Source organism: Luteimonas galliterrae (assembly GCF_023374055.1).
In the GTDB taxonomy this organism is placed as follows: Bacteria; Pseudomonadota; Gammaproteobacteria; order Xanthomonadales; family Xanthomonadaceae; genus Luteimonas_C; species Luteimonas_C galliterrae.
This window is the reverse complement of sequence record NZ_JAMBEP010000001.1, coordinates 2270352-2326213: the sequence shown is the minus strand read 5'-3', so window position 1 is coordinate 2326213 and position 55862 is coordinate 2270352. Positions and strand designations below refer to the sequence as shown.

The following is a 55862-nucleotide window of genomic DNA, read 5'->3' as shown; positions in this document are numbered from 1 at the left end:
CATGAATTTCCCGACCAGGTCCGGCCTCATCGCGCCGGCCATCTTAGCCTTTGCCCTGATTTCCTGTTCTGCTTTGAGTCCTGCTTACGCAGTCGAACTCGATGTATGCGACATGGCCGACGAAGACGGCGCTACCGAGAGCACCGGCGGCAGCAGCACGCCAGGCACGAATGCAGTCGCATGCGGCAATGGCAACATCGCCAATGGCGAAGATTCGGTGGCGTTCGGCCTTGGCAATACCGCAGGGTCCGATCCCAGCGCGCTGCGGGCGACCGCGGTCGGCGTCAACAATACCGCTGTCGCGACCGATTCCAGCGCGGTCGGTTACGGCAACGTCGCCGGTGGATTGGGCAGCAGCGCGTTCGGCGCGCTGAACAACATCAAGGAAAGCGGCCAATATTCGACCGCGGTCGGTTACGGCAACGAAATCGATGGCGCATTGAACGTCGCCGTAGGCGCCAATCATGTCATCCAGGGAAGCCAGAACGGCTCCTTCGGCGAACAGAACACCATCACCGGCCACGTCAATACCGTCGTCGGTTCGGACAACGTGGTGGAGGGCGGCAGCAACAACATCATTGGCACCACCAACCAGGTGCAGGGTTCGGCGATCACGGTCATCGGCAGCGGCACTACGGTGACGGCCGACGGCGGCATCGCGGTCGGCAACTTCGCCCAGGTCAGCGGGACCGGCAGCATGGCTGTCGGCGGCGGCAGCAACGCCTCGGCGAACAACAGCGTGGCGTTGGGAACGGGCTCCATTGCCGACCGCGCCAACAGCGTTTCGGTCGGCGCCGCGGGCGCAGAGCGCCAGATCACCAACGTCGCGGCCGGCACCGCCGCCACCGATGCGGTCAACGTGAGCCAACTCCAGAGTAGCGCCGCCGACACCCTCGATCAGGCCAACACCTATACCGACAACAGTTCGCAGACCACGTTGAACCAAGCCAACGCGTATACCGACCAGGTGTTCCAGAACCTGACCTTCCCGGGCTTCGAAGACTTCAAGAATGATGTCAACGAACGCTTCAACACCATGGATCGCCGGATCAATTCCAGCGGCGCCATGGCCACGGCGTTGACCATGTCGGCGGTTTCCGGTGCGGGCCAGAACAATCGCAACCGCATAGGCACCGGCGTCGGCTATCAGCACGGGCAAGCTGCGTTGGCGGTCAGCTATCAGCGTCTGATCGACGAGAAAAGCACGTTCACGATCGGCGCGGCGCTCGGCGGCCACGGCGCCAATACGGTCGGCATGGGCTATGGCTTCGGCTGGTAATCCCGAAGCAACGAACCCAAAGCGCATTCCGTAGAGCTCTGCTCCGGTGGCCGAGGTCGTTTCCCCCCGAGACCGCCGACAGCCACCGGAGCTCCTTCCCCCTCAGCATGCCGATCGAGCAAACGCATGGATCGCCTGAACATCTCGCATCACCATCCGGTTTATGGCCTCAAGCCAGGCGCGCATCCCTCGTACGAGCCGCGAAAGCGCCATGGCCATATCCAGATGCGCAGACTGAAGTATCACGCCACCGCCAGTGTCGACGGATTCGTCCTGGACGACCCGCGCGATCTGGAGCGATTCGGCGCCGCGGCGATGCAGCAGCACCGCGCGATCGAAGGCAGCGGCATCGCCGTGATGGGGCGTGGCACCTATCGAGCGATGCGTGAGTACATGGCAAAGGCGGGCCACAGCATGACGGCGTTCGTGTTTTCTCGCGGATGGCGCACGCAGGACCTGGGCGTGGAATGGATTTCGGAAAGCGCGCAGGAATGGGTGCGGCGGATCAAGATCTGTCCCGGCAAGGATCTTCATCTGTTCGGAGGCCGGCGGTTGGCGGATAGCCTCTTCCGAGCCGGCTTGATAGATGAAGTGGTCCTCAGAGTGGTCCCGGTCTTGCAAGGCATCGGGGAAAGGCCATTGCCGCAAATCAAGCGCGACTTCGAACTGGTGCGGAACGCCAGCGCGGTCTACGAAGACGGTTCGGTCGCGCTGACCTACCGGACGGCGTCCGATCGGCCAGTGGTTGCCGCCGCGATCGGCGATAGCGAGCTGGTAACGCCGGCCAAGGCGGATGTGCGGCTGTAATCAAATCAATCTGTCCTCGGCGGCGCGATCCGACCCGACGGGCGCAAGGAGTAACCAATGAAAGTATTTTGCCTATTGCTGGCGACGGCGATCCCGCTGTTTGCGGCCGGCTGCCAGCGGCCTTTGCATGCGGATTCCGAGGTGCTGAACGGAGCGGTGCCCCGATGCCGGGTCCTGCTCAGCGACGCCAGGACCGAATACCGCGAAACGGCCAAGAAAGAATGCGAGGCGGCGCAGACGCCCGAGCAGCGCAAGCGCAGCGGCGGTTGCGCGGTGTTGGACTATATGCGGTTCTGCTCCGCTGCCGTGACCGCCGGACACGGGCTCAACGAGCCGCCGGTAGACCTCGTCGAAAAATAAAAGCGTCGCAGGCGGCGCCTCTCCCTGACGGCCGCCTCTTCCGCCGTACGACGAAAGGAATTCGTCGTACGGCGCTTCTTTGCATACGCCCAATGGCGCCATCGCTCGTCCATAGGCGACCGCGGGCGACGGCCGATGCATGCCGCGCCGACCGGGGCTGTGGCCCCTTTCACGACAGCGGGTTGCGCGGCCGTTAGGCAAGGCCCAACCTATGCCGATGGCCAAGCTGTATTTCTATTATTCGGCGATGAACGCCGGCAAGACCACCACGCTGCTGCAGAGCGCGCACAACTACCGCGAGCGCGGCATGCGGGTGGCGATCTTCACGCCCAGGCTCGACCACCGCGCCGGCAGCGGTACGGTGGCTTCGCGGATCGGCCTGCAGGCGCAGGGCATCGCCTTCGAACGCGGCGACGACCTGGAGGCGCTGATCCGCGCCGACATCGACGCGTATGGAAAACTCGACTGCGTGCTGGTCGACGAAGCGCAGTTCCTGACCCGAGCGCAGGTGTGGCAACTCAGCGAAGTGGTCGACGAACTCGCGATCCCGGCGCTGTGCTACGGCCTGCGCACCGATTTCCGCGGCGAGCTGTTCGAAGGCAGCCAGTACCTGCTGGCCTGGGCCGACGAATTGACCGAGATCAAGACCATCTGCCATACCGGCAAGAAGGCGACGATGACGGTGCGCGTCGACGAACAAGGGCGCGCGCTGCAAGCCGGGCCGCAGGTCGAGATCGGCGGCAACGAGCGCTACGTGTCGGTGTCGCGCGCCGAATTCAAGAAGGTGATGCGCGGCGAAAGCACTGTCGACGGGCTGGTGCCGTTGCAGCCGCGGCTGCCGCTGTAGCGCATCACGGGCAAGCGGCGCGGATGGCCGCCGTTTCGCGCGGCAGCGCGCCGCCTTCGGGCAGGGCGGTGGCGAGTTCCTGCAGCAGCGCGTCGAGCGCGCCGCGTCCGCCCACGGCGTCGTTGTTGCGGCACTTGGCCTCGGCCGCGTAGGCGCGCGCGCGCCAGCGCAGCTTGCGGTATTCGGTGCTGGGGTTGGTCAGCGCTTCGATCCGTTCGAACTGCGGTATCGCATCGGGCAGTTCGCCGATGCGCGTCTGCAGCCGCGCCAGCGCCAGTTCGGCGCGCAAGGTGCGCACGGAATTGCGGTCCTCGCCGCTGTGCAGCAGGTTGACGGCCTGGTTCAGGCGCAGCCGCGCTTCGACATCCCGACCCAGGGCGGCGAGGCATTCGCCGATCAGGCGGTCGGTGTCGCCGACCAGCGAATGCTGCGCGCCGAATTGCGACACGCGCATCCGGCGCGCTTCCTCCAGCGCCTGCAGCGCCTCGGCATCGCTGCCGTCGGCGTGCAGCACCATCGCGTAGTTGAACAGTCCGCCGGGCAGAAGGCCGGCGCCGCCGGGCTGGCGCCAGATGCGGATCGCCTGGCGCAGCGCGTCGAGCGCGGCGGGCACTCGATCCCTTTCCCAGAGCACGACGCCGATCGAACTCCAGGTACCGGCGACGTCGGGATGGTCGGGGCCGAGCCGGGCGACCAGCAGGCGCTGCACCGTACGGAATTCGCGTTCGGCATCCGCCAGCCGGCCGCGGTCCAGATACACGCCTGCCAGTTGCCGCCGGACCGACAGCGTCGATGGATGCTGCATGCCCAATTGCTGCGTGGCCAGCGCGATCGCTTCGGCGAAGGTCTTCTCGGCGGCGTCGGGATCGCCCAGTTCGCGCTGCAGCACGCCGATGCTGCGCAGGATGTCCACGGCCAGCGGATGCTTTTCGCCGCCGGCCGCGCGCAATTGCGCCAGCGCATCACGGAAGGCTTGCAGCGCCTCCCGCGACTGGCCCACGTCCGAATGCAGCGCGGCCAAGTCGGCCATGTTCTCGACGACGCCGACGTCGTCGCCGAGCGGGTCGCCGCGCAAAGCCATCGAGCGCTCGAACAGCGCACGCGCGGTGCGCCCTTCGCCGATGGCGCGTCGGCAGCGGCCCAGTTGCGAATAGAAATCGGAGACCTGCGAGGCCAGCTGCACCTGTTCGCGGCGCGCGTCGTCCAGCATCGGTTGCATGGTGGCGATGCAGTCGCGCGATTCGCCGAGCAGGCGCTGCGCGCGCCCGGTCTGGGTGGCGGCCTGCAGGCGCAGGCCGGACGGCGCCTCCGGCAGCGCGGCGATCATCGTCGCCTGCCGTTGCAGCACCGCCAGCGCCTGCTTGTAATTGCCCAAGCTGATGTGGATGCGGGCGATCACGCCGAGCAGTTCGGCGCGCGCGCTGGGCTGACGCGCCAGGCCACGGCCGCCGTGCTCTTCGGCGGCCTTGAGCAAGGCCTCCACGTTGAGCGGCTGGCCGGCGGCGGCGATGCCGGCGTTCTCGAACAGGCCGATCACGAAATCCTGCATCGCCTGCGCGCGCGCCGCTTCGCGCACCGCCTCGCGCGCCTGCCAGGCGACGATGGCCAGCGCGCCGAGCAGCACCGCCGCCACGACCACGCCGGTGGCCAGCGCCCAACGGTGGCGGTGCACGTATTTGCGCACCCGGTAGCCCATGCCTTGCGCGCGCGCTTGCACGGGCCGGCCGGCCTGGTGGCGTTGCAGATCCAGCGACAACGCTTCGACCGACGGGTAGCGCTGTTCGGGGCGCTTGGCCAGCGCCTTCAACGTGATGTTGTCCAGATCGCCGGATAGCGCGCGCGCGCGTCGGCGCATGCCGGCGGCGTCGTGCGCGGTCGCGGTTTCGGTATTGCGCAATACGGCCTGCGAAGGGCGCTGCGGGTCGTGGGCGAGGATCGCCTCTTCCCACTCCGCGTCGGTCTGCCGCTTGAGCCGGTAAGGCTTGGCGTCGGCCAGCAGTTCGTACAGCACCACGCCCAGCGAATACACGTCGGTCATCGTGGTGACCGGCTCGCCGCGCACCTGTTCGGGCGCCGCGTAGTGCAGGGTGAACGCGCGCACGCCGGTGCGGGTGCGCTCGATGGTCTTGTTCTCGGTGTCGAGCAGCTTGGCGATGCCGAAGTCGAGCAGGCGCACTTCGCCGCCCGGCGTCACCATGATGTTGGACGGTTTCAGGTCGCGGTGCACGATCAGGTTGGCGTGCGCATGGCTGACCGCTTCGCACACCTGTTGGAACAGCGCCAGGCGCGACTCCAGCGGCACCGAACGGTTGCGGCAATAGTCGGTGATCGGCTCGCCTTCGACGTATTCCAGCGCCAGGTAGGGTTGGCTGTCGTTGCTGATGCCCGCGTCGAGCAGGCGCGCGATATGCGGATGCTCCAGCCGCGCCAGGATCTGCCGTTCGCGGGTGAAGCGCAGCCGCAGATTCGGGTCGGCCAGCCCGGGGCGCAGCAGCTTCAACGCTACGCGGCGCTGATACAGCCCGTCGGCGCGCGCGGCCTGCCAGACCTGGCCCATGCCGCCTTCGCCGAGCAAAAGTTCCAACCGATACGGTCCCACCATCGCGCCGGAACGGGCGCTGGGCGCCATCGACACCACCGGTTCGAGCAGGAAATCCTCGCTGCCGTGTTCCAGCGAGATGAGTGCTTCGAGTTCGGCGGCGAGCGTGGGATCGGCGCCGCGCAATTCGGCCAGGTGGCGCTCGCGTTCGGACGGTTCGAGTTCGAACAGCGCGTCGAGCAGCGGGGACAGGCGTTGCCAGCGTTCGAGATCCATGCGACGTCAGCCTGCGTCCTTGAAGACGCGATACGACGCGTTTGCCCGTACTTGTAAAGGCGCCATCCCCGCGAAGCTCGGCCGCCGCAAACTATCGGAACGGTTCCTAGAGAACGTGCGCATCGTCCGTCGCACCGTCGCCAGCGCTGCGCGCTAGTCGTCTTTCAGCGATGCGAGCAGGAACAGGCGCGCCTTCTGCCAGTCGCGGCGGATGCTGCGTTCGGAGCGCTTCAGCAGCGCGGCGATCTCCAGCTCCGACAGGCCGGCGAAATAACGCAGTTCCACCACCTGCGCGAGTTTCTGGTCCACGGCGGACAGGCGTGTCAGCGCGGTGTCCAGGCCCAGCATCTCCTCGTCCAGGCGCAGGCCGCCTTCCACGTCCTCGGGCAGGTCGGTGACGCGGTGCAGATCGCCGCCGCGCTTCTGCGCCAGGCGCTGGCGCGCGTAATCGACCACCACGCTGCGCATGGCCGAAGCGGCGTAGGCGAAGAAATGGGCGCGATCGTCGAACTGCGCCTCGCGGCGGCCGATCAGCTTGAGATAGGCTTCGTGCACCAGCGCGGTGGCGTCCAGCGTATGGCCGTGCTGGCCGGCCAGCTGGCGCCGCGCCATGGCGTGCAGTTCCTGGTAGAGCGTGGAGAGCACGCGATCGAGCGCGACGCGGTCGCCGTCGCGGGCGGCATCCAGCAGGAGCGTGATTTCGTTGCTGCTGGCCATCCCGGCTCTTTCTCCCCGACAAGCCCCAAATATAGTCTTTCCTGAACGCCCCGGCACAGGGCGGGCGTTATTTCCCAAACGCTTCAGCGTTGGCAGTGGCCGCACCAGACCGTGGTCCTTTGTCCCAGGGACGCCTCCTTGAGCGGCCGGCCGCAGCGAGGGCAGGGCTCGCCGCCACGGCCGTAGGCCGCCAGCTCCTGCTCGAAATAGCCCGGCGCGCCGTCCGGGCTCAGGAAATCGCGCAGCGTGGTGCCGCCGCGCCGTATCGCATAGGCCAGGATCCGTTTCACCGCATCGGCCAGCACGGCATAGCGCTCGCGCGACACGCGTCCTGCCGCGCGCAGCGGCGAGATGCCTGCGGCGAACAAGGCTTCGGCGGCGTAGATGTTGCCCACGCCCACCACGATGCGCTGGTCCATCAGGAAGGTCTTCACCGGCGCGCTGCGGCCGCGGCTGCGTTCGAACAGGTAGTCGCCGTCGAATTCGTCCGACAGCGGTTCGGGCCCCAGGCCCTGCAGAAGTTCGTGCGTTTCTCCCGCCGGCTGCCACAGCAGCGAGCCGAAGCGGCGCGGATCGTTGAAACGGAGCACGCGGCCGCTGTCGAGCGCGATATCGACGTGATCGTGCGTCGTGGGCGCGGTCTTGCCCGGCAATACGCGCAGGCTGCCGGACATGCCCAGATGCAGCAGCGCACTGCCGGCATCGGTATCCAACAACAGGTACTTGGCGCGGCGGCGCACCGCATCGATGCGCTGGCCGGGCAGGCGTTCGGAAATCTCGGGCGGAATCGGCCAGCGCAGGTCCGGGCGGCGCAGCAGCACCGATTTTACGCGCCGCTGTTCGACATGCGGCGCCAGGCCGCGGCGGGTGGTTTCGACTTCGGGCAGTTCGGGCATGAAGGACAGTGTCGCAAAGCGTGGCCGGCTTTGTCGTGGCCGGCGGCGCGGCGTGCCGCTAGACTCCGCTCATCCTGGGGAGGAGCGGAACGATGATGCGACGTTGGCTGCTGGCGGCCGCGCTGCTGCTGTGCGCGCAAGGGGCGATGGCGGCGGAGGCGGCTCTGGCCGCACCGAAGATCGGCGACACGCCGCCGCCGTTGCTGGGCAAGGATCGCGACGGCAAGACGGTCGACCTGGCCGCCTTGCGCGGCAAGGTGGTCATCGTCACGTTCTGGGCCTCCTGGTGCCACTACTGCCTGAAAGAGCTGCCCGCGCTGAACAGCGTGCAAGAGCAGTCGGGCGACCGGTTCCTGAAGATCATCGCGGTCAACGTCCAAGACGAGATGGCCGATTACCGCGCGATGATGAAGCAGATGCGCGACTACAAACTGGCCATGACCCGCGACAAGAACGGGGACATCGCCGCCGGTTTCGGCGTCAAGTCCTATCCGAACCTGTGGATGATCGACCCGCAGGGCCGGATCGCCGGCCATCACGTCGGTTACGGCGAGGATTCGCTGGAAGCGATCATCGACGAGATCAAGCGTCTGCTTACCGAGGAATTGGCCCGTCAGCAGACTGCGGCTGCCGGATAAGCCGGGTTTTTTGTCTTCCCTCTTCCTTTACGGGAGAGGGACAGGCCGAAGGCCAGGGAGAAGGTCCGGCTTTTCGAGCAGAGCCTTAATACAAAGCACTCGCTTCGCTCGTTCCCTCTCCTGCCCTTCGGGCATCCTCCCCCGCAAAGGGGGGAGGAAAAAGCAGAGCGTAAGGTTTGTGGCATCCGGCATGCCCTTACGGCACCCTGTCCGGTGCCATGGTTGCTTCTACGGTTGAAACGTCGCCAGGCCCGGTGTTGCGCGAATACGCCATCGCCGAACTGAACACGGCCATCGCCGGACTGGCCTGGCGCGGCGGTCGCGTACATGAAGGCGTGCACCGCGCGCGCAAGGCCTTGCGGCGCACGCGCGCGGCGTTGGCGCTGGGCGGCGATGCGCTCGGTCCGGGCGCGCGGCTGCTGGATCGCGAGCTCAAACGGCTGAACGACGGTTTGTCGGCGCTGCGCGATGCGCAGGCGATGGTGGAAACCCTCGACCGCCACGTCGCCAAGCGCCGCGACACCGAAACGTCGGCGCTTCTGCGGCGCGCGCGCCGCGCCGCTGCGGCCGAACGCGCGGCTTGCGCCCACGCAGCCCTGCAGGACGATCCCGCGCTGGGCCAGCGCCGCGCCTTGTTGGCGATGTTTCGCGCGGCCCTGGCGGCCCTGCCCTGGGATACGGTGACGATCGACGTCGTGAACGCCGCCGCCGCGCGCAGCGCCGAGCGCATCGCCACTGCGCACGAACGGGTGCACGCCACCCAAGACGACGAAGATTGGCATCGCTGGCGCCGCCGCATGCGCCGGTTCTCGCAGCAGCTGCGCGCGCTCAAGGCCGCCGGCTTGGCCTTCGAACCGCCGGCGTTGTTCGACAAGTGCCTGGCCGAGCAGTTGGGCGTCGCACAGGACCTGAGACTGCTGATCGAACACTGCGGCCGCCGCTCGGCCTTGCGCAAGCGCGACCGGATCGCTTTGCGGCATTACGCCGAGCAGGCCCTGGCCAAGCAGCGCAAGCGGATTGCAGACGTGGAGCGCCGCGGGGATCCGGACGCCGCCGCGCCATGACTGCGCCCGTGAAAACGGGGCGGCGATCCCATAAGTCCTTCATCTGAATGAACATACGCCGGCGCAGGGATGGAATTCACCCGGTCGTGCCCGCATGATGGACGGGTATCTTTTCCGAGTTCCCACGCGATGCCCGCTTCTTTCCTCGACTTCCTCGCCGGCGGCCTGCTCCAGTTCGGCTGGGGCGCCTTGGCCATCTATTTCCTGATCGCCACCCAGCTCACCATTTTCTCGGTGACGCTGTACCTGCACCGCAGCCAGGCGCATCGCGGCGTGGATTTCCATCCGGTGCTGGCCCACTTCTTCCGGTTCTGGACCTGGCTGACCACGTCCATGATCACCAAGGAATGGGTGGCGATCCATCGCAAGCACCACGCCAAGTGCGAGACCGAGGAAGATCCGCACAGCCCGATGTACAAGGGCATCAAGACCGTGTTCTGGCGCGGCGTCGAGCTGTACCGCGAAGCGCGCAGCCAGCGCGAAGACATCGAGCAGTACGGCAAGGGCGCGCCAAACGACTGGATCGAGCGTCACCTGTACACGCCGCATGCGACGATGGGCCCGACCCTGCTGTTGTTCATCAGCTTCGCGCTGTTCGGCTTCGCCGGCGTGGCGTTGTGGGCGATCCAGATGGCGTGGATCCCGTTCTGGGCCGCCGGCGTCGTCAACGGCCTGGGCCACTGGTGGGGCTACCGCAATTTCGAAACGACCGACACCGCCACCAACCTCACCCCGTGGGGCGTGTGGATCGGCGGCGAAGAGCTGCACAACAACCACCACGCCTTCCCGAGCTCGGCGCGCTTCGCGTTGCGCAAGTGGGAGTTCGACATCGGCTGGGCCGCGATCAAGGGTTTCCAGGCGGTGGGTTTGGCCAAGGTGCTTCGCGTAGCGCCCGCGTTGGACGTGCGTCCCAACATCAACGTGCCCGACGGCGACACCATGAAGGCCTTGCTGGCGCACCGCTTCCAGGCCATGACCGATTACCAGCGCAACGTGATCGGACCTGCGCTGCGCGAAGAGGCCAGCGCCGCCGGCGCCAAGCTGCGCGCGCTGTTGCCGCGCCAGCTGCGCAAGGGCCTGGTCGACGACGGCCGCTGGCTCAAGCCCGACGCCCGCGAGCAATTGCAGCAGTGGGTCTCGCAGCGTCCGCGCATCCGTACCCTGGTCGAGCACCGCGCGCGCCTCTCCGCGCTGCTGGAAGCGCGTAGCCAGAACGCCGCCGAATCGCTGCACAACCTGCAGGCCTGGTGCCACGAGGCCGAGGCCAGCGGGATCCGCGCGCTGCAGGAATTCTCGGCGCGCCTGAAGGGCTATTCGCTGCAATCGGTGCGCGCCTGACGCTTACCGTGAAGCTCCGTTCTCGTCGCAGGAAGCCCGGTCGCGTTTGGCCGGGCTTCTTGTTTTTGGCGGCCTCGGTTTGCGCGCCGCCGATCGCGTTTTCGCAAGTGAATGCCACGTCCGACTATCTTTCGCGCATGGATGCCGATCGCGACGGCCGCGTGTCGATCGTCGAGTACCAGGACTGGCTGAGCTATGCGTTCGACGGCATGGACAAGAACCGCGACGGTACCTTGTCTCCGGAGGAGCAGCCGAGTGGACGCGGCAAGCCGATCACCCGTACCGAGCACCGCGATCGCTTGGCCGAAGGCTTCAAACGCCAGGATACGAACCATGACGGCTATTTGAACGCGAAGGAGCTGTCTGCGCCGCCGCAATGATCGCCGTTAGCGAGCTTTTTTTGTGGGAGCGGCTTCAGCCGCGAGCTCTTCCATCGATCCATAGGCATGCCAAAAAGCTCGCGGCTGAAGCCGCTCCCACAAGGGCCTCGCGCCGATCCGGCCGGTCGCGCCGGATCGGCATGTCTTATCGATCGCGCCCGACGATAAACAGCTTCCCGTTGTTCATGACGTAGATCCGGCCGCGATGGTCGAGCGCGGCCGGCGTATACGCCGCGAACGAGGTGCGATCGAGGAAGAAGCGCTGCTGCTCGATGCCGCCTTGGCCGATCACATACAGATTGCCGTCGGCGCTGACCACGTAGACGCTGCCGTCCCGGTCTATGGCAGGCGCGGCCATGCACCATTCGAAGAGGGCGCCGTAATCCTCGCATTCGATCGTGCCGTCTGGTTTGCGCCAACATTCCTGGGTGTTCGTCGCGGCATATTCCCACTCTTTTTGGAGCGTGGGGCCAAGCTGGGTGATGGAGTATTCCCCGTCGGCGTAGTGCTGGTCTTTGAGTATGAGCGAGTAGGTGCGCCCATGCCGGTAGACGCCCGGTGTGATGTCCCATCCGAAGTCGTAATTGGCTTGATACTGTCCGTTGCGGTCGAACTTCATCAGATGGCCGCGGCCGGCGTTGTAAGTCGTATAGGCGCCGTAGACGACGCTGCCATCCGGCAGCGGCACCGGCGAGCTCGACGAACCGTCGAAACCCCTGCCTGCGGGCATCAGATTGGTGAAGGGGTCCACGCCTGGGGTGGCGCCCGGACGGCAGACCGTCGCCAGCACGCCGCAGCCGTCGTTGAGATGGCCGCGAAGCGATGCGGCCCATTTGAGTCGCAGGTCCGGCGTCAACGCGATCAGATAGGTGTAGTTTTCGGCGGCATGGGCTCGGCTGACCGTGTAGATCGTGCCGTCCGCGGCGACCGCCGGCGTGACGTCGCGCGGCGGCCGTTGCGACAGGCAGGCCGTCTGCGGCGGCAGGGTCGGACTGCCATCGGGTTGCGGCGCCGGGGGCCAGGGACGCGGCGGCTGCGGTTGCATCTGCGAGAAGGTCAGGTAGCACAGGTCGTTCGGCGCCGGCGCGTTCGGTATGAGCTGCCTGTAATCGATCTTGCGGATGCGGTCTTGCCGGTCCACGCGTACGAGCCAGGCCTCGCTGACGTCCGCCGTGAGCGGCGCCGCCGCGTCCAATCGCAGGACGTTGTACAAGACGTTGCCGTTCTGGTCCGCGGTGACGCCTCCCACGACGTAACGTTGCGGGTCGATCGCGCCGCCGAATGGATCGATCCGCCGCTCGAGACGTCCGTTGTGCTTGTCCACTTTCAGCAGCGTGCCGCCGGCGCCGGGGAGATAGAGGAACCGCTGCGTCATGGCCGGCTGCCAAAGGGCGTGGGTGAAGGCGGTGAGCGGCGCCGGCCTCCAGTCGCTGGCGAACGACCATAGCGGGACCAGCTGGTCGTGTTGCCAGCGATAAGCCCTCTCGTTCCACACGTATGTCTCCGGGCGGTCCGCGGTGCCCGTTTTTTCGACCGTGAAAACGCGGCCTTCCCGGTCGAGCAGCGGCACCTGCAAATGGTCCAGCGAACCGTATTCGGTATCGTTTTCGATGAAGGGATCGATGATTTTTTCGAACAGGATTTTCTCGGCCCGCTGCCCCTTCGCGCACGACTGGCCATCGTGATCCGCACTGCGCCCCCATTGGGTCCATTCACAGCGTTGGCCGGGGTTGTCGTCGCCCGATGCCATGGCTGCAAATCCAAGCCCAAGGATCACGATCGAGAATATCGTCGCTCGTCGCCCGAGCGTCCCTGCGTATCTACGTGAAGAACCGGTGTCTTGCATGCGCATGAGAGCCTCCGATTGTCATGAGCCTACCAACCGCACCTTGCCGGAAAACACTACTTTCCCGACCGATGACCCGCAAACAACGCGGGACGAACCGTAGCCAGAGCGGGACGCAGCGCCGCGGCGCGGGCGGAACGGCATCGGCCGCCTTCGTCCGGGGGCAGAAACCGGCGCGGCCAAGAATCCGCGCGTGGCCTCTGCGTCCGTGCGATCGATCCGATCATCGTATGGAAGGTGATGCGTCACTGCGGCGTATGGTTTAAAAGGGCAGGATCCTGCAGTGAAAGGTTGCGGCGTCGCGGGCTTCCAAGCCCCCGCGGCGACCCTGGAACCCGCCGCAGCTTCGGTCCGTGAAGAGGAGAAACCCGTGCGCCGACGTTTGCTGCAGTCGCTTCTTCTGGCCATGCTGCCGTTCGCCGCCGTTGCGGCCGATAAGCCGCCGCAGGCGCGCGAAGCATCGGCTGCCGGCTTCCGCTATCTGGTCTTCGAAACCGCGGGCGCGAAGTCGGACGCGGCGTTGCCGATGATCGTCGGCCTGCATTATTCGAGCGCTAAACCAGAAACCATGCTCGAGTACTTCGACCGGATCGATTTCCCCGTGAGGATCGTGCTTCCGCAAGGCGCGTATGCGCGTCGCGACGGCTATTCGTGGTTTCCGGCGGACTACGCGCAATTGAGCGCGTCGCAGCAGGACGATGCGGCATTCGACGCAGAACGTAAGTTGTCCGCGTTCGTCGATGCGGCGGCCGCGAAATACACGACCTTCGGGAAACCCGTCGTGATGGGCATTTCCTATGGCGGCGACTTGGCTTTCCTGCTGGCGATCCGCCATCCGGACAAGGTTAGCGCTTCGTTTCCAGTCGCGGCGCGCTTCCTGCCGGCATGGCTGCCGAAAACCAACGCCTGCAAGCCCCGCTGTCCGCAGATCCATGCCATGCATGGCGATGCGGACACGACCGTGCCGATGGCGCCGACGCAGCGAGCGGCGGCGCGATTGCGGGAAATGGGTTTCGACGTGCGCTTCGAATCGTATCCGGGCGTAGCCCACGACTTCGATGCGCGAATGGAAAAAGACTTCAGCGAGAAGGCGAAAAACCTGTTCGCCCAGCCTTGAAAAAATCGGGAGCGATCCGCGGATCGCTCCCGATGAGCCGCATCACCAGATCTTGACCCGGTCTTTCGGCTCCAGATACAGCTTCTCGCCGGGCTTTGACGGGAACGCGTCGTACCAGGCATCGATATTGCGCACGGTCAGCGCGCGGTAGCGCGCCGGGGCGTGGCCGTCGCCGACTACCTGCGCGCGCAGCGCAGCTTCGCGCTGCTTGGCGCGCCAAGCCTGGGCGAAGGCGAGGAAGAAACGCTGGTCGCCGGTCAGGCCGTCGATCACCGGCGCTTGCTTGCCGCCTAGCGACTTGTGGTAAGCGACGTACGACGCCTGCAGGCCGGCGACGTCGGCGATGTTCTCGCCCAGCGTCTGCTTGCCGTTGACGTGCAGGCCCGGCAGCGCCTCGTAGGCGTCGTACTGCGCGACCAGCTTGTCGGTGGCGGCCTTGAAGTGCTCCGAGTCTTCTTTCGTCCACCAGTTGCGCAGGCGGCCGTCGGCGTCGAACTCCGAGCCGAGGTTGTCGAAGCCGTGGCTGACTTCGTGGCCGATCACCGCGCCGATCGCGCCGTAATTGGCGGCGGCGTCCGCGTTGGGATCGAAGAACGGCGCTTCGAGGATCGCGGCGGGGAAGTTCATCGCGTTCTGCAGCGGCAACTGCACCGCGTTCACCGTCTGCGGGGTCATCCACCATTCCTTGCGGTCCGGCGTTTTGCCCAGTTTGGCGGTCTGGTGGCGGTATTCGGCCTCTTCCGCGCGCAGCGCATTGCCCAGCGGATCGTCGCGCTTCACTTCCAGCGAAGAGTAATCGCGCCAGCTGTCCGGATAGCCCACGCCGATCAGCATGGTTTCGGCTTTCGCCTTCGCCGTCTTCTTGGTTTCGGCGGTCATCCATTCCAGCTTGTCCACGCCTTCGCGGAAAGTGGCCAGGATGTTCTTCACCATGTCCTCGACCTTGGCCTTGGACGACGCCGGGAAGTACTGCTTGATGTACAGCTGGCCGATCGCGTCGCCGAGCGCGCCGTTGGTGGCGCCGATCGCGCGCTTCCAGCGATCGCGCTGCTTGCTGGTGCCCTGCAACTGCGTGCCGTAGAAGCCGAAGCTGAGATCGGCGTAGGCCTTGGGCAGCAGGCCGGCGCTGTGGTTGATCGCGTGGAAGCGCAGATAGTCCTTCCAGGTCTGCAGCGGCTCGCCAGCGACCAGCGCGGACAATTTCTTGATCGCGTCCGGCTGCCAGGCGAAGACGGTCGGTTGGCCGGTCAGCTTGGCGGCGTCGAAGAATGCGGCCCAGTCGATGCCGGGCGCTTTCTTGGCGAAGTCGGCGGTCGGCCACGGGTTGTTGGCCTTGTGGATGTCCTGGCTGTCGACCAGGCTGGCGTGCGCCTTGGCGATCTTCATTTCCAGATCGAAGATCGTCTTGGCTTTCTTCTCCGCGTCGGCGTCGCCGGCCAGTTTCAGGATCGCGGCGATGTAGGCCTGGTAGGCGGCGCGGTTCGCGGCCATCTCCTTGTCGGTGCCGAGGTAGTACTCGCGCTCGGGCATGCCCAGGCCGCCCTGCATCAGATAGCCCACGTTCTTCGACGGGTCTTCCAGTCCCTGCGCGACGAACAGGCCGAACAGGTTTTCGGTGTAGTAGTTGGTGGCGTTGAGCGAATCGGTATCGGCGCGCAGCGAGGCGCCCAGGTAGCGCGACAGGCCGGCGGCGTCGGCGATGGCCTCGACGCTGTCCAGCTTCGGTTGCAGCGGCGCCAGGCCGCGCTGCTCGATGCCCGCTTCGTCCATGAACGCGGCGTAGTAGTCGGCGATCTTGCGCTCGTCGGTGCCGGCGGCCGGGTTGGCCTTCTCCAGGCCCTGGATCAGGTCGGCGTTGCGCTTCTCGGCCTTTTCGAACACGTAGAAGCCGGTGCTCAAGCTGGCGCGGTCGGCGGGGATTTCGGTCGCCTTCCTCCACGCGCCGTTGGCGTATTCATCGAAGTCGTCGCCGGGCTTGACCGACTTGTCGATGCCGGCCAGGTCGATACCCGATGTCGGCGCGGCGGCGGCCGGCGCTTCGGCGGCAGGCGTCGCGGCGGTTTGCGCGGTGTTCGGGGTCCGGTCGCAAGCGACGACGGCGGAAACGGCGGCTGCGAGCAACAGCCAGCGGTAAGCGTGCATGGGATCACCTCGGAAAAGGGCGACGCCCACCTTAGACCTCCGCGCACGGACGGCGACATAGGTAAGAAGTCACCATTGGACCCATACGAAGCCGCCGAGGTACTAGCATGGCCCATGGCGACCCCGACCATAAGCGCTTTGCAGGCCGATATCACCACTTTGGCGGTCGATGCCATCGTCAATGCGGCCAATTCATCTTTGCTGGGCGGAGGCGGCGTCGATGGCGCCATCCATCGCAAGGCGGGCCCGGAGCTGGTTCACGCTTGCCGGTTGTTGGGGGGCTGCGATATCGGCGACGCGAAGATCACGCCGGGTTTTCGGTTGCCTGCCAAGTTCGTGATCCACACGGTCGGGCCGGTCTGGCGAGGCGGGCGTCACCGCGAACCGATATTGCTGGCCATGTGCTACAGCCGTTCGTTGCAGATCGCAGCCGATTGCGGGCTGCGCAGCATCGCATTTCCCTGCATCAGCACCGGCATCTATGGTTATCCGATCGAACTCGCGGCGCAGGTCGCGATCGATGCCGTGGACGCATCGCCGCATGCGCCATCGATGGACGAGATCGTGTTCTGTTGCTACTCGCGAGCGGATCTGGACATCTATCTGCAGCTGCTCGGCGGTCCGTAGACCTTGTGGGAGCGGCTTCAGCCGCGAGCTTTTGATGTTCAGGCGCTCGAAAAGCTCGCGGCTGAAGCCGCTCCCACAAGATCGTTGCCGGGCCGGAACCTTTAAACTGTCTGCGTGATCCGATCCGACACTTTCCGCATCCCGATGGTCCGCATGGCGCTGTTCGCCATGCTGCTGCTCGCCTGCCTGCCGACCTTAGGCCGGCTGGCGGGAATGTCGTCGGGCGAGGGATCGGCCGGATCCGTCTGGGCGGCGCTGTGCACGATGACAGGACTGAAGTACGTCGAGGTGCCGGCCGGAGATCCCGCGCCGCAGCCGCACAAGCCGATCCACGGCGAGGAATGCGCCTACTGCCCGCTGCTCACGGCGATAGCGGTGTTCGCGTTGTGGCTGGCGCTCACGTGGCCGCAGCGCCGCAAGGCTCCGCGTTCGACCTGGCGGCCCGCGCCGTTGCGCAGCCGTTTCCACCCCTGCGGCCTCGGTTCGCGCGGCCCGCCGCTGGCGCTCTGAAACACAAGTCGTCTTCCTGATTCCGCGCGGCCTCGCCGCGCCTTGTGCTTTGGAGTTTTCATGTCGAACCTTTTTTTGGCGACGATGCCGTCGTCGCGCCTTGCCGTGGCTGTGGCCGCGGTGCTCATTCCCTTTTCCTCAGCGGCGATCGCGGCAGATCCGCAGATATCGCCGACCACCCTCGACCGCGTCGAGGTGCGCGGCGTACGGCCCGGCATCGCCACCGTCGACAGCATCGACCAGGCCGCGGAACGCCTCGGCCAGCGTGCCGGCGGTACGGCGCTCGTCGACGGCGAACGCTATCGCGATGGCCGCGTAAGCACGCTGGCCGATGCGCTCGGCTACGCGCCCGGCGTCTTCATCCAGCCGCGATTCGGCGCGGAGGAAGCGCGTCTGTCGGTCCGCGGTTCGGGCCTGCAGCGCACTTTCCACGGCCGCGGCATAGAACTGTTGCAAGACGGCAGTCCGCTGAACCTGGCCGATGGCGGTTTCGATTTCCAGGCCGTCGAACCGTTGTCGGCGCGTTATATCGAGGTCTATCGCGGCGCGAACGCGCTGGAATACGGCGCGGCGACCTTGGGCGGTGCGATCAACTTCGTATCGCCCACTGGCTACGACGCATCGCCGATGACGGCTCGCATCGAAGCGGGCAGCTTCGGCTATCTGCGCGGGCAGATCTCGGCTGCAGGCCATGGCGATCGGGCCGATGGCTACGTCAGCCTGACCGGCCTCAATCAGGACGGATACCGCGATCACGCGCAGCAGGAAAATTACCGCTTGTTCGGCAATGCCGGTTTCCGCTTCAGCGACAGCGTCGACGGGCGGCTGTATGTCACGCATGTCGATACGCGTTCGCAGCTGCCCGGCAATCTGACGTTGGCGCAATCCAATGCGCGTCCCGAAACCGCGGCAGCGGGGAATCTCGCGCTCGACCAGCGCCGCGATTTCCGTCTCGACCGCGTCGCCGGCAAGCTGGTCTGGTCGCCGGCGCAGGGACAGACACTGATCGTCTCGGCGTATTACGCCGACAAGGCCTTGCACCATCCGATCTTCCAGGTGCTGCAGCAGGATACGCAGGACGCCGGCGTGGATCTGCGTTGGCGCAGCGAAGGCCGGATCGGCGAACGCCGCAACGTACTGGTCGCCGGCATCGCTTTTGCGCAGGGGAGTACGGACGACAATCGGTTCGCGAACGTCGCCGGCCGGGCCGGTGCGCGTACGAACAAATTCGATCAACGCGCGACCAACGCCAAGGCCTATCTCGAGAACCAGACCTGGTTGAGCGAGCATTGGACGCTGGTGGCCGGCGCGCAAGCACTGAAATCGACGCGCCGCTCGCGCGACCTATTCGTCACCGGCGGGCGCGACGAGAGTTTCGATGCCGAATACGGCGGCTTCAGCCCCAAGCTGGGCATGCGCTACCTCATCGACGACGGCACGCAGCTGTTCGCCAACGTCAGCCGCAGCCTGGAGCCGCCGAGCTTCGGCGAACTGACCGGCGGGCCCGGCGTCACCCAGGTCGACATGCAGCGCGCGACCACGGCCGAAGTGGGCACGCGCATCGAACGCGGCGCGTTGTCGGTGGATGCGGCGCTGTACCGCGCCCGCATCGACGGCGAACTGCTGGCGCTCAGCGACGGCGCCGGCAACCCGCTCGGCACCATCAATGCCGATCGCACTTTGCACCAAGGCCTCGAGCTCGGCCTGGGCTGGCGCATCGCCGATGCGTGGCTGCTCTCGGCGAACTATCTGTGGAACGATTTCCGTTTCGATGGCGATGCGGTGTACGGCGACAAGGAGCTCGCCGGCATGCCGCAGCAGCAGTTGCGCAGCGAGCTGCGCTGGTCGGCAAGCGAAAGTTTATACATCGCGCCGACCGTTGAATGGGCACCGCAGGACTATTACGTCGACCATGCCAACACATTCAAGGCACCGGGATACGCCATCGCCGGTCTGCGCATCGGCGGCAGGTTCGCATCGCAATGGTCGTGGTTCGTCGATGCGCGCAACCTGGCCGACCGCAAATGGATCGCCAGCACCAATGTGGTCGCCGATGCGAGGGGGCGCGATGGCGCCAACTTCCTGCCTGGCGATGGCCGTTCGTTCTATGTCGGGCTGGAGTGGCGCCAGTAGTCGTCGCCTCGCCCTTGTTTTTAGCCGTCATTCCCGCGAAGGCGGGAATCCAGCGACTTTGCTTTAGCCCTCTCCCGCTTTGCGGGAGAGGGTTGGGTGAGGGCGCGCGCACCTGCAGATGGCTTCGCTGCGATCTGGTGCAACGTTAAAGTCACTGGATTCCCGCCTTCGCGGGAATGACGGCTCAAAGGCAGAGCAAACGCGCAGGGCGGAACTCTAAAAAACAACGCCGGCATCAGCCGGCGTTGTCGTTACGCACCACGGGGGAGCTTACTTGGTGATATCGACGTCTTTGGTTTCGGGGAGGAACAAAGTACCGATCACCAAAGTCATGGATGCGATCACGATCGGATACCAGAGTCCCTGGTAGATGTTTCCGCTCGCCACCACCATCGCGAAGGCGATCGTCGGCAGGAAGCCGCCGAACCAGCCGTTGCCGATGTGGTAAGGCAGCGACATCGAGGTGTAGCGGATCTGGGTCGGGAACAGTTCGACCAGCCATGCCGCGATCGGGCCGTAGACCATCGTCACGTAGATCACGAGTATGGTCAGCAAGACCAGCAGCATCGGTTTATTGATCCGCGCCGGGTCGGCCTTCTCCGGATAGCCGGCGGCGGTCAGGTCGGTCTTGAGCCTGGCTGCGAACCCATCCTGCTGGGTCTTGAACGCGGCCGGATCCATGCCGCCGCCTTCGAAGCCTTCGACCACGGCGTTGCCGACCTTGATCTGCGCGACCGTGCCGGCCGGCGCGTCCTGGTTGGAATACGACACGCCGGATTTCGCGAGCGCCGCCTTGGCGATGTCGCAGCTGCTGGTGAACACTTTCTTGCCGACTGGGTCGAACTGGAAGTTGCAGGTCGCAGGATCGGCGACGACGACGACCGGGCTGGTCGCAACGGCCGTTTCCATGGCGGGGTTGCCGTAATGCGTGATCGCCTTGAACAGCGGGAAGTAGGTCAGCGCCGCCAGCAGGCAACCGGCCATGATGATCGGCTTGCGGCCGATCTTGTCCGACAGCGCGCCGAACACGATGAAGAACGGCGTGCCGATGATCAATGCGCCGGCGATCAGCAGGTTGGCGGTGGTGCCGTCGATCTTCAGCGTCTGCGTCAGGAAGAACAGCGAGTAGAACTGGCCCGCGTACCAGACCACGGCCTGGCCGGCGGTGGCGCCGAGCAAGGCGAGCAATGCGATCTTGCCGTTGCGCGAGAAGAAGCTCTCGGTGATCGGCGCCTTCGACAGCTTTCCTTGCGCTTTCATTTCCTGGAACATCGGCGATTCGGCCAACTGCAGGCGGATCCACACCGAGATGCCGAGCAGGACCACCGACACCAGGAACGGAATGCGCCAGCCCCAGGCTTCGAACGCTTCGGTGCCGAGGAAGTAGCGGCAACCCAGGATCACCAGCAGCGACAGGAACAGGCCCAGCGTCGCGGTGGTCTGGATGAAGCTGGTGTAGAAACCGCGCTTGCCTTGCGGCGCATGTTCGGCGACATAGGTCGCCGCGCCGCCGTATTCGCCGCCCAGCGCCAGGCCTTGGAGCAGGCGCAGGCCGATCAGGATGATCGGTGCCGCGACGCCTATCGTGGTGTAGCTGGGCAGGATGCCGACCAGGAACGTCGACAGGCCCATGATCACGATCGTCACCAGGAAGGTGTACTTGCGCCCGATCATGTCGCCGATGCGGCCGAACACCAGCGCGCCGAAAGGACGCACCGCGAAGCCGGCGGCGAAAGCGAGCAGCGCGAAGATGAAGCCGCTGGTCGGATCCAGCGCCGAGAAGAACTGCTTGGCGATGATCGCGGCCAGCGATCCGTACAGATAGAAGTCGTACCACTCGAACACGGTGCCCAGGCTGGAGGCGAAGACGACCTTCTTGTGCCCTTGGGTCAGCGTGCCCGGAGCGGGCGAGGGTACAGCGGTGGTGCTGGACATGGTCCGTTCCCCTTGAGTTAGAAGCTGAACTTGACGTGGGTGTGGATGCGCTTGAGGTCGCCTTCGCGATCGTCCTCCAGCTGGCGCTCGCCCCAACTCAGCTCTGCGCCGATGTCGAGTTTCGGGAACGGCGAATAGATCACGTTGGCGTGCCAGGACTGGGAGCGCTCGGTGACCCCGAAGCCGGTCAATGCCTTGTCGTTGTCGAACATCGCGGTGGCATACATCAGGTTGGTGCGCACCTTCGGGCTGAAGGCGTGGCGCCAGGCGACGAAGCCGCCGTAGCCGTCGATGGCTTCGAGCGAGCCGTCCGCCGCCTGCACCGTGTCGCTGCCCAAGCCGAACGCAAGATAGCGACCGATGCCCTTGCCGCCGTTGACCGCATAACGGATGTCGTCGCTCTTGCCGAGGTTGAATTTGCCCGAGACGCTGAGCGCAGCGCCGCTGTCGGTCTCGTCCTGGCCGGTGGCGAGGTTTTCGTACTTGAACTGGCGCGCCAGCGCGGCGACGGTGAAATGGCCCCAGTCGCCCTTGGTCAGCCAGCGCGCGGTGAGATCGGGCGTGACGTTGTCGCCGGTGTTGAAGCGCGCGCCGTTGTTGAGGAACGGCGTGACCGTGGTTTGCGGATTTTCCACCGAGAACGACCAGGGACCGTTGGTATAGCGGACTTGCGCCTGGCGCACGAAGATGGTGCCGTCGGTGGTGCCGACGAAATCGACCGCATCGGGCAGCGCCGCCACATCCTGGAAATTGGACCAGGTTTGGCCGGCCAGCCAGTTGTTCCAGCTCACATAGGCTTGGCGCAGCGAAACGGCGTACGTGTTGGTCGCGGTTTCGTTGCCGACCAGGGCGTTGCTGCCGCCGCCGAAGAAGTCGGCTTCGATATAGGCCTTGAACTTGTCGCCGGCGTCGGTGGTGTGGTCGGCGCTGAGCCAGAAGCGCGAGAACTGGGCGTGGAAATCGGTGTAGGGATCGGTTTCCTGCGCATTGTTCGGGCCGACGGGAATCGTGCTGGGCAGATAGAACAGGCGCCCAGACGAACCGTCGGCGATCTTGCCGTCGCTGGTGTCGGTGACCATCGCGTCCAGCTTGATGAAACCGCCGTACGAGAATGTCGTGCCGGGATTGGCGGTGGCCATGATCGTGCTGGATTGGATCGGCTGCTTGCCCGCGGGCACGGCGGGAGCCGTTTTTTGCGCGGCTTGAACCTCGGTCACGGTCGTCTGCGTCTGCGTCAGCTGCGTCTGCGTCTGCTGCTGCTGCGACAGCAGCGCCTGCACCTGCTGTTCGAGCTGGGCGATGCGCGCTTCCAGCTCCTTTTCCTTGGCGGTGGCGGCCAAGGCCATGCCCGGTGCCAGCAAGGCGACCAACAGGGCGGTGGCCAACGGACGCCGCGCCATCGATACGATGGATGTAGTCATTCCCCTCTCCCGATCATGCGTGGTGGCTCATGGTTAGCGATCGGCCGCGCCAGGCACGGCTCTCCGGAGCCTGCGCGCGCACCCGGCCGACGCCTATTCGCCATTGGTCGTAGGCGGCGCCGGTATAGACGAAGGTCTAGGGCGGCTTAACAATGGATGCGGCAGACTTCACTCATCGCATCACCAGCAGGCAACGCCATGACGGACGCACCCGCCCTATATCCCGTCCCGCCGGATTTCGCGGCCAAGGCCAGGATCGATCGCAAGCAGTACGAAAGCCTCTACCAGGCGTCCGTCGACGACCCGGCGTCGTTCTGGGGCGGGATCGCCGGCCGCCTGGACTGGATGCGGGCGCCGACCAAGATCAAGGATGTCAGCTACCGGCTGGAGGATTTCCGCATCCGCTGGTACGAAGACGGCGAACTCAACGCCAGCGTCAACTGCCTGGACCGGCAGCTGGACAAGCGCGGCGACAAGACCGCGCTGCTGTTCGAGCCCGACGATCCCGCGCAGCCGGCGCAAAAAGTGACCTATCGCGAACTGCACCGCCGCGTATGCAAGCTGGCCAATGCGCTGCGCAACCTGGGCGTGCGCAAGGGCGACCGCATCACCATCTACCTGCCGATGATTCCCGAGGCCGCGGTGGCGATGCTGGCCTGCGCGCGCATCGGCGCGATCCATTCGGTGGTGTTCGGCGGCTTCTCGCCCAATTCGATCGCCGACCGCGTCTCCGACTGCCAGTCCAAGCTGATCATCACCGCCGATGAAGGCGTGCGCGGCGGCAAGAAGATCCCGCTCAAGGCCAACGTCGACGCCGCTTTGAAGATGCCCGGCACCAACACCGTCGAAACCGTGCTGGTGGTGCGCCACACCGGCGGCGCGGTCGACATGCAGATGCCGCGCGACCGCTGGTACGACGCGGTGGTCGACGGTCAGCCGGAGGAATGCGCGCCCGAGCGCATGAACGCCGAAGATCCGTTGTTCATCCTCTACACCTCCGGTTCCACCGGCAAGCCCAAGGGCGTGCTGCACACCACCGGCGGCTACATGGTCTACGTCAGCTACACGCACGAATGCGTGTTCGATCTGCGCGAAGAGGACGTCTACTGGTGCACGGCCGACGTCGGCTGGGTCACCGGCCACAGCTACATCGTCTACGGACCGCTGGCCAATGGCGCCACCGCGCTGATGTTCGAAGGCGTTCCGAACTATCCGGACAGTTCGCGCTTCTGGCAGGTGATCGACAAGCACCAGGTCACGCTGTTCTATACCGCGCCGACCGCGATCCGCGCGCTGATGCGCGAAGGCGACGCGCCGGTGAAATCGACTTCGCGCAAGTCGCTGCGCCTGCTCGGCACGGTCGGCGAGCCGATCAATCCCGAAGCATGGCGTTGGTACAACGATGTCGTCGGGGACGGCCGCTGCCCGATCGTGGACACCTGGTGGCAGACCGAGACCGGTGGCATCCTGATCACGCCGCTGGCCGGCGCGATCGACGCCAAGCCCGGCTCGGCGACCAAACCGTTCTTCGGCATCCGGCCGGCGATCGTCGACGCCAACGGCAAGATCCTGGACGGCGCCGCCGAAGGCAATCTGGTGCTGCTCGATTCCTGGCCCGGGCAGATGCGTACGGTGTACGGCGACCACCAGCGCTTCATCGACACTTATTTCAAGACTTATCCGGGCACCTATTTCACCGGCGACGGTTGCCGGCGCGACGAAGACGGTTATTACTGGATCACCGGCCGCGTCGACGACGTGATCAACGTCAGCGGCCACCGCATCGGCACCGCCGAAGTGGAAAGCGCGCTGGTGTCGCATCCCAAGGTCGCCGAGGCCGCGGTGGTCGGTTATCCGCACGATATCAAAGGGCAGGGCATCTATGCCTATGTCACCTTGATCGCCGGCGAGCAGCCCACGTCCGATGAAGGCGGCGACGAGCTGCGCAAAGAACTGGTCGCCTGGGTGCGCAAGGAAATCGGCCCGGTCGCCACGCCCGACCACCTGCAATGGGCGCCGGGGCTGCCCAAGACGCGTTCGGGCAAGATCATGCGCCGCATCCTGCGCAAGATCGCCGAGAACGCGCCCGATCAATTGGGCGACACCAGCACGCTGGCCGATCCGTCGGTGGTCGATGCGTTGGTCAAGAATCGATTGGGCAAATGAAAGTCAAAAGCAAATCCCCCCTGCCCCCCTTTTTCAAAGGGGGGAACAGCAGCAGGCGCAATGCACTGGCGGCGGACGACATGCTCTTGATGTTCCCCCCTTTGAAAAAGGGGGGCAGGGGGGATTTACGTGGACGCTCCGATCGCCGCGCAAACCGCGTTCCAAACGACATCCAACACCGCATCGGTCTCCATCAGCACCATCCGATCGTCGAAACGCAGCACGCGCAGGCCCATGCGCATGAGCGCGGCATCCCGCAATGCGTCCGCCGCGCGGCCCCCTTCGGTGAAATGCTGGCCCCCGTCGATCTCCACGACCAACCCGGCAGCAGGGGCATAGAAATCCACGATATACCGGCCAATCGGCGTCTGCCGATAGAACTGCACCGCGCTAAAGCGCTTGCGACGCACGCAATACCAGAATCTGCGCTCGGCGTCGGTCATGTCGTTGCGCAGTCGGCGCGCGTACTTTTTGAGGTATGGGGCGTAGTGGCGCATAGCAACAGCAACTCCCCCCTGCCCCCCATTTTCAAAGGGGGGAACAGCCCGGGGTCGTGTAGGGGATTCGCTGTTTTGCCGTTCCCCCCTTTGAAAAAGCGGCGCGGGGGGGATTTATGCCCACGCTGCTGATCGCCGACGACCACCCGCTGTTCCGCGAAGCCCTGCGCGGCGTGGTCGCGCGCGTGCTGCCCGATTACGAACTGCGCGAAGCCGATAGCGCCCACGCGCTGTATGCGCTGGCCGAAGCGGAACCCGACGCCGATCTGTTGCTGCTCGATCTCAACATGCCCGGCGCGCACGGCTTCAGCGTACTGGTGCACCTGCGCGCGCAGCATCCGCAACTGCCCGTGGTGGTCGTGTCGGCGCAGGAAGACCCGGCGGTGATGCGGCGCGCGCTGGACCACGGCGCGGTCGGCTTCATTCCGAAGTCCGCCGATGCGGCGACCTTGGGCGACGCGTTGACCCAAGTGCTGGAAGGCGAACGCTGGGCGCCCGCCGCTGCGCACACGGCGCCGGCGGTGGGCGACGACGAGCATGCCGCCGCGCAGCGCCTGCGCGAATTGACGCCGCAGCAGTTCCGGGTGCTGCAGATGCTGGGCACGGGTTTGTTGAACAAGCAGATCGCCTACGAGCTCGGCGTATCCGAGGCGACGGTGAAGGCGCACATGACCGCGATCCTGCGCAAGCTCGGCGCATCCAACCGCACCCAGGCGGTGCTGATCGCCGGCCGATTGGCGTTGGATCCCGCATCGGTGGTGCCGCCGCCCGAAGAAGAGCAGTAACCTTGCTCTTTGTGGGAGCGGCTTCAGCCGCGAGCTTTTGATGGCAGGCCGCAAAAAAGCTCGCGGCTGAAGCCGCTCTCACAAAATCGAATTCAAATCGCGTCGGCCGCCGCACCGCGACTGGCGTGGGACTGTTGCGCGGCCAGATAGGCGCGCAGCGAGGCCGGCCGCACCGGCTTGGTCAGCACTCGGTAGCCGCGCGCGCGCGCGGCCTGTTTGACGGCGTCGCTGCCGTCGGCAGTGAGTAGGGCGCCGGGCACCGCCTGCGGCGAGCGTTGCTGCAGCGCGTCCAGCGTATCCAGTCCGTCCAGGCGGTCGTGCAGATGGTAATCGACCAGCAGCACATCGGGCCGTTGCTCCATCAGCGCCAGCGCTTCGTCGACGGTCGTCGCCGACAGGACGTGCACCTGCCAGCGTCCCAGCAAGGCGCGCATGCCGGCCAGGATCTCGTGGTCGTTGTCGACGCACAGCACGCGCAGGCCCGCCAGCGATTCGGGTATGCCGACGCGCGCTTCGCGTGCGGCCGCCGGCGCGGCGCGCTCTGCGCTCGGCACGCGGATCGAGAACACGCTGCCGCGGCCGACGCGCGAACGCACGTACAACGGATGCCCGAGCGCATGCGAAACGCGCTGGCAGATCGACAGGCCCAGGCCCAGGCCGCGCTCGCCCCAATCGGTAGGCTGCTCGAAGCGGCGGAACTCTTCGAAGATCTGCTGCAGGTGATGCGCGGGAATCCCCGGCCCGGTATCCCAGACCTGCAGCTCGACGTCGCCGCCGCGCGGCCGCGCCGCCAGCACGATGCGGCCCTCGCGCGTGTAGCGCATCGCGTTGGCGATGAAGTTCTGCAGCACGCGGCGCAGCAGGCGCCGGTCGCTGCGCACCGGGCGCGAGCTGGCGTGCAGGCGCAGATCGATGCCGCGGCCGGCGGCGACCGGCGAATACTGCTCGACCAGCTGCTGCAGCAGGTCGCCGGCGTCGAAATCCGATAACGCGGGCAGCAGCGCACCGGCGTCCAGGCGCGAGATGTCGAGCAGGCCGTCGAGCAGTTCCTCGGCGGCGCGCAACGACGTGTCGACGCGTTCGGCCAGGTGCCGCTGCTCCGCGGCCTGGTCGCTGTCGCGCAACGCAGACGTGAACAGGCGCGCGGCATTGAGCGGTTGCAGCACGTCATGGCTGAGCGCGGCCAGGAAGCGTGTGCGCGACTGCTGCGCGGCTTCCGCCTCGCGGCTGCGCTCGGCGACGCGCTGTTCCAGCGTCTCGTTGATCTCGCGCAGCGCGCCTTCGACGCGCTTGTACTCGGTGACGTCGCTGTAGCTGGTGACATAGCCGCCTCCCGGCAGCGGCTGGCCGCGCATCTCGGTGACCTGGCCGCTGCTGCGCACGCGTTCGAACACGTAGGGCGAACCGGCGCGCATGTAGGCGATGCGCTTGTCGACCTGCGCGTCGATGTCGCCTTCGCCCAATTCGCCGCGTTCGGCGTTGAATCGGATCAGCTCGGCCACCGGGCGCCCGACGTAGAGCATGCCGTCGGGATAGCCGAACATCTGCTGGTAGCGCCGGTTCCAGGCGACCAGCTTCATGTCGCGGTCGACCACGCTGACGCCCTGGTCGATGTTGTCCAGCGTGGTCGCCAATACTTGTCGATTGAAGCGCAACTCCTGCCCGGCTTCGTCGAGGACGGCCACCACTTCGGCCACTTCCATGCCCGAACCCTTCAACGCGCTGGTCAGCACCAGCCGCGCCGAGGCCGCACCGATCGCTGCGGCGAGCAGGCGTTCGGTGAACTGCACCCAGGCGCGGTCGGCGCCCGCCGCGGGTTGCAATTCGGTGCCGAGCGTTTGCGCTTGTTCGTTGAAGGCGCGGCGCGCGGTGCGTTCGCCGAGCACGCGCCCGGCCAGCGCCAGCAGGTCGGCGATATGCACGTTGCCGCGCCAACCGCCCTCGGTCAGCGTCTGTTTTTCGGCATAAGGCTCGAGGAACGGCGCGGCGCGCAGGCGTTCGTCGAAACCCGGCCGCCAGCGCGCCGACACCAGCATCAGCGCGCCCACGTTCACCAGCAGCGACCAGAACGTGCCGTGCGTCAACGGATCCCAGCCGCTGAGCCCGAACAACTGCTGCGGGCGCAACCAGGCGATGCCGAACGGACCCTGCGTCAGCCATTCGGGCCGCAACCAGCCCGCTTCGGTCAGCGTCGGCAGCAGCAGCGTGTAGATCCACATCGCGAAGCCGAGCGCCATGCCCACTTCGACGCCCTGCCGGCTCGCGCCGCGCCAGTACAAACCGCCGATCAGTGCCGGCGCGAATTGCGCCACGGCCGCGAACGCCATCAAACCGTAAGCCGCGAGCGTGGTGTCGCTGCCGCTGGCGCGGTAATAGCCGTAAGCCAGCGCGGCGAAGCCGACGATCGCCACGCGCCGTATCCACAGCACCGTGCCGGCGACGTCGCCGCCGTGGCGCTCCGCCCAGCCGCGGCGCAGCAGCGGCGGCATCACCAGATCGTTGCTGACCATGGTCGCCAGCGCCACGCTGGCCACGATCACCATGCCGGTGGCGGCGGAAAAGCCGCCGACGTAGGCGAACAACGCCAGCGTTTCGTGCGATTCGGCCAGCGGCAGCGCCAATACGAAACTGTCCGCGGACACGGCGCCGTCGCGGCCGAACAGGGCGACGCCGGCGCCGGCGATCGGCAGCACCATCAGCGAGACCACGATCAGATAGGCGCCAAACAGCCAGCGCGCGCGGCGGATGTCGTTGACGTCGCCGCATTCGACGATCGCCACGTGGAATTGCCGCGGCAGGCAGATGATCGCGGCGAAAGCGAGCAGCGTCTGGCCGACGAAGCCGACCGGCGGCGCGTTGGCGATCAGCGCACGCGTGGCGTCGCCGACGCGCAGATCGTGATCGCCCAGCCAGCCGATCGCGAACACGCCGACCATGACCAGCGCGAGCAGCTTCACCAGCGACTCCAGCGCGATCGCCAGCATCATGCCGTGGTGGTGCTCGGTGGCGTCGACCTGGCGCGTGCCGTACAGGATCGCGAACAGCGCCATCAGCGCGGCGACGTAAAGCGCCGGATCGCCCAGCGTCGTCGTCGGCACCTGTCCGCTCAGCACGCTCAGGCTGATCGCCACCGCTTTGTATTGCAGCGCCAGGTAGGGCACCGCCGCGGTCAGCGCGATCAGCGTCACCAGCGCGGCCAGGCGTTGCGCGCGGCCGTAACGCGCGGCGATGAAATCGGCGATCGACACGGTGTTCTGGGTCTGCGCGATCAGCGCGATCCGTTCCAGGATGCGCCAGCCGAACAGCAGCAACAGCAGCGGACCCAGGTAGATCGGCAAATAGCCGATGCCGGTGCGCGCCGCGCTGCCGACCGCGCCGTAGAACGTCCACGACGAGCAGTACACCGCCAGCGCCAGGCTGTAGACCAGCGGCCGCAGCCACGGCCGCTGCGGATACAGCGGCCGGCGGTCGCCCCACCACGCCACCGTGAACAGTAGGGCGGCGTAGGCCAGCGATACCAGCAGCAGCATCCATCCAGGCAGCATGCCCGCACCCGTTTACACGACAGGATGAGTTTACGCGCGTGGGGGCGGGTGCCGTCGACGTCTGCTGTCGCCCCCTTTGAAAAAGGGGGCCGGCGCGCGCGCAGCGGGCGCCGGGGGGATTTGCTCTTGATCTTGCTTTGGCTCTCAAAGAGCAAAGTCAAAAGCAAATCCCCCCGCTTCGCTGCCCCCTTTCAAAGGGGGCGACAGCAGGGCAACAAAAAACCCGCCTTGCGGGCGGGTTCGTTGCGGCGGCTGGACCCCGGCTTTCGCCGGGATGACGTTCTGACAAAGCCACGCGCTACGCGCGCGGGTCAGAACGTCACTTGATCTTGCCTTCCTTATAGATCACGTGCTTCCGGACGACGGGGTCGTACTTCTTGACCTCCATCTTGTTCGGCGTGTTCTTCTTGTTCTTGTCGGTGGTGTAGAAATGGCCGGTGTTGGCCGAGGAGATCAGACGGATCTTGTCGCGCTTGCTTGCCATGATGTCCTCCTCAGACCTTTTCGCCGCGGGCGCGGAGTTGGGCCAGAACGGAATCGATGCCGTTCTTGTCGATGGTGCGCAGTGCCTGCGCGGAAACCTTCAGCTTGATCCAGCGGTTTTCGCTGGCCACCCAGAAGCGGCGCTCGTGCAGGTTTGGCAGGAAACGGCGACGGGTTTTGTTGTTGGCGTGCGAGACGTTGTTGCCGGTCTGCACGCGCTTGCCGGTGACTTGGCATACGCGGGACATAACGCACCTCATTGGATTTTTTTATCTTCCTTAGCCAGGAAGACTTCGGCCCCTGCGGCCGGTCGGCCGCACGCAATTCGGGTGGTATTCCGCTGCCGGCGGCGGGCCGGAACTGCGTTTCCGGACCCGCCCGGTCCAGGCCTCATCGGCCGACCGGACGCAGCGAGCCGGGCATTATGCCGGGGAAGGCCAGCCCAGGCAAGGACTTATCCACAGGAGGGGGCGAAGGGCGAGGAAGGCGGGTGCGCCAAGAGCCGAACCCTCTCCCTGGCGCTTTGCGCCTGTTCCTCTCCCGTAAAAGGGAGAGGGTGAAGCGGGCTGCGCCGGGTCAGTGCGAGGTTTTGTCCCGCCGCCAGCCCCGGTGTCGGATGTCAGGTACAGGCTGTAGGCCGCCGTGAAGGCCGGGAACAGGTTCTGGATCACCCCTACCGAGTTCTGCTTCTGCGAAAACACGAAGTAGCTCAGCGTCATCACGCTGCCGACCAGACTCATGTACCAGAACAGGCGCGGGATCACCGGCTTGCGGTGCCGGCGCGCGAGGCGACGAAGGGTTCGGGTGGCCGTTTATTTGCAGGTTCCCGTCTTATTCGCAGGGCCGATGCGGGCGTCAACCCGACATAAGCCCAGGACTGGCAATGCGATTTAAAACTCAGTGCCAGAACACGAACAAATCGTTGGCATTTTGGCCGTTTTTTTTGCCAATACGTCCTATTGCCATACCGGAGCAGCCTGCTCTCCGTACCAAGAGCGGGCAAACAACTACTAAGGTAATGCCATGAAGGGAACCAAAACTGCAGCAGCAATGTTTCTGCTGTTAATGCTGGGTGGTATGAGTACCGCGAATGCTCAGCAAGGTAACGATGCGCGTAGGATGCCGGTCGTCGGCAGCAGTGGTCAGTTACCGGCTACAGGCGTCGTTGGGAATGTCTCGTCTACGCCGACGTCGGGTAAGGAAGGAAAGAATACGTTAGACGACACTCTCAGTCTTTGCATCACTATTATGTCGGGAGGCCCCCTCTCGGAGAATTACGGCTCGCTTACCGAGTGTATTGACTCCTGGGCAGAGGATGGTGGTCCGTAGACTTCATGTTTAGGTTAAGGCGGGACAGGCAATCGTCACGATTCAGTGACTTGCCTTGTCCCGCTTCCAACCTCGATGCCGGATGTCCAGATACAGGCTGTAGGCCGCCGTGAACGCCGGGAACAGGTTCTGGATCACGCCCACCGAGTCCTGCTTTTGCGAGAACACGAAATAGCTCAGGGTCATCACGCTGCCGACCAGGCTCATGTACCAGAACAGGCGCGGGATCACCGGCTTGCGGTGCCGTCGCGAGGCCGCGAACTGGACCACCCAGCGGCCGCCGAACATCAGCGCGCCGGTCAGGCCGATCAGCTTCCATGGCGACATGTGCAGGCCGGTCCATTCCAGCCAGGGGATCGCGGCGTTCATGAAATCGGGGGTCATGGCGGTGCTCGCAGCTAAGGTAAAAAAGCTGTCATTCCAGCGTAGCGAGGAATCTGCTTCCGAGTGCGCCGACAAAGCAGATCCCTCGCTACGCTCGGGATGACACTTGTTTGGTTCGGGATGACAAGAACCAGGGACAAATTACGTAACTTCTTCCACAGCCGTACGCTTGCTGCGCCGGATCAGCCAAGCCACCCCGCGCAGGTCGCTGATACCGACCAGGGCGCGGTTGAGGTTGTTGTACTTGGACACGCCCGTCGCGCGGTGGCGGTGGTTCACCGGCACGCTGACGGTTTTCCAGCCCGCGCGCTGCATCAGCGCCGGCAGGTAGCGGTGCATGTGGTCGAAGTAGGGCAGGTCGAGGAAAGCCTCGCGTTCGAACAGCTTGATGCCGCAACCGGTGTCGGGCGTATTGTCGCGGAGCATGCGCGCGCGGATCGCGTTGGCCCATTTCGAGGCCCAGCGCTTGCTGCCAGAATCCTGGCGGTTGACGCGCCAGCCGGCGAACAGCTTGGTGTCGGGCGTGGCCGCCGCGCGGGCGGCGAGCAGTTTGGGAATGTCGGCCGGGTCGTTCTGGCCATCGCCGTCGAGCGTAGCGATCCATTCACCGCGTGCGGCCTTGATGCCGGTGCGCACCGCGGTGCTTTGTCCGCTCTGGGTGACGTGGCGCAACACGCGCAGTTCGGGCACTTCGCTCTTGAGCCGTTTCAATACTTCGGGCGTGGCGTCGCGCGAATGGTCGTCGACGTAGACGATCTCGAAGCTTGTCCCGAGACCTGTCGAGGGATCGGCCACGCCGCGCAGCGCGGCGGTGATTTCGTCGATCAACGGCGCGACGTTGTCTTGCTCGTTGAACACCGGCACTACCACTGAGAGTTGCGGATTCGCTATCGACATTTACATGGCTCGACGGGTAAGCCCCTCTCCCTGCGGGAGAGGGGTTGGGGTGAGGGTACGGCGAAGCGGCGATGATTCCAATCTTGGGACGCGAGTACGGAATGCGCAGCGTTTCCTGCGGCATTGCCGCTTCGCCGAACCCTCATCCGCCCTCCGGGCACCTTCTCCCGAGGGGAGAAGGAAAAGCCTACGCATTATCGCCGAAGTAATCGCGGCACCAAGCCACCACGCGCGGCAATCCGATGTCGATAGGCGTCACCGGCTCGAAGCCGAACGCGGCCTTGGCCCGCGCCGTATCGGCCATGGTCTCGACCATGTCTCCCGGCTGCATCGGCTTGTAGACCTTCTCGGCCGGCTTGCCGGCGGCCTGTTCGATGACCGCTATGAAGCGTTCCAGTTCCACCGGGGTATGGTTGCCCAGGTTGAACACCCGGTGCGGCGGATCGTCCTGCGGCGGATGTTTCAACGCACCCAGCACGCCGGCAACGATGTCGTCGATATAGGTGAAGTCGCGGCGCATCTTGCCGTGGTTGAACACGTCGATCGGGCGTCCCGCCAACACGGCGCGCGAAAACAGCAGCGGCGCCATGTCCGGCCGGCCCCAGGCGCCGTAGACGGTGAAGAAGCGCAAGCCGGTCGCGCGCAGGCCGTACAAATGCGCGTAGGTGTGCGCCATCAATTCGTTGGCGGCTTTGGTCGCCGCGTACAGCGAGCGCGGCCGGTCGATGCGCTGGTCTTCGGAGAACGGGGGTTTGGCCGAGTCGCCATAGACCGACGATGAGCTTGCGTAGACCAGGTGCTGGACGCCGCGATGCCTGCACAGCTCCAGCAGGTTGACGAAGCCGACCACGTTGCTGTCGACGTACGCGTGCGGATTCTCGAGCGAATAGCGCACGCCGGCCTGGGCCGCGAGATGGATCACGCGCGTCGGCTTGACCTCGTCGAACAGCGCGGCCAGGCCGTCGCGATCGGTCAGGTCGAGCGTACGGATATTGGTATCCGGGCATAACGCCGCGATACGGTCCCGCTTGAGCTGGGGATCGTAGTAACTGTTGAAATTGTCCAGGCCCACGGCGCGCACGCCGAGCTCCTGCAATTGGCGGCACACATAGGCGCCGATGAAGCCGGCCGCGCCGGTGACGAGGATGGTCATGCTCTTCAGCCGTCGTTCCCGCGGAGGCGGAAATCCAGTGACTTGAGATTTTGCCAGCCCGAACCTGAGCGAATCGTTCAATCCCCTGCTTTGTAGAGCGGGGCTTGCTCCGCTGCCTTTCGGTCCGCTCGGGCCAAGAGCAGCGGGGCAAGCCCCGCTCCACAAAAAGCGGGTCAGGCGGACTTGCCGCGCAGGCGTTCCAGCACGCCGTCCAGCGTATCCAGGTCCGTGTAGTGGATCACCAGCCGGCCTTTGCCCGCGCGGCCGTGCGCGATGCTGACCTTGGTGCCCAGGCTTTCCGACAATTCGTTCTCGAGCGAGGCGATGTCGGCGCTGGGCCGCGATTTGCCGGCGGTCTTCTTCTTGCCCACGCTGGGCACCGCGCCGTGCGCGAACTGCTGCGCGCGATGCTCCACCTCGCGTACCGACCAGCCGTGCTCGGCGGCGTCCGAAGCGAGCCTGCTTGCGAGTTCCGGCGACAGCGTCAGCAATGCGCGCGCATGGCCCATTTCCAGGCGTCGCGATTCCAGCAGCGCGCGGATCGCCGGCGGCAGTTCCAGCAGGCGCAGCAGATTGGAAACCGCCGCGCGCGAACGGCCGACCGCTTCGGCGGCCTGCGCGTGGGTCAGTGCGAATTCCTCGATCAGCCGATGCAGCGCCTGCGCTTCTTCAAGCGGATTGAGGTCTTCGCGCTGGATGTTTTCGATCAGCGCCATCGCCACCACGGTGCGATCGTCGACTTCGCGCACCACCACCGGGATTTCCGACAGCCCGGCCTGCTGCGAGGCGCGCCAGCGGCGTTCGCCGGCGATGATTTCGTAACGTTTGCCGCCCAGGTCGCGCACCACGATCGGCTGGATCACGCCTTGCGCGCGGATCGATTCGGCCAGCTCGGTCAGCTTGTCCGGATCCATGTTGCGGCGCGGCTGGTACTTGCCAGGCGACAGCGCATCGACCGGCAGCGAATGCAGCTTGTCGGTGGGCGTGGCTTCCAGCACCGGCGCTTCGGCGGCGGCTTTCGGGCCGAGCAGGGCTTCCAGGCCGCGGCCCAGGCCGCGCTTCTTGCCGGGATTGGGTTTTGTCGCGGTCATGCCGCCTTCTCCGTAGCGTTCTTGTTGCGCTCGTGCTGGCGACGCAGCACTTCTCCTGCCAGGCCCAGATAGGCGATCGAACCGCGCGAGGCCTTGTCGTAGCCGACGATGCTCTGGCCGTGGCTGGGCGCCTCGGCCAGGCGCACGTTGCGCGGCACGATGGTGCGGAACACCTTGTCGCCGAAATGATTGGTGAGTTCGGCCGAGACCGCATTGGCCAGGTTGTTGCGCACGTCGAACATGGTGCGCAACACGCCTTCGATCTCAAGACCGGGGTTGAGCTTGGCCTTGAGCGCGTCGATGGTCTGCAGCAGCGCGGTCAGCCCTTCCAGCGCGTAGTACTCGCACTGCATCGGCACCAGCACCGAATCGGCCGCGGTCAGCGCGTTCAAGGTCAGCAGCGACAGCGCCGGCGGGCAGTCGACGATGATGAAATCGTATTTGTCGCGCAGCGGATCGAGCGCGCGCTTCAGGCGTTGCTCGCGGCCTTCCTCGTCCATCAGTTCGATTTCGGCCGCGGTCAGGTCGGTATTGCCGGGCAGCAGGTCGAAATCCTCGGGCGTGCGCACGATCGCGTCGCTGGCGTGCATTTCTTCCAGCAGCACATCGCAGCTGGACGCGGACAGCTCGCGCTTGTCGATGCCGCTGCCCATGGTGGCGTTGCCTTGCGCGTCCAGGTCGACCAGCAGCACGCGCTTGGGCGTGCGCGCCAGCGCAGCGGCCAGGTTGACGGCGGTGGTGGTCTTGCCGACCCCGCCTTTCTGGTTGGCGATGGCGATGATGCGGGCCATGGGGTCCGTGATGCCTCGATGCGTTGCGGGAGCCGGGCGAGCGCGGCCGGACTGGGGATTATGCCGCGCCAGGTGCCTATTGGCTTGCGTCGATGCCCCAACGCGCCGCCGCGCGCTGCAGAAAGCCGGCCGCGACGGCTTCTAGTTTCCGCCGCCCAGCGCAAGATCCGTCCGCCGGCGGCCCCAACGCGCCGCCGCGCGCTGCAGAAAGCCGGCCGCGACGGCTTCTAGTTTCCGCCGCCCAGCGCAAGATCCGTCCGCCGGCGGCCCCAACGCGCCGCCGCGCGCTGCAGAAAGCCGGCTGCGACGGCTTTTATGACCCTACGCCGTATCGCGAGCCACGACCACCAGATGCCGCTCCGCCGCCAATCCGGGCACCGCGAGGGCATGGATGGCCTCCAGCCGCCATCCCGCCGGCACAGCGGCGATTTCGTCGTCGGGACGCGCGCCCTTCATCGCCAGCAGCCGGCCGGCGGGAGCCAGCAGGTGGCCGCCGACGGCGAGGATCTCCGGCAGCGTGGCCAGGGCGCGCGCGGTGATCGCCTCGTACGCGCCGGGTTCGTCCAGCGCCTCGGCCCGCGATTCGGCCACGCGCGCATTGCCCAGGCGCAGCGCGCGTACGGCTTCGCGCAGGAAGCGGGCCTTCTTGCCGTTGGATTCGACCAGCGTCACCTGCAGCGAGGGCAGGGCGATGGCCAGCGGTATGCCCGGCAATCCCGGGCCGGTGCCCAGGTCGGCGAGCGTGGCGGTGTTGCGGACGTAAGGCTGCATCGCCAGCGAATCGAGCAGGTGCTTGGCGACCATGTCGCGAGGATCGCGGATCGCGGTGAGGTTGTAGGTGCGGTTCCAGCGGTCGAGCAGGGTGAGATAGGCCAGCAGCGGTTCGGCCAGCGCGGTGTCCAAGGACAGTGCGGACAGGCCCGCGTCGAGTTCGGCGCGCAGCGCGGGAACGTCTTTATTCATGGGCGACAGTATCGCCGACGAGCAGCAGACCTTGTAGGAGCGGCTTTAGCCGCGAGCTTTTTCGATACGCCCGCGCTAACGTGCGGGAAAGAGCTCGCGGCTAAAGCCGCTCCTACGAAGAGCGGTTCAGCGGCGGCGAACGCCACGCGATCGCGGCGACGTAACCGAGCGAGGGCACGAATTCATGCAGATGCCAATCCTGCGGTTGACCCAGCGCTGGATCGCAAACGCCGAGCGTCAAACCGTGGTCGGATTCAACGAAAGCAAGCCGATGCAGACCGAACGCCAGGCCATATCCGTCGGCCTTCAGCACGGCTTCTTTGGCGCACCACAATCGCAGGAAGACGTCTTCGCATGCGGCCTGCGGCAGGGACGCCAACCATTGCGTTTCCGAGGCCGCGAAATAGCGCTGCGCCAGCTCCAGCGCGCGCGGCCGCGCGCGCCGCCATTCCATGTCCACGCCCACCTCGACGCCTTCGCCGAGCGCGACCAGCAGGCCCTCGCCGCTGTGGCTCCAACTGGCGTCGTAGCCCCCCGCGGGCGGCTGGATCCGCGGCCGGCCGCGCGCCTCGCGCACCAGCGGCAGCGTGTCCCGGGCCAGGCCCAGGCGCCGTTCCAGCCAATGCAGCGCCGCGATTTCGGCCGGCTGCGTGCGCGGATGGGGGTGCCAGGCCCAGCGGATCGGGCCGATGGCATGGCCGGCGTCGGTCGCGGACATGTTGATGAACGGCGGTTTGGTGTGGATGCGGGCCGTCAGCGTAAGCTAAATGCCAGGGGGCGGCTCAGGCCGCGCAAGGAGCCAGGCATGTCCGCAGTCATCGAGCACCGGGATTCCGGCGCGACGCAACGAGTCCTCGCCAGCGGCGACGGCATGCGCGCGTTGCTGTTCGACGGCAACGGTGCGATCACATTGGCCGATTATTTCGCGCAGGTGCGAGGGCTGGCGGCGATGCTGCCGGCGGCCGGCCACGTCATCAACCTGTGCGAGGACCGCTACAAATTCCTGGTCGCGTTCGGTGCCGCTGCGCTGCGCGGCCAGGTGACGCTGCTGCCGTCGTCGCGCGCGCCCGCGGTGATCGACGAAGTGCGAGCACGCTATCCGGACAGCTACTGCCTGGGCGAACAATCGTTCCCCGACACGCCGCCGCATTACTGGCGCCTGCCCGAGCGCATGCCGCGGCAGGACGGCGCGCCGCCGATGATCGACAGCGATGCGCTGATCGCGATCGGATTCACCTCCGGCAGCACCGGTTCGCCCAAGCCCAACCCCAAGACCTGGGGCAGCTTCCATACCAGCACCGCGCAGAATTTGGCCGCGCTGCGCGACCTGTGGCCGGCCGGCGCGGTGCCCAATTTCGTCGCCACCGTGCCGCCGCAGCACATGTACGGCATGGAAATGTCGGTGCTGATGCCGCTGCTGGGCGGGGCGGCGGTGCATGCGGAGCGTCCCTTCTTCCCCGGCGATGTCGCCCGCGCGCTGCAGCAGGCCGCCGCGCCGCGCGTGCTGGTGACCACGCCGGTGCATTTGCGCGCGTTGGTCGAATCCGGCGTGGAGCTGTCGCCGCTGACGGGCATCGTGTCGGCCACCGCGCCTCTGCCGCAAGCCTTGGCGGCAGAGGCCGAACGGCGCTTCGATTGCGAAGTGCGCGAGGTGTTCGGTTCCACCGAAACCTGCGTGATCGCGCGCCGCCGCACCGCGCGCGAAGACGCTTGGCAGCTGCTGCCCGGCGTGCGCCTGGCGCCGCAACCCGACGGCACGCTGGTCCACGCCGCGCATCTGGATGCGCCGGTGGTGTTGGCCGACCTGGTCGAATTGGAAGGCGAACACGCATTCCATCTGCGCGGCCGCAACGCCGACCTGCTGGAAATCGCCGGCAAGCGCGCTTCGCTCGGCGACCTGAATCGCAAGCTGCTGTCGATTCCCGGCGTGGAGGACGGCGTGGTGTTCCAGCTCGACGAAACCGATGCCGCCGGCGTGCGCCGCATCGCCGCGCTGGCGGTGGCGCCGACGCTGCGCGAAACCGACATCCTGGGCCATTTGCAGCGCGGCGTGGATGCCGTCTTCCTGCCGCGTCCGTTGCTGCGCGTGGCCGCTCTGCCGCGCAACGAGACCGGCAAGTTGCCGCGCGATGTCTTGCTGGCATTGCTGCGTAGCCGCATGCGATAAGCGTTTGTTTCGGCTAAAAAAACAGCGGCCGGGACGTGCCGGCCAGACCCGGTGCCAGTGCTGACGCCCCCATCACATACGGCTCGCCAGACTGGCGTTCGCCCCCACGCAGGGGAGCGCTACCACCCTTCACCTGTCAAGGAGTCTGGAGCATGGGCATCATCATCTGGTTGATCGTGGGCGGTGTCGTCGGCTGGCTCGCCAGCATGATCATGAAGACAGACGCGCAGCAGGGCATCCTGCTCAACGTCGTGGTCGGCATCGTCGGCGCCTTCATCGGCGGTTGGCTGATCGGCCCCTTGGTCGGTGCCGGTTCGATCAACGACGGGTTCTCGATCATGAGCTTCGTGGTGTCGCTAATCGGCGCCGTCATCCTGCTGGCGATCGTCAACCTGTTCCGCCGCGGGCGCGTGCGCTGAGTCGCCATCGCCCATCGAGATAGCGAAGGCCCGGCATCGCCGGGCTTTTGCTTTGTGCCTCGTTCTGTAGGGCGGAGCAAGCTCCGCTGCCCTTGCCTTTCTTAGGTGCGAATTTATTCGCACGCTCTTGATCTATTCCGATAAAAAGCGTGCGAATAAATTCGCACCCCCGGATCAAGTCCGGGGCAGGCTCTACGAAAAGCAGCGGAGCAAGCTCCGCTCTACAAGGCCTGACCCGCCAGCCGCACCCATACCGGCGCATGGTCGCTGGGCCGCTCCCAGGTACGCGGTTCGCGGTCGATGCCGGCCGCCGCAGCGGTGCCGCGCAGCGCGTCGGACACCAGGGTCAGGTCGATCCGCAGGCCCATATTGCGGCGGAAGGCCGCTTGGCGGTAATCCCACCAGCTGAACTGGCCCGCGTCCCCGTGATGCAGGCGATAGGCGTCGTGCAGGCCCAGGCCCGCGAGCCGCTGCAGCGCCTGGCGCTCGGCGGCGGAGGTGAGGATGTGCCCGTCGTTCCACACCGCCGGATCGTGCACGTCGCGGTCGTCGGGCGCGATGTTGAAGTCGCCCAGCACCACCATCCGCGGATGCTTCTGCAACTCTTCCGACAGCCAGCTGTGCACCGCGTCGAGCCAGCGCAGCTTGTATTCGTATTTTTCGGTGCCGACGTCCTGGCCATTGACCACGTACAGGTTGACCACGCGCATGCCGTTGACGGTCGCGGCAATCACGCGCCGCTGCGCGTCGTCGAAACCGGGGATGCCGATGCAGACCTCGTCGATCGCGTGCTCGCGCGCGAGAATGGCCACGCCGTTGTAGGTTTTCTGCCCGGCGAACACGCTGCGGTAGCCAAGGCCCGCGAGCACCGCGTCGGGGAACTTGTTGTCCTCGAGCTTGGTTTCCTGGATGCCGACCACATCGGGCGCCGCGTCGCGCAGCCACTGTTCGAGATGCGGCAGGCGCACGTTCAGCGAATTGACGTTCCAGCTGGCGATTTTCATGCAGGCCTCGGAGGGGCTTAGCGGACCAACAGGCGGATGAAGCGTTCGACCTTGGCGTACGGCGGTTTCAGCAGGTCGCTGCCGGCCCAGCGCGATTGCCACACGATCGGCAGCAGCTTGCTGAAGGCGTCGAAGCCGGCCTTGCCGTGGTAGGCGCCCATGCCGCTGGCGCCGACGCCGCCGAACGGCAGCGCGTTGATCGCGAAATGGATCAGGCTGTCGTTGACGGTGACGCCGCCGGCCAGCGTATTGCGCAGGATCAGCTCGACGCTGTTGCGGTCGTTGCTGAAGGGGTACAACGCCAGCGGCCGGTCGTGCGCATTGACGTAGGCGATGGCTTCGTCCAAGGCGCGATAGGTCTTGATCGGCAGGATCGGGCCGAAGATCTCGTCCCGCATCACGGCGGCGTCGTCGCCGGGCTCGATCACCAGCGTCGGCGGCAACGAACGCTCGCCGCCGTTCGCGGGCGACAGTTCGATCACCTGCAGGCCCTTGGCGCGGGCATCGTCGAGATAGCCGTCCAGGCGCCGGAACTGGCCGTCGTTGATGATCCGCGTGTAATCGCCCGCATCGCCGCCGGCATAGCGGGCGCGCACCTGGGCGCGCAGCGCTTCGACGAAGGCGTCGCGCCGCGGCGCGTCGATGAAGACGTAATCGGGCGCGATGCAGGTTTGTCCGCCGTTGAACCATTTGCCGGTGGCCAGCCGCGCCGCCGCGAGTTCTATCGGGAAATCCGGGCAGACGATCGCCGGCGACTTGCCGCCCAGTTCGAGCGTGACCGGCGTGAGGTTCTGCGCGGCGGCCATCATCACCTTGCGGCCGACCGCGGTGGAACCGGTGAACACCAGATGGTCGAACGGCAGCGCGGCGAATTCCGCGGCGATATCCGCGCCGCCGAACGCGACAGCGACGCGGTCTTCGGGAAACACTTCGGCCAGCAGATCGCGCAGGAAACGCGCCGAGCGCGGCGTGTGTTCCGATGGTTTCAGGTAGACGTGGTTGCCGGCGGCGATCGCGGTGGCCAGCGGGATCAGCGCCAGGTTGACCGGATAGTTCCAGGGCGCGATCACGCCGACCACGCCCAGCGGTTCGGGCCGCACTTCGGCCCTCGCCGGCCAGAATTTCCAGCCCACGCCGACGCGCTGCGGTTTCATCCAGCGACGCAGGCGGCCGAGCAAATGGTCGATCTCGCCGAGCACGGTCATGCCGTCCGAGATCAGCGTCTCGTGCGTGGAGCGGTGGCCGAAATCGGCGGAAATCGTGCGCGCCATCTCGTCCAGGCGCGATTTCACCGCCTGGCGCAGGCGCTCCAGATCGCCGCGGCGCTGGGCGTAATCGGGCTTGTCGGCCTGCCAGGCGGCGCGCAAGCGGGTGAGCGTCGGGCGCAGTTCGGCGGCGGGCGTATCGGCGGCGAGGTCCATGCGGGCAGTGTAAGGCCAGTCGGCGGCTTACAATCATGCAATGGACCTGCGCTCCTATCTAGGCAAGCTGCCCGAACTGGGCCAGCGCGTTTATGTCGATCCGGCCGCGACCGTGATCGGCGACGCCGTGCTCGGCGACGACGTCTCGGTCTGGCCCGGTACCGTCATCCGCGGCGACGTCAATTTCATCCGCATCGGCGCCCGCACCAATATCCAGGACGGCACGGTGGTGCACGTCAGCCACGACGGCCCGCACGCCAAGCTCGGCGGCTTCGCCACCGTGATCGGCGAGGATGTCACCATCGGCCACAAGGCCATCGTCCACGCCTGCAGGATCGAGGATGCGGCCTTGATCGGCATGGGCGCGATCGTGCTCGACGGCGCGGTGGTGAAGAAGCACGGCTTCGTCGGCGCCGGCGCGCTGATCGCGCCCGGCAAAGTCGTCGGCGAGGGCGAGATGTGGCTGGGCAATCCGGGTCGCTTCGCGCGTCGGCTTACCGAAGCCGAGATCGAGGCGCTGTATTACAGCTCGCAGCACTACGTGCGCATGAAGGATCAGTACCTGGCAGAACGCAGGGCGTAACCGCTTTTCGTAAGAGCGGCTTCAGCCGCGAGCTCTTACGCGGCTAGCTTCCGAGGTCTGCAAAAGCTCGCGGCTGAAGCCGCTCTTACGAAAGCGCGGTTGGCCGCGTCGCGATCTCCAGCGCATCGATGATGGCGAACGCCGCGGCGCGATCTTCGCCGCACATCGGCCTCTGCGGACGCAGCGACGCGCAGAATTTCGGCCGCTCCGGCCTGCCGAACAAGCGGCAGCGGTAATCGTCGTCCAGCTGCACGCAGGGAATGCCCGCCGGCTTGCCGAACGGCATGCCGGGTATCGGCGAAGTGATCGACGGGGCGATGCAGCAGGCGCCGCAGCCGTCGCGGCAGTCCATCTCCGCGCTCAGTCCGCGGTGACCAGCGCGGCGCGGTGCTCGCGCAGCTCGGCGAACACCGGATCGGTGTCCGGGCGCGCGCCGTGCCACAGCGCGAAGCTTTCCGCCGCCTGTTCCACCAGCATGCCCAGGCCATCGATGGCGTCGTGCGCGCCCGCCGCGCGGGCCCAGGCCAGGAACGGAATCGCCACTTCGCCGTAGCTGAGATCGACGGCGGCCGTGCGCGCGCCGGCCAGGGACATCGGCAACGCCGGCATCGCGCCTTCGCGTGCGGCCGACGTGGCGTTGACGATCAGGTCGAATTCGCCCAGCGCCTTGAGGTCGTCGAGATAGCGCGGATGCACCCGCCCGGGCTGTTCCAGCGCATCGGCCAGCGCATCGGCGCGCTCGGGCGTGCGGTTGACGATGAACAGATCACCGATGCCCGCATCCAGCAACGCCGGCGCCACGCCGCGCGCCGCGCCGCCGGCGCCGATCAGCAGCGTGCGCCGCGCGCGCAGGTCCAACGCATGCCGGCCGGTGAGGTCGCGCACCAGGCCGACGCCGTCGGTGTTGTCTCCGTGCCAGCCGGTCGCGCCGCGGGTCAGCGTGTTGGCGGCTCCGGCGCGCCGCGCGCGTTCGCTGAGCGTGTCGCAGGCCGCTGCCGCGCGCTGCTTGTGCGGCAGGGTGATGTTGGCGCCGACGCCGCCCGACGCGGCGAATGCGCCGAGCGCGTTGCCGAATTCTTCCGCCGTGGCGTCGATCGCAGAATAGTCCAGCGCAATCGACATCTGCCGGCCGAAACTGGCATGGATGCGCGGCGACAGCGAATGCGCGACAGGATGCGCCAGGACGGCAAAACGGGGTATCGCCATACCGAGGACTCGCTCTAGACTGGGGACAAACGACCGGAACCAGGGGTTTTATCGGTGAAACGCTTACCGCTCGCCGCAATGGCCATCTTACTCCCGGCCGCCGCCAGCGCCGGTTTCGCCGAATTCGGCATCGAGGGCATGGGCGTAGTGTCGACCCGGGACAGTGAAGTCCGCGCCAGCGTCAGCCCGGACGGGCGGCGCATCGTATGGGGCAGTACCAACCGTAAGGGCGGCGCCGGCGGCTGGGATCTCTGGCAGGCGCGGCTGACCGAAGGCCGCTGGTCGGATCCGCAACCGCTGGCGGTCAATTCCACGGCCAACGATTTCGATCCGCTTCTCAGCGCGGACGGCAAGTGGCTCTATTTCTTCTCCAACCGCGAGGGCGGTTTCGGCGGCGACGACCTGTATCGCGTCGCCATCGATGCGGACGGCGGCTTCGGCCGACCCGAGAATCTCGGCCCCGGCGTGAACGGCAAGGGCGACGAATGGGCGCCGACGCCGAGCCGCGACGGCCAGCGCCTGTTGTTCGCCAGCGATGGCTTCGGCGGCGCCGGCCGCCACGACTTGCTGGTCGCGCACTGGGACGGCAAGGCGTTCGTCGATCCGCAGCCGGTGCCGGGCGTCAACACGGCGGCGGACGAGTTCGATGCGGCCTGGGTCGGCGACGGCAAGACCATCGTCTACGCGCAGTCCGACGACGTGGAAAAACAGCCGATCCGGCTGCTGGTCGCGCATTGCGACGGCAAGGCCTATGCTGGCTCCGCGCCGTGGACGCTGTCGTTCAACACGGCGGACGGCTACACGCTCGGCCCGGTGCTCGACGCCGACAAGCCAGGCGAAATGCTGGTGAGCGGATCGGCCAAGGCGCCGAAAGCCGGCGGCATGGACATCTACCGGGTACGCGCGCCGAACGCCGTCGGCAAAAACGGCTGCACGTAGGGTGGGCCAGGGCTCGCCCTACAGCGGTTTGGTGTACGCGTGCTGCGTCTTGGTGCGCGTGTAGCCGAGGCTTTCGTAGAACGGGTGCGATTCCTGGCGCAGGATGTTGGAGCGCAGGAACACGTCCGGCGTGCCGATATCGATGGCCCATTGCTCCGCCGCCGCGACCAGGGCCTTGCCCACGCCCGTGCGCCTGGCGCCGGCGTCCACCACCAGCGCGACGATCTCCACGCGCTCGCCGAGTTCCAGCGACATGCGCTGTTCGGTGGCCACGAAGCCGCTGAGCCGCGTGCCCTCGGCCGCGACCAGTACCGCATGCCGCGGCGACTCGAGTAGTTTTTGCAGCCGCGCAGCGAAGGTTTCCGGCGACGCGGGATAGCCCAATTGCGCAGACAGGCGCGCGATCTCCGCCGCATCTTGCGGAGTGGCGTTGCGAATGGCGGGCGTTGCAGAGGACATGGTCGGTGCCGCGTGTCAGCTGTCTTCTTTCAGCCAGCGCGCCGCATCCAGCGCGAAATACGTCAGCACGCCATCGGCGCCTGCGCGCTTGAACGCGGTCAGCGCTTCGAGCGTGCAGGCGCGTTCGTCCAGCCAGCCGTTGGCGTAAGCGGCTTTGAGCATCGCGTACTCGCCGCTGACCTGGTAGGCGAACGTCGGCACGCCGAATTCGTCCTTCACCCGGCGCACGATGTCCAGATAGGGCATGCCCGGCTTCACCATCACCATGTCGGCGCCTTCGTCCAGGTCGAGCGCGACTTCGCGCAGCGCTTCGTCCGAATTGGCCGGATCCATCTGGTAGGTGTACTTGTTCCCCTTGCCGAGCGCGCCGGCGCTGCCGACCGCATCTCGGAACGGGCCGTAGAAGCTGCTCGCGTATTTCGCCGCGTAGGCCAGGATGCGGGTGTTGACGTGGCCTTCCTCTTCCAGCGCGATGCGGATCGCGCCGATGCGGCCGTCCATCATGTCGCTGGGCGCGACGATGTCGGCGCCGGCGGCGGCGTGCGACAGCGCTTGCTTGACCAGCGCTTCGACGGTGCCGTCGTTGACCACGTAGCCGGCGTCGTCCACCAGGCCGTCCTGGCCGTGCGAAGTGTACGGGTCCAGCGCGACGTCGGTGATCACGCCCAGTTCCGGGAAGCGCTGCTTGAGCGCGCGCACCGCGCGCTGCACCAGGCCGTCGTCGGCCCAGGCCGCGGCGGCGTCCAGCGACTTGGCGTCCGGCGCGGTCACCGGAAACAGCGCCAGCGCCGGGATGCGCAGCTCGCTGGCCTGCTCGGCCACGCGCAGCAACTCGTCGACGCTCACGCGCGACACGCCGGGCATCGAGGGTACCGCCTCGCGTCCGGACAGCTCGTGCACGAACACCGGATAGATGAAGTCGTTCGCCGTCAGCACGTGTTCGCGCATCAGCCGGCGGGAAAAATCGTCGCGGCGCATCCGCCGCATGCGGGAGTGGGGATAGCTCATGGCGCCATGATACGCCTGTCGCCGCCGACCCTAAAAAACCGGCGCCACGAGGGCGCCGGTCGGTTGCCGCGCAACGGGCGGCAAGGCTTACGGCGCGGTCTGGGCGACGCAAGCGCGCACGGCGACGTGCTGGTTGCGGTCGATCAGGCCGAGTTGCTTCAACTGATTGTTGTGGTCGGTCATGCAGCGCATGTACTTGGCGCGGCCGCCGTTGGCGTAGGTGCGGCACAGGTCGTCGAACGCCTGGATGTTGGCGCCGATGATGATGCCCACGTCGTTGACCACGTCCACGCCGGTATCGCAGGTTCCGCCGATCTTGGCGTTGCCGTCGTTGAGCGTCCAGCCTGTGTCCTTGAGCAGGTTCGGCGTGATGTCGATGTTGTAGGTCGACAGCAACGTCGCATTGATCGAGGGCTCCATCAGCGTGTTGGGCGAAGTCGCGGTGTCGTAATGCGAACCGGACGAGCCGCCCTGCACCGGGTTGGGCATGAACAGGCGCGGACGGCCGAGATCGTCGGCGCCCTGCAGCTTGGTCGGGTCGACGGTGAAGGTGACCTGCACGCCCGGCATCGCCGCCTTGAACGCGTTGCCGTCGGCCAGCGTGATCCGGATCGATGGGATCGTGATGGTCGGATCGGCGCCGCCCAATCCCGGCGGCGGCGTGCCCGGGGCGTTGTCGGCGATGATCGCGCCGATCGCGCCCGCGTTCTGCGCATTCTTCACTTTGACGATGAAGCCGCAGGTGCCGCGGTCCATCAACGCGATCTTGCCGGCGACCGCCGCTGCGTTGCTGATCGGGCTGCAGCCGTCGGTGGTCGACGGACCCGCCGCGTCGGCCGCGTCGGTGGCGACGATGACCGTGCCGGTGAAGTTGCTCGGCGAAACCGGCGCGCCGAAACCGGCCGTGCCGTACTCGTATTCGCCGACCAGGCCGGCCGGCGCGGTCGCCCGGAACGCCGTGCGGTCGTCGAGGATCAGGCCCGCGCCTGCGACGGCGCTGGCGCCGGTGAACACCACTTTGCCGTAGTTGAGCGCGGAGGCTTGGCGCTCGGCGACGGTCATCGCGGTCCAGAACTTGGCCTGGGTATTGTCGAAGGTGAAGACCGAGTAGATGTCCTGCTGGCCTTGCAGGAACGTACCCGCGGCTTCGTTCTCGAAGTTCTGGAAACCCAGGCCGTGGCCGAACTCGTGCATCGCCACGTCGAGGAAATTGACCTGCCCGGCCGGGGTCTGGCCGTCGAGGCCGTAATAGAAATCGAAGTCGGAGCTGTACTGCGAACCGATGTCGGTGAAACCCGGATTCAGGTCCGCGCCGGCGATCGCATCGGCCAGGGCCGAGCTGTACCAGGTATTGGGCACGATGCCGGGCGCGAAATCGTCGAACACGAAACTCGCGCCGGCCGAACCGAGCACGTTCGCACCGAGCGGATTGAACTGCGCGCCGACGAAGATCGGCACATCGCTCTGCAACACCGAACCCCAGAGCTTGGCGGCGAACTGCGCGACGATCAGGCGCTGCTGTCCGCGCGTGGTGCCCGGATTGCCGCCCACGGGCGCGACGGGAGTGGGATCGTTATAGCCTTCGCCCGGATCGTCGAACACTACCGGGATGACTTCGGCGGCCTGCGCAGAAACGGACAGCGCGAGCGCGATGGCGGTGCTCAGCAGTAGGAGTGACTTTTTCATTTCACTTCCTCCGCGTCTAGGACCGGTGCGGGCTCGTTGCCTTCGTATTCGCGCACGCGCAGGTTGCCTTGCGCATCCCTCTGCACGGCGAGGCTGCTCCACAGGTTGGTCGGAACCTGCATCGTCGCGCCGGTGCCGTTGGGCGTGTTCCTGAGCGTGGGCTTGGCTTCGGCTTCGGTGCGCGGCTGCTTCAGCGTGCGTTGCCGGGCGGCGACGGTCTTGGCCATGCTGCTGCGTTCTTGCGCGGTCGGCGCGCGCAACAGCTTGCCGGTCTTGGCGTCTACTGCAGAATGCTGCGGTGTTGCTGCGGTCGCTGCGAAACATACGCCGAGCAACAAGCCTGGCAATGCGCAGCCTGCGATGGTAGTCCTCATGTTTGTTTCCCCGGGGGTGGCGTGAAAGGTTCGCGCACCGCTTTGCGCGATGGCGGCGACGTGTCGCAAACAGGGGGTTGCGGTGTTCGCCGGCCGAGTGTGCTCCCCGTTTCGCGTGAAAAACAAGAGGGCGCCCCGTGCTGGGCGATGCGGTTCTTTGGCCCGCTTTTGCTGCACTGCGTTATGGCGTTGCAGGGATGTTACGTTTTGGCCGGTACGGTCCGCATTGGCGCCGATAACCGCGCGCGATCGCGCCGGGCATGCGCCCGGCATGCTTCATGCTCGAGTCTGCGGACCGGGTGCCGGTCCGCTTCTGTATGCCTATGGCTCTCTGCGATCAGAGCAGGCCGCCGAACATGCTCAGCCGCACTACGGCCACTACGATCACGATGCCGTTGAGCACCAGGCCGGCCTTGGCACGGCCGCGCTTCCCGGGCGACGTGAGCGCGATGCCGATCGCCGCGATCAGCGCGCCGATGGCGGCGAACGGGATCAGCAACCAGTTGGTGATGCCGATCACCGGGATCAGCGCCAGCACCATCCACAGCATCGCCAGGATGCCCCACAGCAGACTGAACAGCCCCATTTTCGGTTCCTCTCGATCGGCGCGATCGCCGTACTCGGCAGTATGCGGGCAACCCTGCGTCGTTCAATACCGTCGGCCTTTGTAGAGTGGGTTCGCCCCGCTGCTCTAATCCTTTCACGCCGCCATTCCGGCGCATGCCGGGGTCCGGCGTGTTTGCTCTGTTCTGTAGAGCAGAGCTTGCTCGGCTGCCCTTGTCTTGCTCCGGCTCTGTAGAGCGGAGCTTGCTCTGCTGCTGTTGCTCTTAGGCCGTTTGCTTTAATGCCGTTTGCTTTTTTAAGCCGTCATCCCAGCGAACGCTGGGACCCATCTTGCTCTTGCCCTTGCCCTTAAGCCGTCATCCCGGCGAAGGCCGGGATCCAGGCCCGCGTCCTCGCCGCTTGCGCTGCGGCTCGCGCCACGGACAAAGGCTTCCGCGCTGCGCGCGGGTCACTTTCTTTGCTGGCCCAAAGAAAGTAACCCAAGAAAGGGCCTGAACTGCGGTGCGATGCCTCGCACCTGAAAGTCCGCCAGCGGCCTAAGCTTTCGTCGTGGATGACCTTCTTACGCAGGTACTAGATTTTGATTCGTAGCGGATGGGTGACGCGGCTTTTGCGGATTTGCGCTAAGGAGTCGTTCGGGTCGATCGCCTCGAATCTCAATGTCGAAGCGACGGAGGCCAAGCACACGGGGGAGCCGCTCGCCGCAATCCCTTCCAAACCCCCTTTTTCTTTGGCGATTTCTCTTTTTGGGTCCACAAAAAGAAGACATGCCTTGAGCTTGCCGAAGGTCACCTCGGCCGCAGCTTTAGCGGACGAAACTCCGGCCTGAAAGGCCGGCAGGTCGCCACAAACCCCAAGCAAAGGCAGCGGGGCAAGCTCCGCTCTACAAAGCGGCGAGCGTCAACCGTGGACGCCGTCGATTTCCACGCACAGTTCGCGGCGGCAGATGGCGGCATGCAGGAGGACGCGCGGCACGCTGTCGCCGAAGCGCGCCTGCAGGGCGCCGGCGACGGTGGGCAGGTCGTGCGCGTCGCGCACGTAAACCTTGAGCCGGGTGCCGGCGCCGAAGCGCGCGGGCAGCGCGGGTTGCCGTTGCCGCGCAGCGGCCAGCAGGCTGTCGAAATTGGCGAAGGTCTCGTCCAATTGCGCCAGCAGTTCGCCTTCGTGCTGCGAGGCGTGGCCGACCACGCTGGCGGTGCCCGACAGCAGCAGCGGCGTGCGGCTGTAGGTCGGCGGCAGCATCGCCCGCGCGAAGCTGGGCGCCTGCGGGCCGTGCTGGCGCGGGTAGCGGTAGGCGCTGACCTGGCGTGGATTCTCGACCGGCGTGCCGGGCGTGCGCGCGGCCAGCCAGTAGATCTGCAGCACGCGGTCGTCGTCGCAGCGGCCGATCGCGGTCGCCGCAGGCAGCGTGGCGGGATCGAAATCGCCCAGGCCGCGCGCGCGGCCGACGCAGAACTGCCGGTAACGTTCGGCATCGCCGTCGCCCAGCGTGATCGCGTCCAGATAGTTCCAGATGCGCAGCAGATGCGGATAACCGCTGTCGCGGATGAAGGCGGTCAACCGCTCGTAGGCGTGCGCCGACGCCGCAACGATGCCCGCCTTGCCGTCGATGGCGTAGGCGCTCTCGTCCACTTCGATCACGCCGAACTGCAAGCGTCCGTCGCAGGCCCAAGCGATTTCGCCGTCGCGCCCGCGCGTCACCGGCTGCTGCGTGCGCCAGACTTCGAAAGGCGCGGCGCCCAGGTAAGGCTGCAGCGGCACGCGCAGGTAGCGTGGATCGTCCGCGTGCGGCGCGTCGCGGCCGAAGCCCAGCACCGCCAGCGTGTCGGGGTGCGCGAGCAGGGCGCCGGGCGTAGCGGCGTCGACGTAATCGACGTCCAGCCGCGGCGCGTGCAGATGGTCGGGTTGCGCGCTCATGGATTGCCGGGTTGCAGCGTGTCGCCGCTGACTTCCACGCCCACCTGGCGGCGCCGGCGCAGCCAGCCGCGGAACGCCGACGGCGCCATCCGCAGCGCGGTCAGCGCGTAGATCGTGCGGAACGCGCGCAGGCGGCGCAGCACCGCGCGGTTGTCGAACACGTCTCCGGCCAGCATCGAGATCACCGCCTGTTCAATCTGCCAATAGTTGCGCGGCTCGTTGAACAAGCGTTGCATGACCGGCGTGGTGAAGCGGTAGATGAACCAGGTGAAATGCTTCAGGCCGCGCCGCAAGCGCTTCTCCATGGCTTTTTGCAGCGCCGGCTCGCGGCCCGGGTCGCGCAGCGCGCCGTCGACCACTTCCGCGGCCTGTTCGGCGCTGTTCATGCCCAGATAGACGCCCGAGGAGAACACCGGATCGACGAAGGCGTAGGCGTCGCCCACCATCACCCAGCCCGGCCCGGTCATGCGCGAGCAGGTGTAGGAATAGTTGCCGGTCACGTGCACCGGCGCCACGCGCTGCGCGCCGCGCATCCGCGCCCACACCTGCGGCTCGGACTCCAGCGTCTTCATCAGGAAGCTCTCGGTCTCGCCGCGGCGCTGCTTGAGGTATTCGGGGAAGCACACCGCGCCCACGCTCATCACGTCGTTCTGCAGCGGGATCAGCCACATCCAGCCGTGCGCGAAGCGCTGCACGGTGATGTTGCCGGCATCCTCGCCGGGACGGCGCTCGACGCCGGTGAAATGGCTGAAGATCGCCGCGGACTGGTGTTTGCCGCTCTTCTGCTTGAGCTTGAACTTGTTGCCGAAGAAGGTGTCGCGGCCGCTGGCGTCGACGACGTAGCGCGGCCGGATGGCGAATTCTTCGCCATCGGCGTTGCGCGCATGGGCCAGCGCCGGGCGGCCGTCGCCGCCGAAATCCATCCGCAGCACTTCGACCCGTTCGCGCGCATCGACGCCGTTGGCGCGGGCGTGCTCGAACAGCATCTGGTCGAACTGCTCGCGCTTGACCTGGTAGGCGTAGGGGAATTTCGGATCGAGCGCGCGCTCGAAGCGGAAGGTGTTGTAGTTGGTATCGTCGACGGGGAACTCGGCGCCGGGCTTGAAGATGCCCATGTCGCGGACCCGGTCCAGCACGCCCAGGCGCTCGAGGATGGGCAGGTTCATCGGCAGCAGCGACTCGCCGATGTGAAAGCGCGGGTGCGCGGCCTTCTCAAGCTGAACGACCCGCCAGCCTTTGCGCGCCAGCAGCGTGGCCGCCGTGGAACCGGCCGGACCGCCGCCGATCACCAGTACGTCCGTGTCCTCAGGGATGGGGGTCATTCGCGGTAACTGCCGGGCCATGCGATCATTTCGCCAGGCGCAAATGATACCGCGGCCTTCCACGGCCGCCATCGGGCGCACTTCACACGGAACCGAACATGTCCACGCAAAGCCCAGCCGAACAAGAACTCGCCGAACTGCTGATCGAAAGCCTGAACCTGGAAGGCGTCGCCGCCGCCGACATCGACCCGGAGGCGCCGTTGTTCGGCGCCGGACTGGGGCTGGATTCGATCGACGCGCTGGAATTGGCGCTGGCCATCAGCAAGCGCTACGGCTTCCAGCTGAAGTCCGACAACGAGGAAAATCGCCGCGCGTTCGGATCGTTGCGCGCGCTGTCGGCGCATATCCAACAACACCAGCCGGCCTGAGCCGGTTCGCGGCGGCCCGATCCCACCTCTTTCGGCAGCCTCGGCTTGATCCTGGTCCTCGAAGTCCTGCTGGCGCTGGCCTATTCGGTCGTCGCGCACGTGGCCAGCGCGCGCCACGACGGGCCGCTGGCGGTAGTCGCGATGGCGGTGCTGGTGTTGATGGTGCTGATCGCACCGTTGGCGCAGCGCCGGTTTTGGGCTTGGTTGGCCCTCGCCGCCAGCTTGGCCGGCTTGGCCTGGCTGGCGCGCTCGCCCTACACGCAGGTGCCGCTGCTGCTGGCGCCGACGGCATTCATCGTGCTGGTCGCTTTCGTGTTCGGCCGCAGCTTGGCCGCCGGACGTACGCCCCTGATCAGCAAGATCGTGATGGCGCTGGAAGGCGGTTCCGCGCCCGCGGCGCTGCTGCGCTATACCCGCCATCTGACCGCGGCCTGGGCCTGGGCGCTGGGGCTGCTGGCCGCGGTCAATCTAGTGCTGTCGCTGATCGCGGTGCCCGACGGCCTGTTGGCCCAGTTCGGGGTGCAGGCGCCGGTGACGATCACCCAGACGCAATGGTCCTGGTTCGCCAATGTGTTCAATTACGGACTCATTGGCGGTTTTTTCGCCATCGAGTTCGCCATCCGCAAGCGCCGCTTTCCCGACCGTTACCACAACTTCGCCGATTTCCTGCGCAAGCTGCGGGGGCTGGGGCCGGCCTTCTGGCGGGATTTCCTGCGCTGAACCGGCCGGTCTTGCGGCGTTCATGGCGCCCGCCCATGCTTGCGCCCATGAAGCCCGCCGTCGCCAGCCTCGAATTCCGCATCCCCGCCGGCCACCCCAGCCTGCCGGGGCATTTTCCCGGCCGTCCGGTGGTGCCCGGGGTAGTGCTGCTGGACAAGGTGCTGGAGGCTATCGAAAACACCGGTGCGCCGCTCGGCGCGTTGCGCCTGCCGCAGGTCAAATTCGTGCAGCCGCTGCTGCCCGAGCAGACCGCGACGATCGAATTGCAGGCCGATGCGCCGCGCTGGCGGTTCCGCATCCTGCGCGGCGACGCGCTGATCGCCAGCGGCGAGGTCGCGATCGCGTGAGCACGGCATGGCGGCAACGCCCCGAAGGCGGCGGACGTTTCGCGATCTGGGTGATCCGCTGCATCGGCCGTTATCTCGGCCGCGCAGTGGCGCGCGCCTGTCTGTATCCGATCACGTTGTACTTCCTGATCAAGCGCGGGCCCGAGCGGCGCGCATCGTGCGCCTATCTAGGCCGTGCGCTCGGACGGCCGGCGACGCTGCTCGACGCGGCGCGCCACATCCACACTTTCTCAGCGACCATCCTCGACCGCATCTACCTGCTCGGCGATCGCGACCTGAGCCGCTTCGATATCCGCGTCAGCGGCATCGAGCAGGTGCATGCGCAGATCGCGCAGGGGCGCGGGGTGCTGCTGATCGGCTCGCACCTGGGCAGTTTCGAGGCCTTGCGCGGCTTGGCGCAGAGCCGTCCGGACATCGAAGTGCGCGCGGTGCTCGACAAATCGCAGACGCCGGCGATGACGCAACTGCTCGAAGCGTTGAACCCCCGGGTCGCCGCCGGCGTGATCGACGCCGCGCAGGGCGGCCTGGCGGTGACGTTGGCGATCAAGCAGGCCACCGACCAGGGCGCGATGGTGACCTTGTTGGCCGATCGCGTGTATCCGGGCGAGACCGTGCTGCGGGCGCCGTTCCTGGGCGAAGCGGCGGCGTTCCCGTCGTCGCCCTGGCTGATCGCCGCGGCGCTGCAGGTGCCGGTCACGCTGGCGTTCGGGCTGTATCGCGGCGGCAACCGCTACGATCTGGTGTTCGAGACGTTCAGCGACGGGATAACGATAGAACGGCATAACCGCCCGCAGGCGCTGGCCGAATGCGTCGCGCGGTACGCGCAGCGGCTCGAGCACCATGCGCGCGCCGCGCCCTACAACTGGTTCAACTTCTACGATTTCTGGAAGCACGACGATGAAGGCAGCGAGCAGGAACTACACGCGTCGCAGGCGCATCTGGCAGGCGATGCCGACGCTGCTCGCCGTCGCCTTCGCCAGCAGCGCGCCATGCACCGCGCTTGAAGCGCCGGTCGATGCGGGCTGGATCCTGCAGAAGCTGGCGCGGCCGGCGCCGACGCGCACCGACTTCGTCGAGCTGCGCGGCTCCAAGCTGCTCAAGCAGCCGTTGCGGCTGAGCGGCGAATACGCGCGCCCCGACGCCGACACGCTGGTGCGCGAAGTGCGCGCGCCGTACGCCGAAACCACCACCATTCGCGCCGGCGAGGCGACCATCGCCCGCGCCGGCAAGTCGCCGCGCCGCTTCTCGCTGGCGCGGGTGCCGGAACTGGCCGGCCTGCAAGCCAGCTTCGGCGCGATGCTGTCGGGCGATCGCGCCACGCTGGAAAAGTTCTATCGCGTCGCCGCCGCCGGCAGCCACCAGCAATGGACGATGACGTTGTCGCCCAAGGACGCGCAGCTCGCCGCCAAGGTCCGCGAGATCGTCCTGTACGGCCGCGGCGCCGAATTGCGCTGCATCGAGACGCGCCCGGCCAAGGGCGACGAAACGCAGCGCACGCTGCTGGCGGGCGCCGCGCGCGCTTCGGCCGGCGCCACGACGCCCGAAGCCTTGACCGCGCTATGCCGTGGCGCCGCGCAGTGATGCGGCGATGAGCGCGCGCGCGCGCCTGATGCTGGCGCTGCTGTGGCTGGCATTGCTGGCCGTCACCGGTTGGGCAATCGGGCAGCGCCTGCAACTCAGCGGCGACCTGCGCAAATTCATGCCCAGCGCGCAGACGCCGGCGCAGAAGCTGCTGATCGACGAATTGGGCGAGGGCCCGGGTTCGCGGTTGCTGCTGATCGGGCTGGACGGCGCCGATGCGCAGGCGCTGGCGGCGCAATCCAACGCGATCCGCGCACAACTCGCGGCGCAGCCGTTGTTCACGATGGTCGCCAACGGCGGCGACGCGGGCCTGGATGCGATCCCGGAGCGGCTGCGCCCCTATCGTTACCTATTGTCGCCGACGCTGGACACGCAAGCCTACGATCGCGCGTACCTGCAACAGGAGCTCGAAGCGCGCGTGCAGGATCTGGGCTCGCCTGCGGCGGCGCTGATCGAACCGTTGGTCGGCGCCGACCCTACCTTGGAAACCTTGAAGATCGCCGACACGCTGCAGCCCGCGCACGCGCCGCAACGCCTGCACGGCGTCTGGTTCGATCGCGCCGGAAAGCGCGCCTTGCTGGTCGCGGAAACGCGCGCGGCCGGTTTCGATCCGACCGGCCAACAGGCTGCGGTCGATGCCATCCAGGACGCTTTCGCCAAGGCGCGTGGCGGCAGCGATACGCAATTGCTGTTGAGCGGGCCGGGCGCGTTCTCGGTCGAGATCGGCGGGCGCACGCAGCGCGAGGCGCAATGGATCGGCACCGTCGATACGATCGGGCTCGTGTTGCTGCTGTGGATCGCCTACCGCAGCTGGAAGATAC

Annotated in this window: 53 protein-coding genes and 1 pseudogene (1 of these 54 only partly in view); 24 read left to right on the top strand and 30 right to left on the bottom strand. The window is 66.5% G+C overall.

Annotated features, from left to right (window positions below):
- Positions 1-112 precede the first annotated feature (112 nt).
- The 4 genes from M2650_RS10615 (at position 113) to M2650_RS10600 (ending at position 3293) form a co-directional block, all read left to right on the top strand.
- The gene (locus M2650_RS10615) at positions 113-1279 is read left to right on the top strand and encodes a YadA family autotransporter adhesin (RefSeq protein WP_249474069.1); all 1167 of its coding nucleotides are present in this window, start codon (positions 113-115) and stop codon (positions 1277-1279) included.
- A 126-nt stretch (positions 1280-1405) separates the two neighbouring features.
- Positions 1406-2086, top strand: a complete 681-nt coding sequence (locus M2650_RS10610) for a dihydrofolate reductase family protein (RefSeq protein WP_249474066.1) — start codon at positions 1406-1408, stop codon at positions 2084-2086.
- 57 nt (positions 2087-2143) lie between these two features.
- Positions 2144-2446, top strand: a complete 303-nt coding sequence (locus M2650_RS10605; RefSeq protein ID WP_249474064.1) for a hypothetical protein — start codon at positions 2144-2146, stop codon at positions 2444-2446.
- Positions 2447-2663: 217 nt separating this feature from the next.
- The gene (locus M2650_RS10600) at positions 2664-3293 is read left to right on the top strand and encodes a thymidine kinase (RefSeq protein ID WP_249474389.1); all 630 of its coding nucleotides are present in this window, start codon (positions 2664-2666) and stop codon (positions 3291-3293) included.
- Between the two features lie 4 nt (positions 3294-3297).
- On the opposite strand, the gene M2650_RS10595 is transcribed toward M2650_RS10600, so the two are convergent.
- The 3 genes from M2650_RS10595 to mutM all read right to left on the bottom strand — a co-directional run bounded on the left by M2650_RS10595 (position 3298) and on the right by mutM (position 7721).
- The gene (locus M2650_RS10595) at positions 3298-6108 is read right to left on the bottom strand and encodes a serine/threonine-protein kinase (RefSeq protein WP_249474063.1); all 2811 of its coding nucleotides are present in this window, start codon (positions 6106-6108) and stop codon (positions 3298-3300) included.
- 153 nt (positions 6109-6261) lie between these two features.
- Positions 6262-6825, bottom strand: a complete 564-nt coding sequence (locus M2650_RS10590; RefSeq protein WP_249474060.1) for an ECF-type sigma factor — start codon at positions 6823-6825, stop codon at positions 6262-6264.
- An 83-nt stretch (positions 6826-6908) separates the two neighbouring features.
- Positions 6909-7721: a bifunctional DNA-formamidopyrimidine glycosylase/DNA-(apurinic or apyrimidinic site) lyase gene (mutM, locus tag M2650_RS10585; RefSeq protein ID WP_249474057.1), complete on the bottom strand. Its 813-nt coding sequence runs from the start codon at positions 7719-7721 to the stop codon at positions 6909-6911.
- Positions 7722-7813: 92 nt separating this feature from the next.
- Here mutM and M2650_RS10580 point away from each other — a divergent pair, with 92 nt between their 5' ends.
- The 4 genes from M2650_RS10580 to M2650_RS10565 all read left to right on the top strand — a co-directional run bounded on the left by M2650_RS10580 (position 7814) and on the right by M2650_RS10565 (position 11141).
- On the top strand, positions 7814-8359 hold the full coding sequence (locus M2650_RS10580) for a TlpA family protein disulfide reductase (RefSeq protein ID WP_249474055.1): 546 nt from the start codon (positions 7814-7816) through the stop codon (positions 8357-8359).
- A 218-nt stretch (positions 8360-8577) separates the two neighbouring features.
- The gene (locus M2650_RS10575) at positions 8578-9423 is read left to right on the top strand and encodes a CHAD domain-containing protein (RefSeq protein WP_249474052.1); all 846 of its coding nucleotides are present in this window, start codon (positions 8578-8580) and stop codon (positions 9421-9423) included.
- 129 nt (positions 9424-9552) lie between these two features.
- On the top strand, positions 9553-10761 hold the full coding sequence (locus tag M2650_RS10570) for a DesA family fatty acid desaturase (RefSeq protein ID WP_249474050.1): 1209 nt from the start codon (positions 9553-9555) through the stop codon (positions 10759-10761).
- 107 nt (positions 10762-10868) lie between these two features.
- Entirely contained in the window at positions 10869-11141 is a 273-nt protein-coding gene (locus tag M2650_RS10565; protein ID WP_249474047.1) for an EF-hand domain-containing protein, read from the top strand.
- Between the two features lie 145 nt (positions 11142-11286).
- On the opposite strand, the gene M2650_RS10560 is transcribed toward M2650_RS10565, so the two are convergent.
- Positions 11287-12993, bottom strand: coding sequence for a hypothetical protein (locus M2650_RS10560; RefSeq protein ID WP_249474044.1), 1707 nt, complete (start codon positions 12991-12993; stop codon positions 11287-11289).
- 364 nt (positions 12994-13357) lie between these two features.
- On the opposite strand from M2650_RS10560, the gene M2650_RS10555 reads away from it, so the two are divergent.
- A complete protein-coding gene (locus M2650_RS10555) occupies positions 13358-14104 on the top strand; it encodes an alpha/beta hydrolase (RefSeq protein WP_249474041.1) in 747 nt (248 codons plus the stop codon).
- Positions 14105-14146: 42 nt separating this feature from the next.
- On the opposite strand, the gene M2650_RS10550 is transcribed toward M2650_RS10555, so the two are convergent.
- The gene (locus M2650_RS10550) at positions 14147-16246 is read right to left on the bottom strand and encodes a M13 family metallopeptidase (protein ID WP_249474038.1); all 2100 of its coding nucleotides are present in this window, start codon (positions 16244-16246) and stop codon (positions 14147-14149) included.
- Positions 16247-16360: 114 nt separating this feature from the next.
- Here M2650_RS10550 and M2650_RS10545 point away from each other — a divergent pair, with 114 nt between their 5' ends.
- The 3 genes from M2650_RS10545 to M2650_RS10535 all read left to right on the top strand — a co-directional run bounded on the left by M2650_RS10545 (position 16361) and on the right by M2650_RS10535 (position 19516).
- Positions 16361-16873 (top strand): O-acetyl-ADP-ribose deacetylase, encoded by a 513-nt coding sequence (locus M2650_RS10545; RefSeq protein WP_249474035.1) that lies wholly within the window; start codon positions 16361-16363, stop codon positions 16871-16873.
- 114 nt (positions 16874-16987) lie between these two features.
- On the top strand, positions 16988-17383 hold the full coding sequence (locus tag M2650_RS10540) for a DUF2946 domain-containing protein (RefSeq protein WP_249474033.1): 396 nt from the start codon (positions 16988-16990) through the stop codon (positions 17381-17383).
- A gap of 60 nt (positions 17384-17443) precedes the next feature.
- Positions 17444-19516, top strand: a complete 2073-nt coding sequence (locus M2650_RS10535) for a TonB-dependent receptor family protein (RefSeq protein ID WP_249474030.1) — start codon at positions 17444-17446, stop codon at positions 19514-19516.
- Positions 19517-19786: 270 nt separating this feature from the next.
- Here the strand turns inward: M2650_RS10535 and M2650_RS10530 are convergent, their stop codons facing one another.
- Both M2650_RS10530 and M2650_RS10525 read right to left on the bottom strand, forming a co-directional pair.
- Positions 19787-21451, bottom strand: a complete 1665-nt coding sequence (locus tag M2650_RS10530) for an MFS transporter (RefSeq protein ID WP_249474029.1) — start codon at positions 21449-21451, stop codon at positions 19787-19789.
- Positions 21452-21468: 17 nt separating this feature from the next.
- Positions 21469-22872, bottom strand: coding sequence for a DcaP family trimeric outer membrane transporter (locus tag M2650_RS10525; protein ID WP_249474026.1), 1404 nt, complete (start codon positions 22870-22872; stop codon positions 21469-21471).
- A gap of 198 nt (positions 22873-23070) precedes the next feature.
- Here M2650_RS10525 and acs point away from each other — a divergent pair, with 198 nt between their 5' ends.
- A complete protein-coding gene (gene acs, locus M2650_RS10520; protein ID WP_249474023.1) occupies positions 23071-25038 on the top strand; it encodes an acetate--CoA ligase in 1968 nt (655 codons plus the stop codon).
- A 125-nt stretch (positions 25039-25163) separates the two neighbouring features.
- On the opposite strand, the gene M2650_RS10515 is transcribed toward acs, so the two are convergent.
- On the bottom strand, positions 25164-25535 hold the full coding sequence (locus tag M2650_RS10515; RefSeq protein ID WP_283254651.1) for an endonuclease domain-containing protein: 372 nt from the start codon (positions 25533-25535) through the stop codon (positions 25164-25166).
- Positions 25536-25651: 116 nt separating this feature from the next.
- Here M2650_RS10515 and M2650_RS10510 point away from each other — a divergent pair, with 116 nt between their 5' ends.
- Positions 25652-26320 (top strand): response regulator transcription factor, encoded by a 669-nt coding sequence (locus tag M2650_RS10510; RefSeq protein WP_249474018.1) that lies wholly within the window; start codon positions 25652-25654, stop codon positions 26318-26320.
- Between the two features lie 92 nt (positions 26321-26412).
- Here the strand turns inward: M2650_RS10510 and M2650_RS10505 are convergent, their stop codons facing one another.
- The 11 genes and pseudogenes from M2650_RS10505 to M2650_RS10455 all read right to left on the bottom strand — a co-directional run bounded on the left by M2650_RS10505 (position 26413) and on the right by M2650_RS10455 (position 37674).
- Positions 26413-29865, bottom strand: coding sequence for a hybrid sensor histidine kinase/response regulator (locus M2650_RS10505; protein WP_249474017.1), 3453 nt, complete (start codon positions 29863-29865; stop codon positions 26413-26415).
- Positions 29866-30184: 319 nt separating this feature from the next.
- Positions 30185-30352 (bottom strand): 50S ribosomal protein L33, encoded by a 168-nt coding sequence (gene rpmG / locus M2650_RS10500; RefSeq protein ID WP_175489134.1) that lies wholly within the window; start codon positions 30350-30352, stop codon positions 30185-30187.
- A 7-nt stretch (positions 30353-30359) separates the two neighbouring features.
- Complete coding sequence (rpmB, locus tag M2650_RS10495) at positions 30360-30596, bottom strand: 50S ribosomal protein L28 (RefSeq protein ID WP_249474014.1); 237 nt, start codon at positions 30594-30596, stop codon at positions 30360-30362.
- A gap of 328 nt (positions 30597-30924) precedes the next feature.
- Positions 30925-31133 (bottom strand): annotated as a pseudogene (locus tag M2650_RS10490) (lipid-A-disaccharide synthase N-terminal domain-containing protein); the annotation flags it as partial.
- Positions 31134-31719: 586 nt separating this feature from the next.
- Positions 31720-32061: a lipid-A-disaccharide synthase N-terminal domain-containing protein gene (locus M2650_RS10485; RefSeq protein WP_249474012.1), complete on the bottom strand. Its 342-nt coding sequence runs from the start codon at positions 32059-32061 to the stop codon at positions 31720-31722.
- A gap of 141 nt (positions 32062-32202) precedes the next feature.
- Positions 32203-32952: a glycosyltransferase family 2 protein gene (locus tag M2650_RS10480; protein ID WP_249474387.1), complete on the bottom strand. Its 750-nt coding sequence runs from the start codon at positions 32950-32952 to the stop codon at positions 32203-32205.
- A 193-nt stretch (positions 32953-33145) separates the two neighbouring features.
- A complete protein-coding gene (locus M2650_RS10475; RefSeq protein ID WP_249474010.1) occupies positions 33146-34111 on the bottom strand; it encodes an NAD-dependent epimerase/dehydratase family protein in 966 nt (321 codons plus the stop codon).
- A gap of 173 nt (positions 34112-34284) precedes the next feature.
- Positions 34285-35202, bottom strand: coding sequence for a ParB/RepB/Spo0J family partition protein (locus M2650_RS10470; protein WP_249474009.1), 918 nt, complete (start codon positions 35200-35202; stop codon positions 34285-34287).
- The gene (locus M2650_RS10465) at positions 35199-35993 is read right to left on the bottom strand and encodes a ParA family protein (RefSeq protein ID WP_249474007.1); all 795 of its coding nucleotides are present in this window, start codon (positions 35991-35993) and stop codon (positions 35199-35201) included. Before M2650_RS10465 ends, M2650_RS10470 begins: the two co-directional genes overlap by 4 nt.
- Before the next feature lie 321 nt (positions 35994-36314).
- The gene (gene rsmG / locus M2650_RS10460) at positions 36315-36956 is read right to left on the bottom strand and encodes a 16S rRNA (guanine(527)-N(7))-methyltransferase RsmG (protein WP_249474005.1); all 642 of its coding nucleotides are present in this window, start codon (positions 36954-36956) and stop codon (positions 36315-36317) included.
- 112 nt (positions 36957-37068) lie between these two features.
- Positions 37069-37674 carry a 4'-phosphopantetheinyl transferase family protein gene (locus M2650_RS10455; protein WP_249474003.1) on the bottom strand — a complete coding sequence of 202 codons (606 nt, stop codon included), beginning with the start codon at positions 37672-37674 and terminating at the stop codon, positions 37069-37071.
- An 87-nt stretch (positions 37675-37761) separates the two neighbouring features.
- Here M2650_RS10455 and M2650_RS10450 point away from each other — a divergent pair, with 87 nt between their 5' ends.
- Complete coding sequence (locus tag M2650_RS10450) at positions 37762-39123, top strand: AMP-binding protein (protein WP_425602521.1); 1362 nt, start codon at positions 37762-37764, stop codon at positions 39121-39123.
- Between the two features lie 152 nt (positions 39124-39275).
- Positions 39276-39542 (top strand): GlsB/YeaQ/YmgE family stress response membrane protein, encoded by a 267-nt coding sequence (locus M2650_RS10445; protein ID WP_249473999.1) that lies wholly within the window; start codon positions 39276-39278, stop codon positions 39540-39542.
- A gap of 221 nt (positions 39543-39763) precedes the next feature.
- On the opposite strand, the gene xth is transcribed toward M2650_RS10445, so the two are convergent.
- Together xth and M2650_RS10435 are read right to left on the bottom strand one after the other, a co-directional pair.
- Positions 39764-40546 (bottom strand): exodeoxyribonuclease III, encoded by a 783-nt coding sequence (gene xth, locus M2650_RS10440; protein WP_249473997.1) that lies wholly within the window; start codon positions 40544-40546, stop codon positions 39764-39766.
- A 17-nt stretch (positions 40547-40563) separates the two neighbouring features.
- Positions 40564-41967, bottom strand: a complete 1404-nt coding sequence (locus M2650_RS10435; RefSeq protein WP_249473994.1) for a coniferyl aldehyde dehydrogenase — start codon at positions 41965-41967, stop codon at positions 40564-40566.
- A 40-nt stretch (positions 41968-42007) separates the two neighbouring features.
- Between M2650_RS10435 and M2650_RS10430 the strand changes: the two genes are divergently transcribed.
- A complete protein-coding gene (locus tag M2650_RS10430) occupies positions 42008-42550 on the top strand; it encodes a gamma carbonic anhydrase family protein (protein ID WP_249473991.1) in 543 nt (180 codons plus the stop codon).
- A gap of 85 nt (positions 42551-42635) precedes the next feature.
- On the opposite strand, the gene M2650_RS10425 is transcribed toward M2650_RS10430, so the two are convergent.
- Positions 42636-42902 carry a YkgJ family cysteine cluster protein gene (locus M2650_RS10425; RefSeq protein WP_249473988.1) on the bottom strand — a complete coding sequence of 89 codons (267 nt, stop codon included), beginning with the start codon at positions 42900-42902 and terminating at the stop codon, positions 42636-42638.
- Positions 42903-42910: 8 nt separating this feature from the next.
- A complete protein-coding gene (gene aroE / locus M2650_RS10420; protein ID WP_249473985.1) occupies positions 42911-43756 on the bottom strand; it encodes a shikimate dehydrogenase in 846 nt (281 codons plus the stop codon).
- Positions 43757-43834: 78 nt separating this feature from the next.
- On the opposite strand from aroE, the gene M2650_RS10415 reads away from it, so the two are divergent.
- On the top strand, positions 43835-44695 hold the full coding sequence (locus M2650_RS10415; RefSeq protein ID WP_249473982.1) for a TolB family protein: 861 nt from the start codon (positions 43835-43837) through the stop codon (positions 44693-44695).
- Between the two features lie 18 nt (positions 44696-44713).
- Here M2650_RS10415 and M2650_RS10410 read toward each other — a convergent pair whose 3' ends face one another.
- From M2650_RS10410 to M2650_RS10380, 7 genes are all read right to left on the bottom strand, one after another.
- Positions 44714-45154, bottom strand: a complete 441-nt coding sequence (locus M2650_RS10410) for a GNAT family N-acetyltransferase (protein ID WP_249473980.1) — start codon at positions 45152-45154, stop codon at positions 44714-44716.
- Positions 45155-45169: 15 nt separating this feature from the next.
- Positions 45170-46162 (bottom strand): porphobilinogen synthase, encoded by a 993-nt coding sequence (gene hemB, locus M2650_RS10405; protein WP_249473977.1) that lies wholly within the window; start codon positions 46160-46162, stop codon positions 45170-45172.
- Positions 46163-46249: 87 nt separating this feature from the next.
- Complete coding sequence (locus M2650_RS10400; protein WP_249473975.1) at positions 46250-47848, bottom strand: PA domain-containing protein; 1599 nt, start codon at positions 47846-47848, stop codon at positions 46250-46252.
- Entirely contained in the window at positions 47845-48222 is a 378-nt protein-coding gene (locus M2650_RS10395) for a post-PEP-CTERM-1 domain-containing protein (protein WP_249473973.1), read from the bottom strand. Before M2650_RS10395 ends, M2650_RS10400 begins: the two co-directional genes overlap by 4 nt.
- Positions 48223-48559: 337 nt before the next feature.
- Positions 48560-48808, bottom strand: coding sequence for a hypothetical protein (locus M2650_RS10390; protein ID WP_249473970.1), 249 nt, complete (start codon positions 48806-48808; stop codon positions 48560-48562).
- A gap of 878 nt (positions 48809-49686) precedes the next feature.
- A complete protein-coding gene (locus tag M2650_RS10385; RefSeq protein WP_249473967.1) occupies positions 49687-50703 on the bottom strand; it encodes a chorismate transformation FkbO/Hyg5 family protein in 1017 nt (338 codons plus the stop codon).
- The gene (locus M2650_RS10380) at positions 50700-52025 is read right to left on the bottom strand and encodes an NAD(P)/FAD-dependent oxidoreductase (protein ID WP_249473964.1); all 1326 of its coding nucleotides are present in this window, start codon (positions 52023-52025) and stop codon (positions 50700-50702) included. The genes M2650_RS10385 and M2650_RS10380 overlap by 4 nt, the downstream gene beginning before the upstream one ends.
- 98 nt (positions 52026-52123) lie before the next feature.
- On the opposite strand from M2650_RS10380, the gene M2650_RS10375 reads away from it, so the two are divergent.
- The 6 genes in view from M2650_RS10375 to M2650_RS10350 are tightly spaced (at most 48 nt apart) and all read left to right on the top strand, a layout consistent with a single transcriptional unit that may run on beyond the window.
- Positions 52124-52393, top strand: coding sequence for a phosphopantetheine-binding protein (locus tag M2650_RS10375; protein ID WP_249473961.1), 270 nt, complete (start codon positions 52124-52126; stop codon positions 52391-52393).
- Positions 52394-52441: 48 nt separating this feature from the next.
- Positions 52442-53113 (top strand): COG4648 family protein, encoded by a 672-nt coding sequence (locus M2650_RS10370; RefSeq protein WP_249474383.1) that lies wholly within the window; start codon positions 52442-52444, stop codon positions 53111-53113.
- Positions 53114-53160: 47 nt separating this feature from the next.
- Positions 53161-53460 carry an ApeI family dehydratase gene (locus M2650_RS10365; protein ID WP_249473959.1) on the top strand — a complete coding sequence of 100 codons (300 nt, stop codon included), beginning with the start codon at positions 53161-53163 and terminating at the stop codon, positions 53458-53460.
- Positions 53457-54464 (top strand): lysophospholipid acyltransferase family protein, encoded by a 1008-nt coding sequence (locus M2650_RS10360; protein WP_249473956.1) that lies wholly within the window; start codon positions 53457-53459, stop codon positions 54462-54464. Before M2650_RS10365 ends, M2650_RS10360 begins: the two co-directional genes overlap by 4 nt.
- A complete protein-coding gene (locus M2650_RS10355; RefSeq protein ID WP_345779851.1) occupies positions 54409-55041 on the top strand; it encodes a LolA-related protein in 633 nt (210 codons plus the stop codon). Before M2650_RS10360 ends, M2650_RS10355 begins: the two co-directional genes overlap by 56 nt.
- Before the next feature lie 7 nt (positions 55042-55048).
- Positions 55049-55862 carry the 5' portion of an MMPL family transporter gene (locus M2650_RS10350; protein WP_249473952.1) on the top strand. It continues 1532 nt past the right edge of the window, so 814 of the gene's 2346 nt are visible here — the first part of the coding sequence; its start codon is at positions 55049-55051; the stop codon falls past the right edge of the window.

What these genes read in the sequence shown, in the direction of transcription:
- rsmG (WP_249474005.1), bottom strand. Translation starts at nt 36,956, where the DNA reads ATGAATAAAGACGTTCCCGCGCTGCGCGCCGAACTCGACGCGGGCCTG.
- M2650_RS10610 (WP_249474066.1), top strand. Translation starts at nt 1,406, where the DNA reads ATGGATCGCCTGAACATCTCGCATCACCATCCGGTTTATGGCCTCAAG.
- M2650_RS10470 (WP_249474009.1), bottom strand. Translation starts at nt 35,202, where the DNA reads ATGACCGCGACAAAACCCAATCCCGGCAAGAAGCGCGGCCTGGGCCGC.
- M2650_RS10590 (WP_249474060.1), bottom strand. Translation starts at nt 6,825, where the DNA reads ATGGCCAGCAGCAACGAAATCACGCTCCTGCTGGATGCCGCCCGCGAC.
- M2650_RS10530 (WP_249474029.1), bottom strand. Translation starts at nt 21,451, where the DNA reads ATGTCCAGCACCACCGCTGTACCCTCGCCCGCTCCGGGCACGCTGACC.
- M2650_RS10535 (WP_249474030.1), top strand. Translation starts at nt 17,444, where the DNA reads ATGTCGAACCTTTTTTTGGCGACGATGCCGTCGTCGCGCCTTGCCGTG.
- rpmB (WP_249474014.1), bottom strand. Translation starts at nt 30,596, where the DNA reads ATGTCCCGCGTATGCCAAGTCACCGGCAAGCGCGTGCAGACCGGCAAC.
- M2650_RS10465 (WP_249474007.1), bottom strand. Translation starts at nt 35,993, where the DNA reads ATGGCCCGCATCATCGCCATCGCCAACCAGAAAGGCGGGGTCGGCAAG.
- M2650_RS10410 (WP_249473980.1), bottom strand. Translation starts at nt 45,154, where the DNA reads ATGTCCTCTGCAACGCCCGCCATTCGCAACGCCACTCCGCAAGATGCG.
- M2650_RS10375 (WP_249473961.1), top strand. Translation starts at nt 52,124, where the DNA reads ATGTCCACGCAAAGCCCAGCCGAACAAGAACTCGCCGAACTGCTGATC.
- M2650_RS10380 (WP_249473964.1), bottom strand. Translation starts at nt 52,025, where the DNA reads ATGACCCCCATCCCTGAGGACACGGACGTACTGGTGATCGGCGGCGGT.
- M2650_RS10570 (WP_249474050.1), top strand. Translation starts at nt 9,553, where the DNA reads ATGCCCGCTTCTTTCCTCGACTTCCTCGCCGGCGGCCTGCTCCAGTTC.
- M2650_RS10510 (WP_249474018.1), top strand. Translation starts at nt 25,652, where the DNA reads ATGCCCACGCTGCTGATCGCCGACGACCACCCGCTGTTCCGCGAAGCC.
- M2650_RS10505 (WP_249474017.1), bottom strand. Translation starts at nt 29,865, where the DNA reads ATGCTGCCTGGATGGATGCTGCTGCTGGTATCGCTGGCCTACGCCGCC.
- M2650_RS10485 (WP_249474012.1), bottom strand. Translation starts at nt 32,061, where the DNA reads ATGACCCCCGATTTCATGAACGCCGCGATCCCCTGGCTGGAATGGACC.
- M2650_RS10455 (WP_249474003.1), bottom strand. Translation starts at nt 37,674, where the DNA reads ATGTCCGCGACCGACGCCGGCCATGCCATCGGCCCGATCCGCTGGGCC.
- M2650_RS10450 (WP_425602521.1), top strand. Translation starts at nt 37,762, where the DNA reads ATGTCCGCAGTCATCGAGCACCGGGATTCCGGCGCGACGCAACGAGTC.
- M2650_RS10615 (WP_249474069.1), top strand. Translation starts at nt 113, where the DNA reads ATGGCCGACGAAGACGGCGCTACCGAGAGCACCGGCGGCAGCAGCACG.
- M2650_RS10415 (WP_249473982.1), top strand. Translation starts at nt 43,835, where the DNA reads ATGGCCATCTTACTCCCGGCCGCCGCCAGCGCCGGTTTCGCCGAATTC.
- M2650_RS10430 (WP_249473991.1), top strand. Translation starts at nt 42,008, where the DNA reads ATGGACCTGCGCTCCTATCTAGGCAAGCTGCCCGAACTGGGCCAGCGC.
- M2650_RS10355 (WP_345779851.1), top strand. Translation starts at nt 54,409, where the DNA reads ATGCCGACGCTGCTCGCCGTCGCCTTCGCCAGCAGCGCGCCATGCACC.
- M2650_RS10580 (WP_249474055.1), top strand. Translation starts at nt 7,814, where the DNA reads ATGATGCGACGTTGGCTGCTGGCGGCCGCGCTGCTGCTGTGCGCGCAA.
- M2650_RS10525 (WP_249474026.1), bottom strand. Translation starts at nt 22,872, where the DNA reads ATGACTACATCCATCGTATCGATGGCGCGGCGTCCGTTGGCCACCGCC.
- M2650_RS10385 (WP_249473967.1), bottom strand. Translation starts at nt 50,703, where the DNA reads ATGAGCGCGCAACCCGACCATCTGCACGCGCCGCGGCTGGACGTCGAT.
- M2650_RS10600 (WP_249474389.1), top strand. Translation starts at nt 2,664, where the DNA reads ATGGCCAAGCTGTATTTCTATTATTCGGCGATGAACGCCGGCAAGACC.
- M2650_RS10435 (WP_249473994.1), bottom strand. Translation starts at nt 41,967, where the DNA reads ATGGACCTCGCCGCCGATACGCCCGCCGCCGAACTGCGCCCGACGCTC.
- M2650_RS10390 (WP_249473970.1), bottom strand. Translation starts at nt 48,808, where the DNA reads ATGGGGCTGTTCAGTCTGCTGTGGGGCATCCTGGCGATGCTGTGGATG.
- M2650_RS10425 (WP_249473988.1), bottom strand. Translation starts at nt 42,902, where the DNA reads ATGGACTGCCGCGACGGCTGCGGCGCCTGCTGCATCGCCCCGTCGATC.
- aroE (WP_249473985.1), bottom strand. Translation starts at nt 43,756, where the DNA reads ATGGCGATACCCCGTTTTGCCGTCCTGGCGCATCCTGTCGCGCATTCG.
- M2650_RS10400 (WP_249473975.1), bottom strand. Translation starts at nt 47,848, where the DNA reads ATGAAAAAGTCACTCCTACTGCTGAGCACCGCCATCGCGCTCGCGCTG.
- M2650_RS10475 (WP_249474010.1), bottom strand. Translation starts at nt 34,111, where the DNA reads ATGACCATCCTCGTCACCGGCGCGGCCGGCTTCATCGGCGCCTATGTG.
- M2650_RS10595 (WP_249474063.1), bottom strand. Translation starts at nt 6,108, where the DNA reads ATGGATCTCGAACGCTGGCAACGCCTGTCCCCGCTGCTCGACGCGCTG.
- M2650_RS10515 (WP_283254651.1), bottom strand. Translation starts at nt 25,535, where the DNA reads ATGCGCCACTACGCCCCATACCTCAAAAAGTACGCGCGCCGACTGCGC.
- acs (WP_249474023.1), top strand. Translation starts at nt 23,071, where the DNA reads ATGACGGACGCACCCGCCCTATATCCCGTCCCGCCGGATTTCGCGGCC.
- M2650_RS10545 (WP_249474035.1), top strand. Translation starts at nt 16,361, where the DNA reads ATGGCGACCCCGACCATAAGCGCTTTGCAGGCCGATATCACCACTTTG.
- hemB (WP_249473977.1), bottom strand. Translation starts at nt 46,162, where the DNA reads ATGAGCTATCCCCACTCCCGCATGCGGCGGATGCGCCGCGACGATTTT.
- M2650_RS10550 (WP_249474038.1), bottom strand. Translation starts at nt 16,246, where the DNA reads ATGCACGCTTACCGCTGGCTGTTGCTCGCAGCCGCCGTTTCCGCCGTC.
- M2650_RS10575 (WP_249474052.1), top strand. Translation starts at nt 8,578, where the DNA reads ATGGTTGCTTCTACGGTTGAAACGTCGCCAGGCCCGGTGTTGCGCGAA.
- mutM (WP_249474057.1), bottom strand. Translation starts at nt 7,721, where the DNA reads ATGCCCGAACTGCCCGAAGTCGAAACCACCCGCCGCGGCCTGGCGCCG.
- M2650_RS10395 (WP_249473973.1), bottom strand. Translation starts at nt 48,222, where the DNA reads ATGAGGACTACCATCGCAGGCTGCGCATTGCCAGGCTTGTTGCTCGGC.
- M2650_RS10560 (WP_249474044.1), bottom strand. Translation starts at nt 12,993, where the DNA reads ATGCGCATGCAAGACACCGGTTCTTCACGTAGATACGCAGGGACGCTC.
- xth (WP_249473997.1), bottom strand. Translation starts at nt 40,546, where the DNA reads ATGAAAATCGCCAGCTGGAACGTCAATTCGCTGAACGTGCGCCTGCCG.
- M2650_RS10365 (WP_249473959.1), top strand. Translation starts at nt 53,161, where the DNA reads ATGAAGCCCGCCGTCGCCAGCCTCGAATTCCGCATCCCCGCCGGCCAC.
- M2650_RS10605 (WP_249474064.1), top strand. Translation starts at nt 2,144, where the DNA reads ATGAAAGTATTTTGCCTATTGCTGGCGACGGCGATCCCGCTGTTTGCG.
- M2650_RS10445 (WP_249473999.1), top strand. Translation starts at nt 39,276, where the DNA reads ATGGGCATCATCATCTGGTTGATCGTGGGCGGTGTCGTCGGCTGGCTC.